The organism is Ferruginibacter lapsinanis (assembly GCF_020783315.1).
Classification (GTDB): domain Bacteria; phylum Bacteroidota; class Bacteroidia; order Chitinophagales; family Chitinophagaceae; genus Ferruginibacter; species Ferruginibacter lapsinanis.
The window spans coordinates 3,334,343-3,392,013 of sequence record NZ_CP086063.1 but is presented as its reverse complement, the minus strand read 5'-3'; the positions used below and the strand labels follow the sequence as shown (position 1 = coordinate 3,392,013).

Genomic DNA, 57,671 nt, shown 5'->3' with positions numbered 1-57,671 from the left:
TTTCAAAATAACTTCATCTGATGCAACGCAACCATGTTCTGTTGTACCTGTAACATTGTATCTGGTTTCTGCGCCGGTAGGAGTTGCAGTCGGATCGGCGCAATCAAGACAATTTAATGTCTTATTATAATTCCAGCTGTATGTACTAGCTCCTGTGGCCTTTAATTTATAATTCTTACCCAAACATACCCATGCATCTTCCCCTGCATTTACAACCGGTATAGGGTATGCTTCTACTTTTCTTATTGCGGTATCAAAACAGCCACTGCTGTTGGTAACTTTCAAGTTAACCATATAGTCGTTAGCAACACTATATGTTTGTTTTAAAGGAGTTTGAAGATTAGAAGTACTTCCATTTCCGAAATCCCATTCCCATCTTAGAACAGATGTGTCGGCTGCTAAAAGATTGCCACTAAATCCGGTAACCAATGGTACACAACCATTGTTGAAATTAGTGATGCTTATTTTAGGCGATGCAACAACTCTTATTGGTAATGTAGATACAGCGGTGTCTATACAACCATTTTCAGTTTTAATGATAAGTTTAGGTATATAAGAACCAGGTGCTGAATATTTGTGTGTCGCATTCTGATCAATTGATGTTACGCCATCACCTAGGTCCCAACTATAATTTATTATTTTGTCATAGCTGTCTGATGAATCAGAGAATGAAACGAATCCTGAATCACATATTGCTTTATCGGTAAAACTGAATTTGGCAGCAGCACCACTTACTTTTATTGTATCCTTACCGTAAATAGGAACCTGACAACCTTGCGGATCAACCAGGATCATTTTAGGGACATATTCTCCAAAGTGTTTATAGGTATGAGATATTACAGAATCATTCGTGCTTACCACTGTACCGTCACTAAAATCCCAGATGAATGATGCTTTATCAAGCACCGTTGCATCAAAATCTATTTTCAGATCTCTACAACCTTTCAGCGGAGTATAAGTAAATGATCCTCTAGGGCCCCTTATTTCAATTGTTTTTTCTTTTGTGTCAATACACCCACCTGGCCCTGTAATAGTTAATTTTACTTTGTATGTTCCGGGATAGTTATAAAAGTGAGAAGGATTACTTAGTGTTGAGAAAGTGCCATCACCAAAATCCCATTTCCTTGAAACAAATACATTAGAAATGTCTTTAAATGCTACTACCAGTGGAGGACAAGTGCTGAATGAATCACTCATTGTAAAGTTTGAAACCGGCATAACAATTTTGATATAGCTTGGTTTGGTTACAGAGTCTTTACAACCGTACATATCCGTTACCAATAATTTTACATCATAATTACCATCAACGCCATAAAGATGCGAAGGATTATTATCTGTTGCGGTCTTTGCATCACCAAAATTCCAGATATACGATAATGAAATACCATTAGAAAGGTTAGTGAATTGTATTGGTTTACCAGGACATGATAAAGTATCTTTTGAGCTGAATGCAGCCTTTGGTTGAGCAATGGTTACCGGTTTTGGTATAGCAAAAGAATCGGTACAACCTTTGCTGTCGGTAACTTTTAAAGCAACCGTATATAATCCTGAAACATTAAATGTGTGTTGTGATGAAGGAGTGGTCAATGTTTCTTTGAATCCATCTCCATAATTCCACGACCATTGTTCGATTGGGTGAATTCCGTCACTGTAAGAACTATCAGAAAAATTGACGATAGTTTTTAAACATGTTCCTGCAACAGATGAAACAAATTTTGCTGTGGGGCCATCTACCTGTACATACTTTGTTTTCACCAACGTGTCTTTACAGCCTAAAGTATTCGTGATGATCAATTGAACATCATATAAACCTGCATTTTTGTAGGTGTGAGCAATTTCTCCGCCTGTACTTACAGCTGTAGAGCCATCACCGAAATTCCATTCATAATTAACCACAAAAGCTTTATCAGGTTGAGGTACTGTAAATGTAACAGCATTGTTTTTACAAATGATTGTATCAGAGGCAAAAAAGTTTGCTTTACTATAAACGATTTGAATTTCTTTACTTGTTAGATACTCACAGCCCGTGGTTTTGTTATACACCACTAATGTTACAGTGTATGTTCCCATTGCAGAATATGTGTGTGCAGGATTTTGTTCGGTAGAAGTACTACCATCGCCAAAATCCCATCTCCATTCGTCAGCGCCAATTGATTTGTCTTCAAATGTTCTATCAAAAGCTTTCTTACAATCAGAAACAACATTAAACTTTGCGATAGGAGCTTTAATATATACATAGTCATTATATCTTACCGTATCAAAGCAGCCTCCGTTCCAAACGGTTAGCTTTACATCAAAAAAGCCTGTGTCGGAATATTGGTATACAGGATTCTGGTCTTCAGATTTTCCTCCATCACCAAATTCCCACAACCATTTTGTAACAGTACCGGTTGTTTTATCTGTAAAACTTATAGGTGTAATTGCACAAGCTTCTCTGTCACCGATAAAATCAGGTACTGGTTTAGTGGTTACTTTAATTGCATTCTTTACAATTACAGTATCATAACATCCGTCAAATGTTTTTGCAGATAATTTTATTGTGTATAAGCCTGTATCATTATAAGTATGTAAAACACCTGCATCAGTAGAAGTGGTGCCATCACCAAAATCCCATGTGTAGTCGCTCCAGATATCAATTTCGTCTGCAGCATATGAAAAGTATTTTGAGAAAGGAGCACAACCACTATCAGGTAAGTTCTTTACAGAAATTTGTGGCATAGTTATTTTGATCGCATCCGATTTTTTTACTGAATCCGCACAGCCTGTAGCATTGGTTACAACCAATGAAACAGTAAACTTCCCTTCTTTGGTATAAGTATGTGAAGGGGAGAATTGATTTGAAGTAGTACCATCACCAAAATCCCATTTGTAAGAATCTGCGCCGATGCTGGCATTCTCAAAAGTAACCGTTAACGGGGCTTTACAAGAAGTAGTAGTTCCGGTGATTGAAAAAGTTGCAGTTGGTCTTGGTAATACTGTAACTGTTTTGAAAGCAGAGTCTTCACATGCTCCGAAATAAGCTATTAATTTAATTTTATATGTACCTGCAGCAGCATAAATTTTTTGTGGGTTATTGTCTGTAGAAGTATAGCCGTCGCCAAAATCCCATTTAACTGAAGTAGGTGTGCCAAGTGAGGTTATTTGTAAATTGAATGGAGTGCCAACGCAAGCTTCATTAGCGGAACTGAAAGCTGCTTTAATATTGCCAACAGCAATGCTGTTTGATCTAAGTGCAGTATCAGAGCAGCCGCTTGTATTTGTTGTGATCAATCTTACCGTGTAACTTCCTCCGGTAGTGTAAGTATGTAAAGGAGATTCTTCTGTAGAAGTGGAGCCATCACCAAAATTCCACTGATAAGTTAAACTTCCTGTTCCTGTAGAAGTGTTTTGAAAATTGATGGTAACGGGAAATCCACAAACAGTAGGAGTTGTGTTAGTGAAATTAGCTTTTACACCACTGGTTATTTTTATATAAGAAGATTTGGAGAGTGTAGTTACACAACCATTGCTATTTGTTTCTCTTAATGTAACATTATAATTGCCTGATTCATTATAAATGTGTTCCGGATTCATTTCATCCGAACCGGTACCATCACCAAAATCCCATTGTCTGCTTACAATAGTGCCACTCATCGCAAGACTCAGATCAGTAAATTTTACTGTTAAAGGATAACATCCGATAGTAACATTGCTTGTGAAGTCAACCGAAGGTTTTGAAAAAACGGTGATCTGGCTAGTTTTTGTGATACTATCCGCTGAACCGCTGGCATTTTTAATAACCAATTTTACATTGTACTGCCCTGGTTCAAAATATGTAACCGACGGACTTTGTAAAAATGAAATGGTTCCGTTTCCCAGATCCCATCTCCATTGAGTGGGGGTTCCTGTAGAGTTGTCAAAAAATTGAACTAACAGTGGGGAGCATCCGCTCTGCGGAAAGCTACTAAAATCAGCTTTCAGTTGAGCTTTAGTGCTTAAACTGAAAACAAATAAGAATAGCAGATAGCATGCTCTGATGGCAATTTTGGCTATCATAGGTTTGGCGATTTTGGTTTTTATTAATATGATCTGACATTTTTATGAGGAACGTCAGATTGGTTTGGACATTTTTATGAGGAATGCCAAATAGATAACTCCTTATTAAACAAAAAATTGTGCCAAGTGGGGAGAAAAGTCAAAAAATGAGTACTTGTACGCTGTATAAGTATTTTTACGATAAGAAGGGACAAGAAGGAGTAGTGTTGCTGAATTAAACCCTCTTCATGTGCAAGATCTTTGGGTCGGTATTGATCCAGGGAGCCAGTTCCAAAACAGGAATTGATTTCTTGGTGAATTTCCAGGTGCGATTAAGAAAATTGAATTCTGTAGGAATTGAAGGGGCGTTTAAATTAATTATAAGTTTACTGTAGTCTTCATTACTGGTCCACGTGCCGGTATAGTTATTTGTACCCTTATTTGCGGTAAGGGGGCCTTCAACATAAGAATCAGTTCTTGATAAAACAAATGTATAACCATCGTATTGTGAAGTTATATCTGTACCATTATCTATTGCTTTGTCTACAATAAAGTTTCGGTTAAGAATATTGTCAGAAAAATATAGTATCAAAATCGGGGAAGGGTAGGCTTCTGTTGTGGAACTTTTCTTGCAACCACTTAAGAATAATAGTACTGCAATGATCACCGCAATAATTAACCTGGATCTATAAATTGTTTGAATAACTTTTTCAAGTTTATCAGGAGTAAATATCAGTGTATTTCTTTGTGGCATAATCGATAAAATAATTTGGATTTAGTGTTTCTCCGGTGGCTTCGAGACATAATTTTTCTGATAAAAATAAACGGCCCTTTTCATGTATATTCTTCCTTAGCCATTTTAAAATATTGCCGTTGTTGCCTGCCGCTACTTCTTTCTCTAATGACTTGTTTTCTCTTTCAATTGCTGCATATAGCTGCGCTGCATATAAGCTGCCTAAACTATAGGTAGCAAAGTATCCAAAACTTCCGTGACTCCAGTGGATATCCTGTAAACAACCATTTTGATCATTCGGCACAATAACTCCAAGATATTTTTTATACTGCTCATTCCAGTAAGCAGGAATATCTTTTGTCATAATACTACCCTCAATCAACGCTTTCTCTATCTCATAACGAATCATTACATGAAAATGATAGGTTAACTCATCTGCCTCGGTTCTTATCAAGGACGGTTGCACCTTGTTGATTCCTTTATAGAACTTTTCTTCACTGATATCTTTCAGTTGGTTTGGGAAAAACGTTTTTAACAAATTAAAATTGTGTTGCCAAAATGCCAATCCTCTGCCAACACAGTTTTCCCATAAGCGGCTTTGGCTTTCATGTATACTAAGACTGCAATATTCTCCCAATGGTAAGCCATACTGATCTCCGGGTAACCCCTGCTCGTAGAGTGCATGTCCGCCTTCGTGCAAACAACTCCAGGTCATATTCCCCAGATCATTCTCATCAACCCTTGTTGTTACTCTTACATCAACATTATTAAAATTTGTGGTGAAAGGATGTAAACTGATATCCTGTCTACCTGCTTCAAAATCGAAGCCAATTCTTGTTAAAAGTTCAATGCCTAATTTCCATTGGGTATCTTTATCATAATGCAAATGCAAAAATGAGCTGTCAACCTGAGGCTTATTCTTTATAGCATCAAGCAGCGTTAAAAGTTGCGGTTTCAAATCATTGAAGATATTATCTACGATCGCAACAGTAAGTCCTTTATCATAATCATTCATCAATGCATTATAAGGATGACCCTCATATCCAAGATAATCAGCTTCTCTTTTTTTTAATTCAATCACTTGATGCAGTGAATTTTCAAACAGTGGAAACGAATTTTTGCTTCGGGCATTAGCCCAGTCATGATAAGACCTTGTAACAGTCTCACTCATGGTACGTACAAAATCTGCAGGTATTTTTTTGTTCCGGGTGTAATCTTCCAGACTTAATTCTATATTTCTTTTTTCAGAACCACTTAAGTCATTTTTGCTGAGAAGTTCAGTTAAAAGATCGCCGAGCTTTTCATCTGTAAACTGTTCGTGGGCAATTTCGCTCAATGTGGCGACCTGCCTGCCCCTGAAATCATTGCCTTTTGGTGGAAGATATGTCTCCTGATCCCATTGTAAAACGGCAGAAGCGTATTTTACATCGGCTATTTTTTGCATCTTTGTTTTATACTCAGCATATAATTCGGCGCTATTCATTGTGTATGTAAATTTTATAAAATGAAAATTAACGAAATAGTATCTTTTTTAGAAACCATTGCGCCTGCAAGTTTACAGGAAAGTTACGACAATGCAGGTCTGCTTACAGGTAGTGCTTCATGGGAATGTACGGGTATTATTACAACATTGGATGCGACGGAAGTCATTGTTGATGAGGCGATCAAAAATAATTGCAATTTGATCGTTGCCCATCATCCTGTCATTTTCGGCGGATTAAAATCGATCACCGGGAAAAATTATGTGGAACAAACGGTTATCAAAGCAATCAAAAATGATATTGCCATCTATGCTATTCATACCAACCTGGATAATGTGATCAACGGAGTGAATGGGAAAATAGCGGATAAACTTGAGTTAATTAATCGCAGTATCTTATCTCCTAAAAAAAATAATTTAAAAAGACTGGTCACATTTGCACCTGTTGATCATGCTGAAAAGGTTCGTGCTGCAATTTTTGCGGCGGGTGGCGGGCATGTAGGAAATTACAGTGAATGCAGTTTCAATATCAATGGTGAAGGAACATTTCTGGCAAATGAAGGCACAGATCCGTTTATTGGAAAGATCGGAGAACGACACACCGAGCCGGAAGTAAGGATCGAGATCATTTTTCCGGAGTGGATCGAAAAAGCTGTGATCGCAGCTATGAAAACGGCCCATCCTTACGAAGAGGTGGCGTATGATATTATAAATTTAGATAATATGCATCAGGATATAGGTAGTGGTCTTGTAGGGGAATTGCCTGCAGCAATTGACGAAACATCATTTTTGAAGCAATTAAAGCAGGTATTTGGACTTTCTGTAATAAAACATACGGGTTTAACAGGCAAAGCGGTGAAAAAAGTGGCTCTTTGCGGAGGTGCCGGCAGCTTCTTAATTGGTGCTGCAACCGCGGCAGGAGCGGATTTTTACATTACGGGGGACATCAAATACCACGAATTTTTCGATGCGAATAATAGGTTGGTAATTGCAGATATCGGCCATTATGAGAGCGAACAGTTCACAATTGACTTATTATTTGATATTTTGACCGAAAAATTCCCTAACTTTGCCGTCCTAAAAACAGGAGTAAAAACCAACCCGGTACATTACTTCCTGTAATTTCAAATTATAATTTCAAATAAACAAATGGCTAAAGTCGCAGATTTCTCAGTTGAAGAAAAATTGTCATCACTTGTTCGCTTGCAAAAAGTTGACTGCAAATTGGACGAAATTCAGATATTAAAAGGAGAGTTGCCTATTGAAGTAAAAGACCTTGAAGATGAAATAGAAGGCTTACATGCTCGTCAGTTAAGAGTTGAAGAAGAGATCAACGGAATTCAGGAATTCATTAACCTGCGTAAAGAGGCAATCAAAGAAGCGGAAGCATTGGTGAAAAAATACGAGAAGCAAAGTGAGAATGTAAAGAATAACAGAGAGTTTGAAGCGATTAATAAAGAAATTGAAATGCAGACTTTAGAAATAAAGCTTTGCGAAAAGCATATTAAAGATGCTACAGAAGAAATTGGCGAAAAAGCACGCCAGTTGGATTCAGCTAAAAAAGCGGTAGCAACTAAAGAACATAATCTTTCCGGTAAAAAAAGTGAGTTGGAAAAGATCATCAGCGAAACTGAGAAAGAAGAAAAGCATTACAACAAACAAGCTGAAGAAGCAAGAAGTCATGTGGATGAAAGATTGTTGTTGAGTTATGACAGAATTCGTAAAAACTACCGTAACGGGTTAGCTGTAGTTGCTGTAGAAAGAGATAGTTGTGGTGGTTGTTTCCATGCTATCCCTCCACAAAAACAAAGCGAAATCAAATTACGCAAAAAAGTAATGGTTTGCGAAAACTGCGGACGTATCTTAGTTGATACAGATCTGAATGATTCAGTTGAAGTAAAATAAGTTTAACAAGTTTAATAAGTTTTAAAGGTGGATGTGGAAAAGCATTCACCTTTTTTATTTGTATTAATTCGAAAATTCGTGTAATTCGTACCTTAAATTCGTGTAATAAATAATTATGCTTACCAAACTTCATATACAGAATTACGCCATCATCGATGAAATTGATATTGATTTTTCATCAGGCTTAAACATTATTACCGGAGAGACCGGTGCCGGTAAAAGTATTTTAATTGGAGCCTTAAGTTTAATATTAGGTGACAGGGCAGAAAGTAGCACATTGATGAATAAAGAAAAAAAATGTGTGGTAGAAGGCAGCTTTAAAACAAAAGCCCGGAAAGAAATAAGATCATTCTTAAAAGAAAATGAACTGGATCTTGAAGATGACCTGGTTGTAAGAAGGGAGATCGCATCAAACGGAAAGTCAAGAGCATTTATTAATGATACACCCGTTAATTTGACTCAATTAAAAGCGTTGAGTTCATTGTTGGTTGATCTGCACCAACAGTTTGATACTCTTGAATTAGGAGATAATGATTTTCAAAGAGAGGTGCTGGATGCCTTGGCAGGAAATGGAGAACTGCTACAACAGTACGCTACTTTTTTTCATCAATATACTGCAGCAAAAAAAGAATTACAGGAATTGCAACAGCAGCAATTAACTGCTAATGCTGCACTTGATTACAATCAGTTTCTGTTTGATGAATTGGATGAGGCCGGATTGAAAGAAAATGAATTGGAAGAACTGGATGCTGAGTTGAAATTATTAAGCAATGCAGAGAATGTAAAGCAACAATTAAGTGCGGTTTATTTTGAATTAAAGGAAAGTGACCAGCCTATTGTTCAACAATTAAAATCGTTAAGCAATAAATTACATTCTTTAGAAGAGTATCATACTATGATACCTGATCTTACCAAACGAATACAAAGTGCCCAACTCGAGCTACAGGATGTTGCCGATGAATTGGAAAGCATTGATAATGCCGTGCAATACAGTCCTGAAAGAATTCAGATCGTAAATGATAAAATATCTGTAGGATATAAATTATTAAAGAAACATGGAGTGAATACAACCAATGAATTATTGGCTATAAAAGATTCTCTTCAGGAAAAATTAAATGACATCCTTAACCTAGGAGATGTCATTATAAAAAAGGAAAAGGAAACAAAAGAATTATCGCACCAATGTGAGACATTGGCTGCAAGCATCTCATCTAACAGAAGCAAAGCAACAAAACCGTTTGCGGAGAAGGTGAACAATCTTTTGGTTCAGGTTGGGATGCCTAATGCACAGATAAAAGTGCACATAGAAAAAGTATCCCTTAATATTTATGGTATTGATGCGATAGAGTTTTTATTTGATGCCAATAAAAGCAATCGCTTTGAGCCATTGCGTAAAGTGGCCAGTGGCGGCGAGTTGAGCCGTTTAATGCTCTGCATAAAATCTCTGGTAGCTAAAAAATTACAATTGCCTACATTGATATTTGATGAAATAGATACAGGTATTAGTGGTGAAGCGGCCAAACAGGTGGGGTTAATAATGAAAGACCTGTCTTCATCGCATCAATTAATATCTATTACGCATCAACCACAAATTGCAGCAAAAGCTACTGCTCATTATTTTGTATATAAAGCCATTAAAGAAGACAGGATCACTACCTCAATCAGGCTATTAAATAATGATGAACGTATTACAACCATTGCACAAATGCTGAGCGGAGAAAAGCCTACCGCAGCTGCTTTGCAAAATGCCAGGGAGATGGTAGGGAATTAACAGTTGATTTACATGAAAAAAATACTCTTACTAGCGTTTGTTGCAACAATGCTGTTTCTATCGTATCAGGTGCATCTTTTCTTAAAAAGAAAGGTAAATCCGGCTAAATCTGGTAAATACCTGGTCATAAACGCTCTTTTGAACCTACTTTCTATCTTCATATTCACTTTTGTAATTAGTTTTGTTATAATACAGTTTAAAGAGTTTTTCTTTAAGCCATAAGAGTCTTATTTTTACCGCTCAAATTATTAAAGCATGTCATACAACCTACTAAAAGGAAAAAAAGGAATCATATTCGGAGCATTGGATGAAAAATCTATTGCGTGGAAAACGGCGCTTCGTTGTCACGAAGAAGGGGCTGAACTATTACTGACCAACGCACCTGTTGCAATGCGTATGGGAGAAATAAATAAATTGGCCGAAGCGGTGAATGCTCCTGTAATTCCATGTGATGTAAGCAGTAATGAGGATGTAGCAAATTTGATCACTCAGGCAAAAGCACATTTTGGAGGTGGGGTAGATTTTATTCTTCACTCTATCGGAATGAGTATTAATGTTCGTAAGGGTATTCATTACACTGAAAATAATTATGAATTCAGCCATAAAGGGTTGGATATTTCTGCGTTGAGCTTACATAGAGTGTTGGCAGCAGCTATGAAGGAAGATGCAATTAATGAATGGGGATCTGTGGTAGCATTAAGTTATATCGCAGCTCAACGTGTTTTCCCCGACTATAATGATATGGCTGATAACAAAGCGATGCTGGAAAGTATAGCCCGTAATTTTGGCTATCAATATGGGGTTAAAAAACATGTTCGTGTAAATACCGTTTCTCAATCTCCTACAAAAACTACTGCAGGCAGTGGGGTAAAGGGCTTTGATGGTTTTATTAATTATGCAGAAAAAATGAGTCCATTGGGTAATGCAAGTGCAGATGATTGTGCTAACTATTGCGTTACCTTGTTCAGTGATCTTACCAAATTTGTAACGATGCAAAATCTGTTTCATGATGGAGGCTTCTCTTTCACAGGAGTTACACAATCAGTAATAGAACAAATGGAAAAATAATATTGTATGGATTGGACGGAGGTTATCGGGCATGTAGGTTCAGCATTGAGTAGTATCACTTTTATGCCCCAGGTTTATCAGGCCTGGAAAACCAAAAGTGTGGGTGATCTGAACTTATTAACGATCCTGATCGTTTTTATCAGTACAGTTATCTGGATCGTTTATGGTGTGGAGAGGATGATATTACCGGTGATCATTTGTAACAGTATCATTTGTTTTTTATCATTGGTGCTGCTTTATTTTAAATTTACGTTTATAAAAAAATAATAAAAAGGGAAGCATTTGCTTCCCTTTTTATTATAAGCTTACCAGATCTTTATTCTGTCTTTTTCCGGCTTGTACATTTTATCACCAGGCTTAATATCAAAAGCTTTATAAAATGCATCGATATTCCTTAGTGGTTCATTCGCCCTGTGTTCATTAGGGGCATGTACGTCAATGATGATGTATCTGGCAGCTGTTTCTGGTAAAATTTTGCTACGCCATGCATGCGACCAACTCAAAAAGAAACGCTGGTCTGGAGTAAAGCCATCTATTTTTTTGTTCGACCTTCCTTGTGCTGTTTTTTTGAACGCATCATACGCAATATTCAGTCCGCCCAGGTCCGCAATATTTTCTCCTGAGGTAAGTTTGCCGTTTACGTGTATTGTATCAAGCACAGTCAGAGAATCAAATTGTGCAATAATTTTTTCTGTTTTTTCTTTAAATTTTTCTGCATCTAAATTTGTCCACCAATCGTTGAGGTTACCCTCTGCATCATATTTCCTGCCTTCATCATCAAAGCCATGTGTCATTTCATGCCCAATGGTGGCACCTATGCCCCCATAGTTAAATGCATCGTCTGCAACAGGATCGAAGAAAGGAGGTTGCAATATTGCAGCAGGAAATACAATCTCATTACTTAACGGTGCATAATAAGCATTTACTGTAGGAGGGGTAAAATACCACTCGGTTTTATCAATGGGAGAGCCTAGTCTTTTTACAGAATATTTGTACAGCCATTCAGCACAGTTTCTTAAATTTTGCAGGTAATTATTTTTCGTGATCACCACACCGTCATAGCTTTTCCATTTATCCGGGTATCCTATTTTTTTTGTGATGGCAGCTAATTTGATCAACGCTTTTTGCTTGGTCTCATCACTCATCCAGTCTAAATGTTTGATTCTTTCTTTAAAGGCATCCTGCAAATTATTTACTAATGCTAACATTCTTTTTTTTGCAGCAGCAGTAAAATATTTTTTTACATAAAGTTGTCCCAGCAGGTCCCCAAGTCTGTTATCTGTTAAATAACTTACCCGTTGCCATCTTGGTGTCATGGCTTTCTGACCAGAGAGGGCTTTACCATATTTAAAATTTCTTTCTACAAATGCATTACTCAAATAAGCGGCAGAACTTTTTAAAATATACCATTGTAAATAATTCTTCCACGTTTGCAGTGGCAGGTTCAATAAAAGACTATCGGTAGTTTGTAAAAATGCCAGGTTGTTAGATAGGATGCTGTCCTCATTTACCAACATTTTTTGCATCAATATTTTTAAGTTTATTGCTTTTAAATTTTTACTATAGTCGTTTATATTAAGTTTATTGTAGGTTTTTTCGGGGTTTTTTAGTTCTACTTTACTTATTTGTGCCTTGGCCAATTGGGTTTCAAGTTCAATAATTGTAGTGGCTTTGTCTGGGGCGAGAACAGAATCTGTACCTGTTAATATGAAAAGATCAATTATGTAGGATAAATACTCTTTTCTGATATCTATACTACGATTGTCATTTTTTAGATAATAATCTCTGTCTGGTAAAACTGTGCCCCCTTGGTCAAGGTGGGTAATATATTTCGTAGTTATTTTTGCATCCTGATAGATAGAAAAATTAAATAAAGGCGCAGTGATCCCTTTCGTGTGTTGATATGTTATTTCAGTAATGATCCCGTCAATATTTTTTATAGCGTTAATTCTTTCAAGGTCTTTTTTTATTGGCTGGTACCCTAGTTGTTCCGCATTGATACTATCCATACCGCTGGTATAAAAATCACCTACCATCTGCAGCATGCGGTTTTTATGTGTGTTTTTTGAAGCGTATTCTGTAAGCGTTTTAACATCTGCAGAAGATTTTTCAGCCAGAAGATTGAAGCTTCCCCAACTTGTCTTGGAAGCAGGGATTGTTGTATTTTTTATCCAGTTGCCATTTACAAACCGAAAAAAATCATCACCGGGTTTCACAGTAAGGTCCATGTCGGTAGAATCAATCATCTTTTTGGGTTCGATATTCTGGCAATTAGCAGATAATCCATTCAGAAACAACAGGGTAAAGAGAAGGGTAGGCAGTTTCATAAAATATATTTTTTCAAAAATAACAAGTACTAATATTGCTGAGCAGCATATTGTTATAAACGGTAAAATATCTATTAATGAGTTATTTTATGATTTTACGGTAAAAAAACGAGCATTTTACTTTAAAATCAATCAAAATCATTACCTTTGCCGCCCGAAAAAGGGTCATTCCTTTTTTGCAACATTTCCCACAAGGCTCAAAAAGTGTACCGCCAGTGCAGTACCGCCAGCAGGGAGTAACTAATAACAGTTATATAATGCCAAAAGTAAAAACAAACTCAAGTGCCAAAAAACGTTTCAGTGTAACGGGCACCGGCTTGATCACTTTCCAAAAGCCATTTAAACGTCACATCCTGACAAAAAAATCTAAAAAACGTAAACGTAATTTAAGAAAAGACGGTGTAGTTCATTCAACTAACCAGGCTTTCGTAATGCGTTTATTAGGTCTGAAATAATTTATCAGACAGTTTAGAAAATCAATTATTAATTATTTAATTTATTAAGATATGCCACGTTCAAAAAATGCAGTTGCATCAAGGGCTCGTAGAAAAAGAGTATTAAAGGCCGCTAAAGGTTATTACGGTAAACGTAAAAATGTATATACCGTTGCGAAAAACGTAATGGAAAAAGGGTTAACGTATGCTTACGTTGGTCGTAAACTTAAAAAACGTGAATACCGTACTTTGTGGATTGCACGTATCAACGCTGCTGTTAGAGCAGAAGGGTTGACTTATAGCGAATTCATCCATAAATTAGCTGCTAAAAACATCGATTTAAATCGTAAAGTTTTGGCTGATTTGGCGATGAACGAGCCAGAAAGTTTCAAAAACTTAGTAGCTCAGGTTAAATAAATGCCTTAGTTCTTTATAATATTTACCGGATGTGAGAAAATCATATCCGGTTTTTTATTTATTACATTTATCATTCAAGTACATTTGCACTTCACTACTTAAAACCCATTTGCCGCCGATGAATAATATGAACAATACTTACTCTGATCTGGTTGATCAAACATTTAATTTTCCTCAGGAAGATTTTAAGGTTAAAGACGAGTATTTGCAATACAACGGACAAGATATCAAAGCGCTTATTGATAAGTATGGTACGCCGTTAAAACTAACCTATCTGCCTAAAATTGGTATGCAGATAAATAAGGCTAAAAAAATGTTCGAAAATGCTTTTAAGAAGCATAAGTATGAAGGCAAGTATAATTATTGTTACTGTACAAAAAGCTCTCACTTTTCATTTATAGTTGAAGAAGCATTAAAGCATAATATTCATTTGGAAACTTCTTATGCGTATGATATTGACATTATAAATAAGCTTTATCAGAAAAAGAAGATCAATAAAGAGACCTTCATCATCTGCAACGGTTACAAGCAAAAGCCATACACCAATCGAATTGTCAAATTATTGAACACCGGATTTAAAAATGTAATCCCTGTGTTGGATAATATGGAAGAATTGAAAGCCTATAAATCGGTAAAAGATCCTTTTAAAGTTGGGATAAGAGTCGCTGCGGAAGAAGAGCCTAATTTCCCTTTCTATACCTCTCGTTTAGGGATGAGGGCAAAAGATATTCTGGAATTTTATGTTGATCAGATCGAAGGATATGAACATAAGTTTCAATTAAAGATGTTGCACATCTTTTTAAACAAAGGAATTAAAGATGATATTTATTATTGGAGTGAATTGAATAAGGTAATCAATTTATACTGCCAGTTAAAAAAGATCTGTCCTGAATTAGATTCAATCAATATCGGTGGTGGGTTTCCTATAAAGCACTCATTAGGTTTTGAGTACGATTATCAATTTATGATCAATGAAATTGTACGTAACATTAAAGTGGCTTGTACCCGAAACAAAGTGCAAATGCCAAATATCTTTACTGAATTTGGTAGTTACACAGTAGGAGAGAGTATGGCACATATCTACAGTGTTATTGGAGAAAAAATGCAGAACGATAGAGAGATCTGGTACATGATTGACTCTTCTTTCATTACCACTTTGCCAGATACATGGGGGATAGGAGAAAAATTCTTAATGCTGCCTATCAATAAGTGGCAGGAAGAATATCAGCGGGTAACCCTTGGCGGTATTACCTGCGATAGTCATGATTATTATGATAGTGAGGAGCATATCAATGAAGTGTTTCTTCCTAAATTAACTAACGGAGAGCCTTTGTATGTAGGGTTCTTTCATACCGGTGCTTACCAGGATCAGATCAGCGGTTACGGAGGAATTAAACACTGTTTAATTCCTTCGCCTAAACACATTATTATTGGTCACGATAAAAATGGCAAGCTGCATGATTGGGTATATGCTAAAGAGCAAAGTGCTCAAAGTATGTTGAAGATATTAGGCTATTAATTGCACGAATTGTTCTAAAAATTCGTGTAATATAAAAATGAACGCCTCCTTAGGAATAAGGAGGCGTTTTACCAAAACCAACTGTATGCTCAGTTATAACAATTAATTTTACTGGATAGCAATTTCTTTTGCTACCGCTTTTACTTCTTCTTTCTTAGGCAATGTTACCAATAAGATACCGTTTTCATATTTAGCCGAAATATTACCGGCTTCAATTTTTTCATCCAGGGTAAAACTGCGTTTAAATGTTTTGTGACTGAATTCTTTCCTGATCGTCTTGGTAGTTTCGTCTTTTGTTGTTTCTTTTTTCTCTGCAGTAATGGTCAATAATTGATTATCTAATTTTACTGCAAAATCTGTTTTGTCAAATCCCGGAGCTGCCACTTCTAATTGGTATGCATCGGTTTTTTCAGAGATGTTTACTGGCGGAAAACCAAATACATCTTCCCTGAAGGTTTTTCCAAGAGCGGGAGCCCAATCATTAAAAATGTCATTAACCAATCCGTCTAAATTTTTTGCAAATGGATGTGATGTTCTTACGAGTGTCATAGTTGTATATTTTTTTAGTTTTAAATTTTGTTATGAAACGATGGATTCAAAACCTATTCCAAATGGTAAATCAAAGAATTTTTGACAATTTCGATTAATTTTTAACGACAAATTGTCTGTAGCATCTTGATTCAGATGACTTAATGACTTGTTTATTTATTTTCAATTTATCAACATATTGACGTTTTTCGATGTATTATTCATTGATACTTCGTAAATTTGCTGTCTAAATAAAATATATGTATCCCCAAGAAATTGTAATACCGATGAAAGAGGAGCTTACTGAAAATGGATTTCAGGAAATGCTTACAGCTTCTGATGTAGAAAAAACATTGTCCGATAAAGGGACGGCTTTAGTAGTTATAAATTCAGTATGTGGTTGTAGTGCCGGAACAGCAAGGCCTGGTGTATTGATGGCAGTACACAACAGTGCAAAAAAACCTACTCATCTAACTACCAGCTTTGCCGGGTTTGATGTAGAGGCAGTTAAAAAAATCAGAGAACATTTATTGCCTTATCCTCCATCATCACCTTCTATAGCATTGTTTAAAGATGGGCAGTTGGTGCATTTTATCGAAAGACATAATATCGAAGGCAGAAGTGCACAGATGATAGCAGAAAATCTGATCGGCGCATTTGATCAGTACTGCAATTAAAAATATTACATGGGTTAGTAATGCAAGTCCCGTAGGTTAATTACTTACGGGACATTTTGTTAAAGTAACTTATTGTTTCTGCGCTGAATATTTCTATATATTGCATCAAAATTTATAATTTATAATTTTTAATTGATAAGATGTATCCCAATTTATATTATGTTTTTAAAGACTGGTTTGGTGTAGAATGGAAAGCGTTAAGTTTTTTAAATACTTTCGGATTGATGGTGGCTTTGGGGTTTGTAGTATCGGCGATTGTGCTTTCTGCCGAATTGAAACGTAAAGAAAAACAGGGGCTTTTGCATCCCAGAGAAGAAGCAATAATGGTAGGACAGCCTGTTTCTTTTATAGAATTACTCACTAATTTTTTGACCGGATTTATTTTTGCGTATAAGTTGGTTGGTTTGTTTTTTAATAAGCCGGAGGACATGAATCCGCAAGATTATATCTTTTCAACTGACGGTAATATTTTAGGTGGTTTGATTCTGGGGCTCTTGTTGGCCGGATTAAAATGGTGGGATAAGCATAAGCAAAAGTTGAAAGAACCGGAACGCCGGACATTGCGTATCTGGCCACATGACCGGGTAGGAGATATTATTATTATTGGGTTAGTGTTTGGTCTTTTAGGAGCCAAGCTTTTTGATAATTTCGAAAATTGGGATGAATTTATAGCACACCCGATAGAACGCTTGTTCTCCGCAAGCGGACTCACCTTTTACGGAGGGCTAATTTTAGCTACCATAGCTATTGCCTGCTATGCTGTTAAAAAAGGTATCAAGCCTATTCATTTAGCAGATTCGGTGGCCCCGGCTTTGATGATCGCTTATGCAGTTGGTCGGATCGGTTGTCAGGTGGCTGGAGACGGGGATTGGGGTATCTATAATAGTGCTTATGTTACCGATGCATCTGCGAAGGTTGCGCTGGCAAAACCTAATGAGTTTAATGAAAACTTGAAAAAGTATAGTACTTATTTTCTGATTGATACGGTTATCAATGCGGATGGATCTACCGAATTGATAACAGACAGGAAAAGCCCTACCTTGGATAAGGTGCCTCATGCTACTTTTAAAGGTCCTTCATTTTTACCTAAATGGATGTTCGCTTATAACTATCCCAACAACGTTAATAAAGATGGAATTAAGATACCAGGTTCACTAGATGAGTATAATCGTGTATTGCCTACCCCCGTTTTTCCTACGCCATTTTACGAAACGGTGTTATGTACTATATTGTTTTTGTTTTTATGGTCAATTCGTAAAAAGATAAAAGCAGCGGGAGTTATTTCTTCTATATATCTTATATTGAATGGATTAGAAAGATTTGCTATAGAAAAAATACGAGTAAATTATCACTACAATGTTTTCGGATTTAGTCTTTCGCAGGCGGAGATCATAGCTTTATTGATTGTTCTATCTGGTGTATTGTTATATGTTTTTCTGCCTAAAAAAGCTGTGTCAGGTATTTAGTATTATTATTTATACAAATTGTGTAAATTTATTAAAATGAATTCTTTATAAAATTTATTTTCAATTTTTATTGAAATATAGATTATCATTTATCTATAAAAGTAAACAAGAATTATGCTGTTCAATATGGGCAGCATTTTTTATATTTGCGCTAATTATCTCACCCAAACAATTATCACCCATGCCTTCATTCGATTTTTCAAGTAAAGTAGATCTGCAAACTTTAGATAACGCTATAAATACAGTTAATAAAGAAATTACAAACAGGTTCGATTTTAAAGGATCTCATGTTGTGATCGATCTGAATAAAAAAGATTTTAAGGTAAATCTGGAAGCAGATAGCGAAATGAAATTAGATCAGATTGTAGATGTAATGATCAGTCGTAGTATCAAACAAGGGCTTGCCGGAGAGATATACGACCTGAGCAAAGAGCCTTACCAAAGTGGTAAAGTTGTTAAAAAGGAAGTGATCGTAAGAAACGGAATCAAACAGGAAGATGCAAAGAAAATAGTGAAACTTATTAAAGATGCAGGTCTGAAAGTACAGGCAGCCATTATGGACGATATCATCAGGGTTACCGGGAAAAAGATAGATGACCTGCAAGATGTAATTCAGGCTTCAAAATCCTGGAATCTTGGAATAGCCCTGCAAGTGGTGAATATGAAGAGCTGATAATAATGGATTAAGAACTGGTAGGGTTTCTAAATTATCTATTATCAAATTATCCATTATCAATTAAAAAGCCTACCTTTGCTGCTCTTTAAAAAACCGCATGGCAAAATCCATGCACAAAACGTTGACAATCATGAAAAAAGAATTGCACCCAAAAAATTACCGCTTTGTAGTTTTCAAAGATATGAGTAATGGATATCAGTTTTTAAGCCGTTCAACTGCTGAATCTAAAGAAACAGTAGTATTTGAGGATGGTAATGAATATCCGGTTATTAAATTGGAGATATCAAACACTTCACATCCTTTCTATACAGGTAAAAATGTATTGGTGGATACTGCAGGTCGTATCGATAAATTTAAAAAACGTTACGCAAAGAAAGATAACTAGTATTCGTACTGAGTTGTTTTTCTCAACTATATTAACATCCCTTTGGTTTTCCGAAGGGATTTTTTTTGTTCTATCTTATCGTTAATAAAAAAATCAAATTGTCATCTGATAAAAAAAGATAATTTTGAATAAATGCAGATAGTTTTCACTGATAAAAATACCGGCGATAGTTTGTATCCTTTTACTGCCACACGTAGCGCAGCGGATATCAGGATAGGTATTCTTACCATCAGAGAAAAATGGGCATTGATATTAGCTGCATTGGGGTATGATAAAAATGAAAATACGCTTACATTTAATTCCAATATCGTTCCAACAAAAAATTATGTAGAACTATTTGGTCATCTGGATCATGCTGATATTCCTGTAGTTCATGGAGCAGATGATATCAGGGTGCTACAGCATCCCTGGGATCTGTTTCAATTCAATGATTGGGCATTGCGAAAAGATTTTGCATTGATAACAGAGGGGAGAAGCTCTCAACCTATATCAACTACTAACAAAGTAATTAATCCCGAACAGATTTTTATTGAAGATGGTGCTAAAGTGGAGTACAGCATTTTAAATGCTTCCGAAGGTCCTATCTATATTGGTAAGAACGCTGAAGTAATGGAAGGGGCTATGATACGTGGCAGCTTTGCTTTGTGTGAAGGTGCTGTTGTAAAGATGGGCAGTAAGATATATGGAGCAACTACAGTTGGTCCTTACTGTACAGTAGCTGGTGAAATAAAAAACACTATTTTATTTGGATACAGTAACAAAGCTCATGACGGGTATTTGGGAGACAGTGTAATTGGTGAATGGTGTAATCTGGGAGCAGGGACAACTAATTCCAATGTAAAAAATACAGCATCCGAGGTGGCAGTATGGTTTAAGCCTGATATGACTTACAGAAAGGTGGGGTTAAAATGTGGTTTGCTTATGGGAGATTATAGCAGAGCTGCTATTAATACTTCATTTAATACGGGTACAGTGGTAGGTGTATGTTGTAATATTTTTGCAGAAGGATTTCCGCCAAAATACATACCTGATTTTACCTGGGGAAATGATCAGTATACATTTGAAAAGGCATTACAGGATATTGAGAACTGGAAAAGATTGAAAGGCAAAACGATCACTCAAAATGAAAAAGAAATTTTAAACGAACTTTATAATAAATAAAAAATAAACAATGATGAGAAAACAAATTGCAGCAGCAAACTGGAAAATGAATTTGACACTTGCACAGGGAGAAGCATTATTAAATGATCTTTTTGCCATTCCAACTGAGTTGGGTGAAAATCAGGAAGCTGTTCTGGGAATTCCATTTCCATATTTAACTACCGTAAAAGATAAATTAAGTGGTAAACAAAATATTTATATAGCTGCTCAAAATTGTTATAGCAAAAGATCGGGAGCATATACAGGAGAAGTAAGTGTGGAGATGCTGCAAAGCATAGGAGTGGATTATGTAATACTGGGTCACAGCGAAAGAAGAGAGTATTTTAATGAAAGCAATAGTATGCTCGCCGATAAGGTAAATCTTTGTCTGGAGTTTGGCCTAAAACCGATTTTTTGTTGTGGAGAGGCATTGGATATTCGTGAAGCCGGTACCCAAAACAGTTATGTAGAAACTCAATTGATAGAAAGTTTGTTTCACCTAACACCAGAACAACTTACGAATTTTGTGATAGCCTATGAGCCTATTTGGGCAATTGGTACAGGTAAAACAGCTAGTAGCGAACAAGCACAAGAAATGCATGCACATATACGCAGTGTATTTGCTGCTAAATATGGTAATGCAGTAGCAGATAGCATCAGCATTTTATACGGAGGCAGTGTAAAAGCAGCCAACGCCAAAGAAATATTTGGTCAGCCTGACGTAGACGGGGGATTAGTAGGCGGAGCCTCATTAATAGCAGAGGAATTCGCTGCTATTATTAACAGTTTAAAGAAGTAAAGAAAAATGGCGTTGGATTACATCAGATCCAGGGCTTTTGCAAAAAATGTAACGTTGAAAGGCAGTACCATTGAGCAATAGCCACCGCCAACTTTATATACCAGAAAAAAGGCAGCTACAGAAGCAAGAAATAATACCCAATATAAGCCAGTTGATTTTTTTGTAGATTCCATTTTGCAATTAATTTTGGCAAAAATAGTGGAAATCAGACAATTATTTAACCTGATAAAATATTTTGACGAATATTATTTCAAAAGCCTATTTTTATTGTGTATTTTTTACATAAAGGTTATATATTGCAAACCCTTAACTTTTTACTAGATGACTGTGAACTTTTATCTCCGTTTCTCCACAAAGTACGGACAAACATTATTTGTATCAGGAAATTGTGATGCCTTAGGTAATAACGACATAGCTAAAGCTGTACCCCTATATTACTTTAACAATGAATTATGGCTGGCAAAAGTTGAGTTTTCCGAAGCCGATTTACAAGGGGGAAGCCTGCAATACAAATATATTTACAGAGATGATACGGGGGCTGAAATTATAGAATGGGGAGATGATAGAGAAATTGACTTTGAAAAATCCGCTGCTAAAGAAATTACGGTTATTGATATCTGGAATCATGCCGGGCAGGTAGAGAATGCTTTCTTTACACAGCCTTTTCAGCAGGTATTATTACATACTGCTACTGCAACTAAGGTACCTGCTCCAAAAACCTGTACACATGAGTTAAGAGTAAAAGCTCCTTTATTAAAGGAAGATGAAATGATCTGTATCGTTGGCAGTAATGATACATTGGGTAACTGGAGTACTGAAAACCCTTTATTACTTAGTAAAAATGGCAATTGGTGGACAATCAAATTAGATCTGTCTGACGAAAGTTTTCCGGTATTATATAAATATGGAGTGTATGGAACCACCGATAAAAAGTTAAGATTTTTTGAAGGCGGTGGTAACAGAATATTACAGGGAGGAACCGGAAAAGGTAAATTAACCATATTGCATGATGGGTTTGCTCAATTACCTTTTCCTAACTGGAAAGGCGCCGGGGTAGCGATTCCTGTCTTTAGTTTAAGAACGAATAAGAGTTTTGGAACCGGTGAATTCACCGACATTAATTTGTTGGTAGATTGGGCTAAAATAAACGGACTTAAATTAATTCAGTTGTTGCCTATCAATGATACCACGGCAACGCATACTTGGACAGACTCTTATCCTTATGCAGCTATCTCTGCATTTGCGCTGCATCCGCTTTTTATCAATCTGGAAAAAGTAGCTGGTACTAAAAAGAATGCAACATTAAAATCTCTGGCAGAAAAGCAACAACAACTAAATGCATTACCTGCAGTGGATTATGATGCCGTAATGCAGATCAAATTTTCTGTTTTGAAGGAATTGTATTTGTTGCAGAAAGACGAGTTTTTAAATGATACAAAATATTTTGAATTTTTTGATATGAACCGACACTGGTTGGTTCCGTATGCAGCTTTCTGTTATTTGAGAGATAAGTATAAAACGTCTGATTACAATCAATGGGCAACCAATAGTGTATATCATGAAAATGATATACAAGAACTGGCATCACCAACCCAAAAGCATTATGATGAAATTGCATTGCATTATTTTATTCAATACCATCTTCATCTGCAATTAAAAGATGCAACTGCCTATGCACATAAGAATGATATTGTAGTAAAAGGAGATTTGCCCATTGGTATTTACCGTTATGGTTGTGATGCCTGGATGGCACCTGATCTGTATAATATGGATGCACAGGCAGGAGCTCCGCCGGATGATTTTGCTATTAAAGGGCAGAACTGGGGTTTTCCTACATATAATTGGAAGAAAATGCAGGAAGATGGCTTTGCCTGGTGGCGTCAGCGTTTTGAGCAGATGAGTGAATATTTTGATGCGTTCAGAATTGATCATATACTTGGATTCTTCCGTATATGGAGTATTCCGGTTAATGCAGTGGAAGGCATTTTAGGAAGATTTGTTCCCGCTATACCCGTACACATCAGCGAATTTCATCAGAACGGTATTGCGTTTAATCATCAACGTTATTGCACTCCATTTATTACCGAATCTGTTTTATATGAAATTTTTGGTACAGATGATTATCATGCTAAAGAGAATTTTTTCAATAATTACGATGGGCAATGGTATCTCAAAGATGAGTTTAATACACAGCGTAAAGTAGAAGCTTATTTTAGTCATCAACCAAATGATAAATTTCAGGAGAAAATAAAATTCGGACTGTATGATATCATCAGCAATATAATTTTAATTGAAGAAGAAGGGTCAAATGGCCAGCAGTTCCATTTCAGGATCAATGCAGATCATACTACTTCATTCAAATATCTCGACGGGTATACTCAGGGAAAATTGAAAGAGTTGTATGTAAATTATTTTTATGTGAGACAGGATGATTTCTGGAAAAAAGAAGCGCTTCATAAATTACCCGAATTAAAACGCAGTACCAATATGTTGGTTTGTGGCGAAGACTTGGGTATGGTACCAAATTGTGTACCTGATGTAATGCAACAGTTGGGTATGCTGAGTCTTGAAATACAACGTATGCCGAAAGATTCGTCTAAAGATTTTTTCCATCCTGCTGATGCTCCTTATTTATCAGTTGTTACGCCATCAACGCATGATATGAGTACGATCAGGGGTTGGTGGGAAGAAGATCCTGCAAAAACACAACGTTTCTATAATAATGAATTGGGGCATTATGGCGCATCTCCTTTTTATTGCGAAGCATGGATCAATAAAGAAATAGTGGTGCAACATTTATACTCACCTGCTATGTGGAGTATTTTCCAGTTGCAGGATATTTTAGGTATCAGTGAAAAATTAAGAAGAGATAATCCTAATGATGAAAGGATCAATGTTCCTGCCAATCCTAAACATTACTGGCAATACAGGATGCATATGAGCCTGGAGGACCTGATCAAGGAAAAAGAATTCAATGCAGAGTTTGGCGGCTTGGTAAAGGCAAGCGGCAGATAATTTGAACTAGTATTACATAGGCATATAGGAACATAGAAACACGCTATGTAACTATATGCCTATGTGGTTTATATTTGCCCTCAAATAAAATGAAAGTTTCTTACAAATCATACAGCCTTCCTTTTAAACATCCTTTTACCATTTCTAAAGGAACAAAAACGCATCAGCCAACTTTAATTGTTGCGTTGGAGCATTTTGGTTTCGTGGGATATGGTGAGGCACCTGCTATCAATTACTACGATATCACAGTAGAAAAAATGATAGAAGACCTTGAAAGAAAAAAAATCTTTGTAGAAAAATTCGCTTTCTCAGATCCCGAAAGATACTGGCATTACTTACATCATTTATTTCCTGCAAATCCTTTTTTAGTTTGTGCCTTGGATATGGCGGGCTGGGATCTGTATGGTAAAATAAAACGTCAGCAATTACACCAGTTGTGGAATCTGGATACAGCAAAAGCTCCGCTGACTGATTTCACCATTGGCATTGATTCAATTGATAATATGGTTGCAAAAATGCAAGAGCAGCCATGGCCGATCTATAAAATAAAAGTTGGGGTAGAAAATGATATTGAAATGGTAGCAGCATTACGCAAACATACAGATGCTATTTTCAGAGTTGATGCAAATGCTGGTTGGACATTGGAACAAGCAACACAAAAAATTCCTTTATTAAAAGATTTGGGTGTAGAATTTATTGAACAGCCATTGGCAAAAGATGATTGGGATGGGATGAAGGCATTGTTTGATGCTTCGCCGTTACCATTGATAGCTGATGAATCCTGTGTAAAGGAAAGCGATGTTGAAAAATGTTATCAGCATTTTCATGGAATTAATATAAAACTGACCAAATGCAGCGGTATTACTCCTGCTCGTAATATGATAAAGAGAGCACGGGAACTAAGCATGAAAGTGATGGTTGGTTGTATGAATGAAAGTTCCGTAGGTACAGGGGCTATTGCTCAGCTAGCACCACTATTAGATTATGTAGATATGGATGGGCCGCTATTGTTGTCGGAGGATATTGCTGAAGGGGTAAAATTCGATTTTGGCCGGATTCTATATACAGACTCCCCCGGATTAGGTGTGATTCCCGAGAATTTCTAAATTTTATTTGGCAAAATAAATTTTCGGTCTTTACTTTGCACCATCAATGAAACAATTTACTCACATACATCATCATCATTTACTGCCGTAAGGTAAGCTATGTTGGTATGTATGTAATAAACATATTTCAAAAAGGGCTTACTTCAAAAGGTAAGCCCTTTTTGTTTATAACCAGGTTAGATAAAATATTAAAAAATAGACTATGCTAAAAATAGCAATTCAAAAATCAGGAAGACTTTTCGAAGATTCAATCAAATTGTTAAAAGAGTGCGGTATTGAAATTAGTAATGGAAATAAGCAATTGAAAACAGTTGCGGATAATTTTCCGCTGGAAATTTATTTTTTACGAGATGATGATATTCCTCAATATGTGTATGATGGTGTTGCCGATATTGGTATTGTTGGTGAAAATGTTTTGCTTGAAAAAAACAAGGATATTGACCTGGTGTATCGTTTAGGTTTTGGTAAATGCCGCTTGAGCATTGCTGTGCCTAAAGGAGTTGAATATAGCTCTATTCAGGATCTGCAAGGTTTGAAAATTGCCACTACTTATTCAACTATTTTGCAAAATTTTTTAACAGAAAAAAAGATCAATGCAGAGATACATGAGATCAGTGGTTCTGTAGAAATAGCACCGGGCATTGGTTTAGCGCATGCTATTTGTGACCTGGTAAGTAGCGGAAGTACGCTGTTTACAAACGGTTTGAAAGAGGTAGAAGTTATATTAAAATCAGAGGCAGTTTTAACAGCAAATAAAAATTTGTCACCCGAACAAAAAGAGATACTCGAAAAATTATTGTTGCGTATTAATGCGGTTAAAAAAGCAAAGAACAGTAAATACATCATGTTGAATGCGCCGAACCATCAGTTAAAAAATATTTCGGCTGTACTACCCGGTATGAAAAGCCCTACCATTGTGCCTTTGCCGGAAGAAGGATGGAGTAGTGTACAAAGTGTAGTGAATGAAAATGATTTTTGGGATATTATTGAAAAACTGAAAAGTTTTGAGGCAGAAGGTATTATTGTTTTGCCAATTGAAAAGATGATCGTTTAACCCCCTAACCCCCTAAAGGGGGATAAGAGCTTGATTATGGAAAGAGTTTATATTGAACCGAAGAGAAGTGAGTGGAATCAAATTCTGCAGCGTCCTGCTTTTGATAGCAGTTCGTTAGAAGCTACTGTAGGTAATATTTTAAATGATGTTAAACAAAATGGAGATGTTGCAGTAAAAAAATATGCGGCACAATTTGATGGGGTTGAACTGAATGAGTTGAAAGTAACAGAAGCTGAAATTGCCGAAGCAGTTTTGTTGGTGGATGAAAAATTAAAACAAGCTATTCAGCAAGCAAAAAAAAATATTGAAGCTTTTCATACTATTCAAAAAGAGACAATTCAAAAAGTTGAAACAACTCCCGGTGTTGTATGTTGGAGAAAATCAATCGCTATTCAAAAAGTAGGATTGTATATTCCGGGAGGATCTGCACCTTTATTTTCCACTTTGTTGATGTTAGGAATACCTGCTGTGCTGGCAGGTTCTAAAGAGATCGTTGTTTGTACGCCTTCGGGTAAAGATGGAAAAGTAAATCCCGTTATTTTATATACAGCGCAATTGATCGGCTTAAAAAATATTTATAAGATCGGTGGTGTGCAAGCCATTGGTGCAATGGCTTATGGAACAGCAACCGTTCCACAGGTGTATAAAATTTTCGGTCCGGGAAATCAGTATGTAACCTGTGCTAAACAATTGGTAAATAAAGCCGGTATTGCAATTGATATGCCTGCCGGTCCGAGTGAAGTGGCGGTATATGCGGATGAGACAAGTAACGCTGCTTTCATTGCTGCCGACCTGTTAAGTCAGGCGGAACATGGTGCAGATAGTCAGGTTGTTTTGGTTGCCAGTTCTGAGTTCTTAGTTAAGGCAGTTCAGGCTGAGGTAGAAAAACAATTAAAAGAACTGCCGAGAAAAGATATTGCAATAAAAGCGTTGCAACATAGCAGATACATTGTGGTCAAAAATGTAGATGATGCATTTGAATTATTGAATGAATATGCTGCAGAGCATTTGATCATTGCTTCAGATAACGCTTTGGCTCTGGCTGAAAAAGTAACCAATGCAGGAAGTGTTTTTATCGGACATTATTCTCCTGAAAGTGTAGGTGATTATGCTTCAGGAACAAATCATACATTGCCTACAAATGGTTATGCAAAAGCATATAGCGGCGTTTCGTTGGATAGTTTTTTTAAGAAAGTAACTTTTCAACAATTAACAAAGGAAGGAATTAATAATATTGGAAATACGGTAGAAATTATGGCAGCTGCTGAAGGGCTGGATGCTCATAAGAATGCAGTAACTGTAAGATTGGATAGTCTTAAGAATATTGAATAAAGAATATAGAATACAGAAGTTGACCGATAATGACAACACAAAAGTTTCAGGAATTAATTGTTTGGCAAAAAGCACATCAGTTTGTGCTAGGAGTTTACAAATACATAAAGAGATTTCCGAAGGAAGAAGTATATGCTTTATCATCTCAATTTAAAAGAGCCGCTGTTTCTATTCCGGCTAATATAGCAGAAGGCTATAAAAAAAGAGGAAAGGCTGATAAAGCGAGGTTTATGAATATTGCTCAGGGTTCTTTAGAAGAATGTCAATACTATTTAATTTTATCATATGATCTAGGATATGGAGAGAATGAAGATTTAAGACTATTGTTAAATGAGGTTGGTAAAATGCTGGAGTCTTACAATCAAAAAATTCTAAATTCTATATCCTAACTTCAATCTTCTTATAATTATGTTCAACTTAGATAAACTAGTACGGGAAAATATAAAAAGCTTAAAACCTTATTCATCTGCAAGACATGAATTTACGGGGAAGGCCTCGGTGTTTTTAGATGCGAATGAAAATGCATACGGTTCTCCATTAGAAAGAGATAGCTACAATCGTTATCCTGATCCGTTGCAATGGCAGGTGAAATTTGCTTTGACAAAAATTAAAGGAGTTCCTGCAGAAAATATTTTTATTGGTACAGGAAGTGATGAAGTGATCGATCTGGCATATCGTATTTTTTGTAACCCCGGTGGTGTTGATAATGTGATCATTTGTCCGCCTACTTATGGTATGTATGAAGTAAGTGCAAACATCAATGATGTGGCTATAAAAAAAGTAAACCTTACGCCGGATTTTCAATTAGATGTTGAAGGAATATTAAATGCCGTTGATGATAACACTAAGCTTTTATTCATCTGCTCTCCGAATAACCCTACTGGTAATAATATGAACAGGGAAGATGTAGAAATTTTACTGAATAATTTTCCCGGAATAGTGATCATTGATGAGGCTTATATCAATTATTCAAAACAGAAAACATTTATACAAGAGCTCACAGAATATCCCAATTTGATCGTAATGCAAACATTGTCAAAGGCATGGGGATTGGCGGCACTTAGATTGGGATTGGCTTATGCTTCAATGGATATCATTGATCTGTTGAACAAAACAAAGCCTCCGTATAATGTAAACGATGCTTCACAACAATTAGCATTACTAGCACTGCAAAATACAGACCAGGTGAATAACTGGATCAAAGAAGTAGTAGTAGAAAAGGATAAATTAGTAAAGGAATTGAGTACTTTGTCTTTCGTAGAAAAGATATTTCCTAGTGATGCCAATTTTATTTTAATAAGAGTAAATGATGCAGATAAAATATATACTTATTTAACCGATAATGAAATTGTAGTGCGTAACAGAACAAAAGAAGTTTTGTGTGAAAATTGTTTACGTATCACAGTTGGTACGCCTGCTGAAAATATTTTATTAATACAAACACTTAAAAATTATAAAGGGTGAAAAAAGTCTTATTCATAGATAGAGATGGTACTTTGATCAACGAAGCTCCACCAACTTATCAGTTAGATTCTTTCGAGAAATTAGCATTCTATCCTGATATGTTTTATTATATGCGTAAAATAGCTACTGAGTTAGATTACGAATTGGTAATGATCACCAACCAGGATGGACTCGGGACTGCTTCATTTCCTGAAGATACTTTTTGGCCGGTGCATAATTTTATGATGAAGAGTTTATCTAATGAAGGGATTGATTTTTCTGAAGTAATTATCGATAGAACTTTTGCAAAAGATAATGCGCCAACACGTAAGCCAAATATAGGGTTGGTTACAAAATACATCAACAATCCTGAATATGATCTTGCCAATTCATTTGTAATTGGTGATAGAATTACTGATGTGCAATTGGCTAAAAACCTTGGCTGCAAAGCATTTTGGTTGAATGGTGATGATACATTAGGCGCTGCAGAAGTAAAAGATTCAATCGCAGAATTAAGAAACAGTACAGTTGCGCTGGAAACAAAACAATGGGCAGCTATCTACGAATATTTAAAATTACCTCCACGAATTGTTAAGCATGAGCGTAATACCAACGAAACAAAAATTTCCATTGAAGTGAATTTAGATGGAACTGGAAAGGCTTCTGTTAATACAGGTTTAGCTTTCTTCGATCATATGTTGGACCAGATAGCTCGTCATGGTAATATTGATCTGAATGTTACATGTAAAGGTGACCTTCACATCGATGAACATCACAGCATTGAAGATACCGGTATTGCATTAGGTGAGGCTATCGCAAAAGCGTTGGGAGATAAAAGAGGGATTGAGCGTTACGGTTTCTTATTGCCGATGGATGATTGCCTTGCTCAGGTTGCTATTGATTTTGGCGGAAGAAATTGGATCGTTTGGGATGCTGAATTTAAAAGAGAAAAGATCGGAGAGATGCCGACAGAAATGTTCTTTCACTTTTTTAAATCGTTCAGCGATGCATCAAAAAGCAATTTGAATATTAAAGCTGAAGGCGAAAATGAACATCATAAAATAGAAGCTATTTTTAAAGGCTTTGCAAAAGCAATAAAGATGGCTGTGAAAAGAGATATCAATAACAACGCTTTGCCATCAACAAAAGGAATTCTATAATGCAGGTAGCAATAGTAAAATATAATGCCGGTAATGTTCAAAGTGTTCAATATGCTTTGGATAGATTGGGTGTGGAATCGATTGTTACAAACGATGAAGCTTTGTTGCAAAGCGCTGATAAGGTGATCTTCCCCGGAGTTGGTCATGCAGAAGCGGCAATGCAATCTTTGCAGGATAATAGCCTCGATACAATTATAAAAGGATTGACGCAGCCCGTATTAGGTATCTGTGTTGGTTTTCAGCTGATGTGCAATCATACAGAAGAAGGCGACACAAAAGGATTAGGTATTTTTGATACAGAAGTAAAGCTATTCAAGTCGGATATAGAAAAAGTGCCACAAATAGGATGGAATAATATTTACGATTATAAATCTGTTCTTTTTAATGGGTTGGCGGAAAATGCTTTTGTGTATTATGTGCATAGTTATTATGCAGCATTGTGCAATGCTACAGTAGCAACAACAGACTATATTATTCCTTACAGCGGGGCATTGCAAAAAGATAATTTTTATGCAGTTCAGTTTCATCCTGAAAAATCGGGAACTGTTGGAGAAACAATTTTGAAAAACTTTATAAATATCAAATAATGGAGATCATTCCTGCAATAGATATCATAGATGGAAAATGTGTTCGCCTTACAAAAGGTGATTATGCACAGAAAAAGATCTACAACGAAAATCCTGCAGAGGTTGCAAGAGAATTTGAAGCAGCAGGCATTAAACGCTTGCATGTGGTTGACTTAGATGGAGCCAAAGCAGGGAAGATCGTTAATCTCAAAGTATTAGAATCAATTGCTGAAGCTACAGATTTGATCATTGATTTTGGCGGGGGTGTAAAAACGATTTCTGATGTATCGGATATTTTAAATGCAGGTGGAGATATAGTAACTATCGGAAGCTTGGCGGTGAAGCAACCACAGGTAATTGAAGAATGGTTGATGGAATTCGGTACAGATAAGTTTTTGATCGGAGCTGATGTGTTGGATGAAAAAATCAAGATCGGTGGCTGGCTGGAAGATAGCGGTTTGAATATTTATGATTTTATTGGAAAATTATTGAGTCTGGGGGCAACGCATATTTTCTGCACTGATATTTCCAAAGATGGTGTAATGGAAGGTCCGTCTATTGATCTGTATAAAAAAATTATGGAGCAACATCCTGAAATCAATTTAATAGCAAGTGGCGGTGTAAGTAATTTCGATGATGTATTGCAATTGAAAGAAATTGGTTGTGGCGGCGCCATTATCGGGAAAGCGATCTATGAAGGTAAAATCACATTGAAACAATTAGCAACGATCAACTAACATGTTAACGAAGAGAATTATACCTTGTCTGGATATTAAAGAAGGGAGAACTGTAAAAGGCGTGAACTTTGTTGATATACGTGATGCAGGAGATCCTGTAGAGCTGGCTTTATTGTACTCACAGCAAGGAGCAGACGAATTAGTATTTTTAGATATTACCGCAACGGTAGAAAAAAGAAAAACATTAGTAGAACTGGTAAAAAAGGTAGCAGCTGCTATTAATATTCCTTTTACGGTAGGTGGCGGTATCAGCACGGTAGAAGATGTATCTGTTTTATTACAAAACGGGGCAGATAAAATTTCTATCAATACATCTGCATACAAAAATCCGCAGATCATTGCTGACATGAGTAAAGAATTCGGGAATCAATGTATTGTATTGGCAATTGATACTAAGAAAGAAGAAGATGGTGAATGGTATGTGTATCTAAATGGTGGCAGAACCAAAACAGAAACTAAAACGATCGATTGGGCTAAACAAGCTGTGGACTTAGGAGCCGGAGAGATATTATTGACTTCCATGAATAATGATGGCACCAAGGCCGGCTTTGCATTGGACATAACAGCAGCTTTGTCGGAGTTATTGCCTGTTCCGATCATTGCATCGGGTGGTGCAGGAACAATGGAACATTTTAAAGAAGTGTTTGAAGGCGGAAAAGCCGATGCTGCATTAGCTGCAAGTATTTTTCATTATAAAGAAATAGGAATTCCTGAATTGAAAAATTATTTATCTCAACAAAAAATAAATATACGATTATGAGCGTAGTGGTAGATTTTAAAAAATATGCGGATGGCCTGGTACCTGCAATTATTCAGGATTATAAAACCGGTACAGTATTAATGCTGGGTTTTATGAATGAAGAGGCTTTGGCTAAAACGCAGGAGCTCCGGAAAGTTACTTTCTTCAGTCGTACAAAAAACAGGTTGTGGACGAAAGGCGAAGAAAGTGGTCATTATCTTTTGTTGAAAGATATCAAAGCAGATTGTGATAATGATACCTTATTGATCAAAGCGGAGCCTGTTGGGCCTACCTGTCATAAGGGGACTGATACCTGCTGGGGTGAAACAAATAAATCGAATGATTTTTTATTTCAATTGGAGCAAATTATTGCGGATAGAAAAAATAATCCTTCCGATGCTTCTTATACCACATCTCTGTTCAAAAAGGGGATCAATAAAATTGCTCAGAAGGTAGGGGAAGAAGCAGTAGAAATTGTGATTGAAGCAAAAGATAATAATAAAGAATTGTTTTTAGGTGAAGCGGCAGATCTGTTGTTTCATTATTTGATATTACTACAGGCGAAAGATCATTCTTTGCAGGATGTTCTGCAGGTGTTGGAATCTCGCCATAAAAAATAATGGTAAAATTATCGAAGTATATAGCTGCGTTACTGGTGTTATTACTGTTCTCAGTCAGTAAGGGCTATCCGCAAAAAAGCGAATGTGGTGCCGGCTATATTGAAAAAAATATTGTTAAGGATTTTGGCGCAAAAGGTGATGGGATAACCAATGACCATGCGGCATTTGAATTGGCTGCTGATTATTTCAACAAACGCGGAGGCTGTGGTAAATTAATTATTCCATTCGGGTTATATAAAGTAGGAAGACAAGTGGTGGATACTCCCAGAAGATTTATGAATGGAGCCGATCTGCTTTTTTTTAAGAATGTTACAAACTTAACTGTTGAGGGAATTCCAAACAAACAAGGGCAAAGTCCGCTGATAAAATATGCTGATGGACTTTATTACGGTTCATTTTATTATGATAAACAAAGATTCGGTATTCCTAAATGCACCCCTGCTAGCCGAAACTATGATGTAAAATTTGCTGCTACTATCGGAGGGGCTATTTCTATCAATTCCAGTTCAACCGTAAAAATAAAGCATATCGAATTGGATGGCAATATGGATAATTGTATAATTGGCGGGGCCTGGGGGGATGTAGGACGACAATTATTTCATGTAGGCATCTATACCAATCAAGGACGTGATATCGAATTAGTAGATATCAATGTTCATCATTTTGCGTTGGATGGAGTAGAAAATGCCGGAGCCAATAAACTTCGTTTCGAAAATGTGGTATCAAGTTATAATGGCAGGCAGGGATTCTCATGGGTAGATGGAGATACTTTGACAGCCATCAATTGCAAGTTCAATCATACGGGTAGGCTGTATATTTATTCGGCACCAAGTGCCGGTGTAGATATTGAGCCGGAAAGAAAAAAAGATATTTCTTATGCACAGTTCACTAATTGCGAATTTGCATATAACCGTGGCTGTGGGCTGTTGATGGCGGTAGGAGCCAATACGGTAAGAAATATGAATTTCGCTAATTGTACATTTATAGGCATGTATAATTGGTCGGCATGGATACCGGGAGTTGATATTCATTTTTCAGATTGTTCATTTTATGGAAATGTGGTGCACACTGTACCAAATAAAATGGTACAGAAGGTGAAGGATATCACATCCTTTAAAAGATGTTATTTCAGCGATATATATAATGGAGTGGTAACCCGGAAACCCGGAGGATATTTTTTTCCTTTAAATAGTGAGAAAATAATTTTGGATGACTGTACGATGAAAATATACAATCGTGGATTTTTCTGGCATTCCAGTGGTTGCGGGCCTACAGATTCGTTGACAAGTGAGATCAGGAACTCAGTGATCTATGCTGCCAATCAAAATGAATGGCAGGCTTCTGTTACGGGAATTAAAATTACCAATACCAAACTGTTTACATTGCCCGGTAAACTTAACTTGGCCTGTCCTAAAGATTATACAAATTTTGAAAGAACGAGCTACACACCTGAAAAGATGCTGGCAGCTTTTCCTGAAAGTGTATCTTCTTTAAAATTAGCAGACACGGTAAGCTATTTTGTGTGCAAAGAAGAAAAGGTACTAGTGAAAGGGAGTACCGGTCTCAAGCGCAGGCCATCTCCTGAAAAATACCTGATGTTTTATGAGGATAGTAATTGTGTGATTGCCAATCGTACAAAAAATAGTATAACCGGGACTCTATACGTTTACAACGATAAACAACAATTAGTTGCTACAAGAAAAGCGATCACGATAAAAGCTAATTATACCAAAGGAGTGTCCTTGGTGTTATCTACAGGTAAATATGTTGCAAAATTTGTGCAGAAGCAAATTACGCTTGCCAGCGGACATCTGATCATACCATAAATAATTTACAAGAACACGATCCTGTTTAGATCATTCATGTATGCACATGATAGGGATGTGTGATGCAAATAATATTTTTTTGCTGCCGCTTTGATGAAAAATACTTTCCAATAATTTATGTTTTTTTGGAATTGCGATAATGAGATCAATATTATTTTCTTCTGCAAACCTGTTAATGCCATTACCTATATCGGCATCTTCGATAAAGTGGTAGGTTGGTTTAAGGTCTTCCAGCATTGTATGTAATAACACAGACTCATGTGGAGTATCGGGAGTAAAGTGTTTGTCTTGATAATCTACATTCAATATGTGTAACTCAGCATTGAATAATTTGGCGAATTTTTCTATCGTATCCACTGGTGTTGTTTCTACCACATGCTTAAAGTCGCAGGCAAATCCTATTTTTTTAATGGGATGATATTCTTTTCCCGGAGGGATGGCAATTACCGGCCAACTCAAATGGCGTATAACAGTAAGAGTGGTGCTGCCAAACAATACTCGGTCTAGATTTGAAGATCCTCTTGATCCCATTACGATAGCGATCGGATCAATAGATTTACAGTAATCTTCCAGTTCGTCTTCGGTATTTCCCAATCTGCATTCTTTATATATCTTGAGTGAGCCGGAAGTAACATGTTCTATTTTTTCCTTAAGTAATTGTAAATGTTTTTCAGCATCTTTTCTCATCTCTTCAATGTTTACCATTTGTACAGGTACCTCACTAATTGTCATAGGTATCTGATATGCATGAAACAAAATGATACTTGCGTTGATCTCTTTAGCCATACCTACAGCATAGTTCATCGCATTGATTGCAGTAGGCGAAAAGTCGGTGGGAATAATAATTGTATTCATGGCAGTATTTTTAATACTGTAATGTATGGCAATATAAGTTGTGTAAAAATGATGCCCGTCAGTTTAAGAAGTGAATGAAGATAGTATTTACAGTTTGCTGTAAAACAAAAATCCCCATCAATAAGACAGGGGTTCTTGCTGTGTTAACCTTCACATCTGTACTAAAGTTCTTTAACTTTTTTATCGTAATGGTTAATAGAGTTTCAATCAGTTGTACAAAGATATTTTTGGTAGCATATATAAAAAATGACAGGCATCATAAGGTGCTATGACTTTTATCATTATTTATATTTGATCCGGAAATATTTATTTCCGAATTAGTATTAATAGCTATATGAAAAAAGATCACATCCATTTGGCTGCGTATTTATTAAACTCCTGGCGTAACTCGTACAATATTTTTTCAGAAGCAACAATCTCATCTTCAAACCTTTTATATTCATCCATACGGATCACTTTTACATGACCTGCATGTTGTTGAGCATCTTCAAATACCAGGTGTTTGTTTTCATTAATGGAATGTTTTAATTCAGAAATATTATTTCGCTGAACGATGAACTGATTTTGAAAATGTTCTACTTCGGCCCTTGATTCGTTACTGGTATTTTTGCTGTTCACTTCAGCCAGTCGCCTTTCTAGTATTCCGATCTCTTTTTCAAAAAAATCAAGTTCATTCAGCCATTCCTGGTGGGCATTGCCAATATGTTTTGCATTTGTGTAACTCATAACATTTGTTTTAGATTGTATCCAAATAAGCAAAACAAAGTTGCTCAATAGTTATACTAACATCTATGATGTTTATCAAAACTAAAAATGATATAAGTCATCAAATAAAACGGCGATCAGATGTGTTCAGCAACAGATCTGTTAATGGCGGGGAGTGGTATGATGAAGTATTAATAGATCCAGTTAAACTGATATTCTATCGGTGCTTTTAAACCTCTTTCAGCAATACGCCTGAATCTTTGCGGTAAGCCCATGATATAGTCTCTGCCTTTTTCTGCAGCGCCGGTAAGATCGCCAATGTTGGCGATATTCCAATCTTCTATCAGGGATTCTAAGATATCTGTATAATCGAGGCTGGTGTAAACTCCTAAACGTTGAGCAGCATCGCTGAAATGAGAAAAAGCTGTGCCGATCGTTTCACCTTGCTGACGAAGGAAATGTGCAGGCATAACAATTTTTTTCCGCATCATATCTTCAAAAGCCAGCATCATTTCGCTGGGGTCTATCTCGAATATCTTACCAATAAAACTTTTGTAAGCTTTTGCATGTCGTAGTTCATCAGAGGCAATTACACCACAAATTTTTGACAGCTGATCGTTGCCATGTTTTTTTGCCAGGGTAGCAGTACGCCTGTGTGAAATATTGGTGGCCAGTTCCTGGAAGGAAGTGTATACAAAGTTTTTATAGGGGTCTCTTGCAGTGCCGATCTCAAAACCATCTGCGATCAGGTATTGTGTACTGATCTCCATTTGCCTCATATTGATACGGCCGGATAAGTATAGATATTTATTCAACAGATCACCATGACGGTTCTCTTCAGCTGTCCACATGCGTACCCATTTGCTCCAGCCTTCCGATTTGGTTTTATCAATGCCTTCTACATCCATCAGCCAGCTTTCGTAAGTAGGCAAAGCCTCTTCAGTAATAACATCACCTACCAGTACTGCTAAATAATCGTAGGGAAGTTCTTTACATTGTAATTGCAATTCTGCTACTTCTCTTAAAAAATGCTCACTATTGCTTTCGGGTAAAAGATCGGATGGTTGCCAATTGGTATCAATGCTTTTAAGATAATCGCCAATGATGGTGTCCATATCTTTGGCTAAGTGATTCATTACCTCAATTCTCGTATTGCTCAATTTCATTAGATTGTTGGATTTATTTTAACTATGCTGCTTTTCAATTATAATGATAAACCCATGTAAAAGTAGTGCTTTTAAACTTGGGTGGTCTTATTTGTTGATGGATAAGGGTTTCGGGACGCTGTATGTCTGAATAATGCAGGATGTCGTATTTTAAAAAATAATAATACAGCCTGCTTTTTTACGAAAGAGATTTTGTAGCCACATCAATTACCAGCAATCTTATGTAAGCACAATAAATGCACAAACTAAAAATGGCAGGGAATACGCCTACAAAATTTCCAATCAGGAATGTGTGTCTTTTAATAGCGTATTCATCCAGTATTTTAAGCTTTATCAGCAGGAAACTGATAAAACGGGATACAATATATAAGAGTACGATGAGCAAGAGCAGCAGTCCTACGGTTGCGGTAAAGCTAGGTAATACAACCGCATTGGCGTCTTCTTGTTTTACGATGTCTGTTAAAGTTTCATTGGCCAAAAGATGGAAGATGATGGTTCCCTGAAGGAACAGGGTAGTGCCGGGTACTTTAATGATTTGATCACGAATGAATGGGATAACTGAGAGGATGAAAACAACAGCAGTTGAAATAACACCTGCTTTGGCAATGCTCCACCAATGTATCAATAAGAATTCCGGGCTGGCAAAATCTTCGCCACCTGATAAGATCGGGATGAGTTCGATCAGGAAAATACCGCCAATGATAGCTTGTAATAATGGCCCTCTGAATAATTTTGTGATGAAAGCAACAAAAGCCGATCCATGCTTTTCTTCATTTCTTTTCATTGAATAACCAACGGCCAGGTAAAAGATGCCCAGTACAAAACAATATAACAATATCGATATCCAGAACTCTACATGGGTCATCAATCGAAGACCGTAAGCAAATGTTTCTCCAAACATAGGAGGTGTTTTTTTAAGTTTAGGTAGTCAAATACGGTCAAATATAAATGCTAGATACGAGATAGGCAAAAAAAAGAGGAGGGGGGTAGGTTTTATGTGTTGGCGTATATGTGAGATCATGATCAAACAATAAGCGTTGCTTTAATAAAGCAACGCTTATTGTTTACTGAAAAGCGACTACTTAGGAAATTTCGATCAGCCTTGGCTGTTTTTGTTTTGCATGTTCCATTTTTGGAATCAACAGATGCAATACACCATCCTCATATTTCGCCTGAATTTTTTCGGTGTCAACCACATCTTTCTGCAAGTTGAAAGTTCTTGAAAAAGATTGATAACTAAATTCACGGGTGGCATACCTTACATCATCACTTTCCTTTTTGTCGGTAGTCTTTTCAGAACTGATGGTAAGCATGTTTCCTTCAAGCTGAACTTTGAAGTCTTTTTTTGTCATGCCAGGTGCTGCAACCTCAACCTCATAATTATCTGTGGTTTCCTTAATGTTGACTGCAGGGATCGTAGTGTTGGTGTCTGAATAATTTGTCAACCCCCAATTAAAAAAATCACGGTTAAGGAAATCATCAAAAAGTGTAGGGAAGTGGTTCAGCAAATTGCCATTTCTCTTTACGATTGTCATAATTGCCTCCTTTTTAATTTGGTTAATAAATTAATTTCGGAAGAATAAAATCAAAATAAATGCCATCGTATATTTTTGGCTTTTCGGGCTGATTTTTTTTCAGAAAAACTGATTTTTTTTCAATGTCAAAAAGTCAAAATTTCAGTTTTGTGCATAGCGGACGGATAGCTTTATGTAGGGAAGATATGCAGGGCAAAGTGTATAGCGCAGGCGTTTTGCTAAGTAGATCGTATATTTTACTATTTTGTTGGTGGAGCAGGTTGGCCCAATTCTTTTAGTCTTTGAACATGAGAATAAAATGCATTTCGGAAACTTGGCTTTACATTATACGTGAAACCAAATTCCTTTGCTGTCCGCTCTACTATCGGAGCAATTTTTCTGTAATGTATATGGCAGATATTTGGAAATAAATGGTGTTCTATCTGGAAATTCAATCCGCCAACATAATATTCAAGAAATAGATTATTTCTGGCAAAATCTGAAGTGGAAAGTAATTCATGAACTGCCCATTCTTGGTATATGATACCTTGAGCATCGGGTAATAATTGCTCTGCGCCTTCAACTACATGTGCCATTTGAAAAACAGTACTCAGTATACAACCTGCTACCCAGTGCATGATTAAAAAACCGAGCAATACCTGCCACCAACTGAAAGAAGTAAATAATATGGGTAACCCAATAAAAACAAAAAGATAAATGCTCTTTATAATGGCCATTCTTATGTATTCAAAAACAGGATTGATCTTATACTTACGGGTAATACCTGCTTTGTTGAAGTCATGTAGTTGTACAAAGTCATTGATAAGTTTAGTAATTGTCATTAAACCGTAAAAGAAGAAAGCATGAATGTATTGATACCGGTGAATTTTTTTTAACGGAGCATATTGCGACAAACGTATCGGTCCTTTCGAGTTGATATCATGGTCATATCCTTCAATATTGGTATAGGAATGATGCAAATAATTATGTTGTATTTTCCAGTTAAATACATTGCTGCCCAATAGATATATAGTTCCGCCCAGCATTTTATTGATCCATTCTTTTTTTGAATAAGATCCATGAATGGCATCATGCATCACACACATTCCAACACCTGCCATTCCTGCGCCGGATAAGGCTGCCATAAGCAGTGCAAGCCAGGCATTTATTGGAGTGATGAATATGAGAGCGAATGGGATAATGTATAGCGATAACATCACAAATGTCTGGATGGCAAGCCTTAGGTTGCCTTTTATCGAAATTTCATTATCCCTGAAATATGCATTAACATTTTTTCGAACTGCAAATGCAAATTGTATTTGTTTGAGATCCTCACAAATGAATTTTATAGATTGCATAATCCTCCAAATTAATTAATGCAGCAAAAATATCAGGCAGCTAAAAATTAAAAAATGATATCGGATAGGGGAATATATGATAATAAGCAGTTCATACCCTTGCTGTATAGTGCTTTTTTGAGTGTGGAGCTATTGTGGTTTATATGTTTACGTTTCCTTTATTGGTTGGGGGGAGTTGGTAGTGTTTTTAATTTGTTGCACAGTTGGAGCCCTCCGTTGTGACAGGGGGGATCACATCGAATGTTGTTGGTCAGGCGACCAACAACGGCGGGGAGTTATATTCTTTGCCGGTTATCTGCTTATTGGGATCCTTAGAAATACAGCTGGCTGTGTGGTTAAACAAAATACATTATTAACAGGGGTTAAAATGCTTTGTTTACCAAATGCCAGGCTAGCCGCTCTCTTTTTTTTACTATTGGCACTGATGAAATAAGGGATGCTTGCTCCTGCACATATCAAACCGCTGGCAATAATAAAACCGCCGGTAAAGTTTTGTTCAAAAGATCCCTCTTTATGGCTGCTGTTATAAATTAAACCTGTAATGATTGCTGCGCTACCTGCCCCAACTAACACCCAGGCTACAGTTTTATGATGTTTGCTTTTGGTTAAAAGATACTCCTTCATATTGCTTTGTGTTTGTGCTGATACAAATGCGCAAATAAGGATACAACAAATTAATGAGCTTATTTTTTTCATAAATTTTTGTTTGGTAAATACATAGTTGCTGTATCAATTTACAACACTCGTTTTGTAAATGCAACAGTTTTCTCCCCGGAGGGGATTCTTACCAACCGGTTTATTGTCTTGGCGGCGGGGTTTGGCGGTAACGTTTTTAATTAGCAGATTAGTTATGTGGAAATTCCGCCGGGGCAGAACTGATTACATTGAATGTTGTTGGTCAGGCGACCAACAACGGCGGGAGTTTTTATTCTTCGTAATCTTTTATCCATTCGTCAAAGTCTGCTCTAGTTACCTTTTGTCCATAAGCCCAATTGTTATCAAAATATATTCCGTCAATCTTGGCTCGTGCAAATTGCGAACTTTCGACAGCAAGATTTTCAAAGTGTGCATTTGTCAAATCTGCCTCACTGAAGTCACACGTCTTGATATTGCCATTAATGAATTTTGCGTTTCTTAAGTTGGCTCTTCTGAAACTAGAGTAAAGGAAACAATTCTCAAACACTGCTTCTTGTAAGTTTTGGTCGTCAAAACTTTCATTTTCTAAGTTCAGGTCGACAAAATACCGTTGTCCATTTCGATATTGTTCCAAAATACTTTCTGCGAAATTCGTCTTATTCATAGATGGGGGCATCTTTAAAAATATCTTCGCCTTGTTTCATGGCACACGAAACAAGGCAGGGGCTTTTAATAATCAACTTTTATTAACTTGATACTGTCACTCCTAAAGTTAAACAGATAGTCATTCTTAATGATGTACTTTGTCGTGTTAGTTATCAGCAAATAATAATTTTTATTGTTTGTGAATTTGCCGTCAAGAAAACTTGTTGAACTACCTGGGTTTGTGCTATAGGTCATATTAAAACTACTATCAAGTTTTGAATGTGTCACCCGATAAACAGTGTCCTTTAATTGAAAGCTCCAACCTTCATATCTTAATTGTTGGTGTCGGTCAATACCCGCTATAAACAAATAGTACATAAGAATTGCGGACGGAACTGCGTTAGCAACAAAAAGCAAAGAGTATTGTCGCTTTATCCAGTAGAGTATGACAGCAATTATAAGGTTTACAACTACAACAAATGGTATCAACAGAACAAGTCCGATTGAAACACTTGGATCAGGGTCGCTTTGTCTTACCCAAAGCCAAATGATAACAAAGTCAATAATTGTCAGAGGAAGAAGTCGTATCCAAAATTTCATTTGTCGGTTTGAAAATTGTTTGCTTTAAAATTAAAACTGTTGCCGTAGCTTGACAGGCAATTGGCAGGAGTTTGTGTGCTTTTTATTAGTCGAAGCGATACGCTTTTGTTTTATCTAAAATTACTAATTCAGCTAATTGCCCAATCATTTTTAGATTTCCAATTACTTCATCAGCAATTTTTTTAGCCTTTTGAAAAGGTATTGCATCGTTAAATGTCATTTGGATTCCAGGCATTTCCCATGAATAACTGAATTCATCTTGTCCAACTTGATAGTATGTCCAATTGTCCTTGTCAATTTTAACCCATTCAAAAGAATTTGGTGTCATTACTGAATCATAAGTGTCTATGGGAATATCAATGTTGCCTGTTATTAAAAACTCAAAATCTTTACCTTTCCAAAGGTTTCTATCAACTGTCGTGTCAACAGAAGGCGGCTCTTTGTCTGCTTTTTTCTTTCGTTTAAAGAAGTTAAATAATGACATGATAGTTCTTTAGTATGACGTACAACTAGCAGGGCTTTATGCAGGTTGGGAATTAGCAATCCGTCTGCCCATAACCGCTGCTGATTGAAAATATAAAATTGAATTTAAGAACTAAAGTTGAGACTTATTCGTCAAGCCTGAACAACAGCTTGGATTTGCAATTGGCTGATGTTTGCTGGTTATGCCCAACTTACATAAAACCCAATGTTGTGTGCAGTGCGATTTTTTCAAATTTCCGGTCACAAAAACATATTTATTTTATCGTCGATCTTTGCCTGAGATGTCCCAAAAATTTCGTCAATCAGAGTTCCCGACATTTTATCTGCTTCATCCCCGAGTATATTGATATTTTTTGATTTTGCTGTATCTAAGATAAAATTGGATAGAAGCTGCTTTGCGTTGCTTTGAATAAACGATAAGCTAAATGGTTCAAATGAGTAACCTTCGTGACACAACTCTTTTTTCAAATCTGAATTAGGACGAATAGAAATATAATTGACGTAGTATTTGTCGCCATGGACGGCTTCTTTAATGCCCATTTCACAAACAATAGATAACCATAGTGACTTAATAATTGCTAAATGATAAATGTTGCCTTTAGCATCTTCATGTGTATCAATAACTTTAAACGGTTCAATAAAAAATTCCATATTATATTAATTGACTTCTGTAAGTGAAAAGTTGCTCGGTAGCATTGCACACAACACAAATATATATGATATCACACCCTATCCCTAAAAAAAGCCACCATTAAAAAACAATGTTTTAGTAGTATACTTTTTGTATTGTTATTGCGCCAATACAATTTTTCTTTCTTTAAAATCACTCAAAAACTTCAATTTTCCACCAGCTATGCAAAAAGCTGTTGTTTAAGCTGTTGTTTTCCCACTTTCTTGCCATTTTTTGATACCGAAACCTTCCCGGAACTTCCGGCAACCTTTCGGTATCATACCGGAACCTTCCCCGGGTTTCCGGCAGCCTTTCGGTATCATACCGAAAGCTTCCCTGAGTTCCGGCAGCCTTTCCGTATTATACCGAAACCTTCCCCAGACTTCCGCCAGGCTTTCGGGTATTCCCGAAACCTTCCCCAGACTTCCGGCAGGCTTTCGGGTATTCCCGAAACCTTCCCCGGATTTCCGGCAGGCTTTCGGGTAAGAAAACAACTATGTATACATTTTGTCCTTTCGATACTTGCTAATTGAAAAACAAATGCACAAGGGATGCCGGATAGAACGGAAAGCCCGGAACCCCGCCTTGGTGGGTTGAGGATCCCGAAAAATCGGGACAGGCATTGCAGTGATAGCCGGAACTACTGCTGAAGTATTGTATACTGCTTACAGCCCCTAAAAAATATTGCTTATCCTTTTGCGCCGTCATGCAGCCATTTTTCCAAATGCTGCGATATTATTCTGTTCTCTACCATAAAGCCATCGTGGCCGTAAGATGAATCGATTTCTACCAGGCTTGTATTGGGGATATGGCTGGCTAAAAATTCCTGCTCTACCAGCGGACAAAGAATGTCGCTGCTGATGCCTATGATCAGGGTGCGTTGGTGGATGCTTTGTAAAACGGGTTCTAATTTTCCGCCACGGCCTCTGGCAATATGATGGCTGTCCATACTCTTGGTAAGCAACCAGTAGCTAACGGCATTAAAACGTTTTACTAATTTATCTCCCTGGTAATTGATATAAGAAGAGGCTTTGTAATTGTCTATTTTTTCAGGATCGGTATCTGTTTGTTGTGCCACCATAATGCCGTAGTTGCGGTAGGTGAGCATGCCCAATGCCCGGGCTGCTTTTAATCCTTTTGCACCGGCGGTGGGTGAGGCGTCTTTCCAGGTGCTGTCGGCTTCGATGGCTAAACGCTGGGCTGTATGGGTAGCAATACCCCAGGCACTTTCTGTAGCCGAGGTTGCCAGTAAAAATAAATTTTCAATCACGTCTTTTTCCATCACACACCATTCCATGGCCTGGTAGCCACCCATGCTGCCACCCATTAAGAGAAATATTTTATCTATACCCAATTGCTTACGCAGTAAAATATGGGCATTTACCATATCCCTGATGGTTATTTGAGGAAAACTGCTGTAATACGGTTGTCCGGTGGCAGGGTTGGTACTTAACGGGCCGCTGCTGCCATAACAGGAGCCTAATATATTGGCACAAACAATAAAATGTTTTTCGGGGGTTATTACATGTCCGCTGCCCACAACACCGGGCCACCACTCAGCCACATCGGAATTTGCCGTTAAAGCGTGGCAAACCCATACTACATTGCTCTTTTCGGCGTTTAAAGTACCGTAAGTTGTATATGCTATGCTGATGCCGGGTAATGACTGCCCGTTTTCCAGTTGAAAATTATGTTGATAGTGAAAAAACTCCATTAATAGGTTTTCGATTGAAAATGCAAAGTAAAGGCTTGCAAGAATTATATTTGCAAAAATATTGAATAAATGATAGAAATAAATTTAAACCGTGTAAATGGCGATTGTGGCTTTGAGGCTACAGATGCCAATGGCCATGTTGTTCGTATGGATACCAGTCCTGAAACAGGTGGTAACGATTATGGCGTACGTCCTATGCAAGTGATATTGATGGGTTTGGGCGGTTGCAGTGCAATTGATATTGTGATGATACTGAAAAAGCAACGTCAAACCGTTGATGGTTTTTCTATTAAGATAGAAGGCGAAAGAGAAAAGGGTAAAGAACCTTCTTTATGGGAAGATGTGAAGATCGTATTTGAACTGAAAGGAAATATCGATCCGGAAAAAGCTGCAAGGGCTTGCGAATTATCAATGAATAAATATTGCTCTGTTGCAGAAACCTTACGCAGAGGAGGTACAAGGCTTACGTGGGCTGTGAGGGTCATCAATTAATTTGATGATTTGGAGATTTGATAATTTGGTGATTTGGAGATGAAAGGCATTTAAGCAGTGTACTCCAATTCTTGATTCTTAATTTTTATTTTTTAATTACTTACATGCATCCAATAACAAAAGCGATACGAACAAGAACTGATCAGACGAATGAGATGGAAAACTCATCCCCGTTATTTTTAACGAGCAGTTTTTGCTTTGATAATGCGGAGGAGATGAGGGCAGCTTTTGCGGATGAATCGGATGATAATATTTACAGCAGATTCAGTAACCCAACAGTTCAGGAATTTACAGATAGAGTGGTGGCGCTGGAAGGTGCTGAAGCCGGCTTTGCTACTGCCTCCGGAATGAGTGCGGTGTTTGGCTCTATGATGGCATTGCTGAAAAGCGGCGATCATTTGCTGGCATGCAGTTCTATTTTTGGAAGCACCGTTACGGTGTTGAATAAATATTTACCCAACTACGGTATTGAAGTGAGTTATGTAAGTGTAGATAAACCGGAAGAATGGGAAGCGGCGATACGTCCTAATACAAAAATGATCTACCTGGAAACGCCTACTAATCCGGCGTTGGATCTGATCGATCTGTCATTTGTGGGCGCATTGGCTAAAAAGCATAATATCATTTTAAATGTAGATAATTGTTTTGCTACACCGGTTTGTCAGCGGCCAATTGATTTTGGGGCCGACCTGGTAGTGCATTCTGCTACTAAATGGATAGATGGACAAGGCAGGGTGTTGGGTGGAGTAGTAGTGGGCAAGAAAGAACTGATACATAGTATCTATTTGTTTTGCAGAAGCACAGGGCCTGCATTATCACCATTCAATGCATGGGTGTTGAGCAAGAGTATGGAAACACTGGATGTGCGTATGGAGCGTCATTCATCGAATGCATTGGCATTAGCGAAAGCATTGGAAGGTCATCCAGCAATTAATTATTTAAGATATCCATTCCTGCCAAGTCATCCGCAACATGCGATTGCTCTTAAACAAATGAAGAATGGCGGCGGATTGGTGGCCTTTGAATTGAAAGGCGGTGTAGAAAGCGGACGTAAATTTTTGAACAGTTTGCAAATGCTTACACTAACGGCAAACTTAGGAGATACCAAGAGTATTGCCTCTCATCCGGCAAGTACCACACATGCTAAAATGAGTGAAGCTGAAAGATTAGCAGTGAACATAACGCCGGGGCTTATTCGAATTTCTGTAGGGTTGGAGCATATTGATGATATTTTGGCGGATATACTGCAGGCGTTGGATAAGTGCTAGTTGGATAGGTACACTGATGCGGCGGATTTTTACAGATATAAACGGATGTTGTATCTATAAGTTTTGGCTGTTTTTTATCCCTTCAAGGACATTTTTTTAATACCATAAATTTTTACTGATTGAAACAAATTGGATTTATATCCGTTCAATCCGTCTCAATCAGTAAAAATCTGCGTTTCTATCAATTAAGCTAAACCGAATACAGCAGAGGTGCTATATTCATTCCCCGGAGTAATAGTCACTACATCGTCTAGAGCATTTACCGCTTCTACACAGATGAAAGTTTTGTATCCATCATCAGGAATATCACCGATATTTTTTGTAGTAGCTTCACCCGGATTCCAAACAACAGTAATTTTGCTGCCGGTTTTTCCTACAGAGATTTTTCTGTTATATCCTTTGTCGGTAATGATACAATCACCTGTATGATTATTATAACGACGATTTTCTTCTTTATTAATTAATAACAACGCTTCTGCCTGCGTTTTTATTTCTGTACTGCCAGCTTCTAAGTAAGTGGCATTTTGTAAACCGGCGATATCAATATTTGAAAGGTCACTAACGTTGAAGTATGTGTGTAAAGCGTCCGTATAAGTGAAGGTTTCTGTTCCTGTATTTTTTACAGATAATGTAATAGATAATTTATCTGCAACAGTTACTGTTATAACAGCACTGAAAGCAAAAGGCCACATATTTTGTGTTTCATCATTGCTGGTTAATGACAGTTGTATTTCATTAGCGCCATTTGCTAACGTAGCAGTACTTTTTACAGCCCACTCAGTTAATCTTGCAAAACCATGCTGAGGTTTGGTGGTGTCAGTAGCATGTGGACCAAACCAAGGGAAACAAACCGGTATACCACCTCTGATAGGCTTACCTGCCTCAAATGCAGATTGCTCACTCATCCACAAAATATCTTTTTCTCCTTTAGGTTGATAACTGGTTACATGTGCACCATATAATGAGATCTTTGCCGTAGCAAATTCATTGGTAATGGTTACAAAAGGAAGTCCGCCGGTTCCTTCAGAAAAAGACACTTGCCCGGCTATGCCATGTTGTTGGTTTAGTTCAGCGATCGTCATTGTAGTAATGTTTTATAGGTAAGGTAAAAATTATAACTGCTGTGTTATTTCATCCATAGAAATTCCCAGATGACTTTCGTCAAATATACATTCGCCGTTTTTAATTAATAATACTTGCGGCGATTCGTGAAATACAGCAAAATCATTGGCAATTTTCTGAGAGATATTTCTGTGTGCAATCAGGTCGAGATAGTAAAAGTCTACGCCTTCGGGGGTAACACTTCTTTCCAGTCGGTTTTTGGCCATACTACTGGTAGAACATCGGGTACTATGTTTAAAGATTACCTGAGGTTTTTGGTCGGACAGTTTTTTGATTTCGTCTATTTGACTTTCATCTGTGATTGAGATCCATTCCATAGTTGGGTAGTGATTATTAGTGTATTATACCTTCAGCACCCGGACAACCTGATTTACGACTAGGGTTGCAACTGGTCACTAATAAAGCAATGGTAAAAAGTGCGATAAAAGCAAAAATCAATTTTTTCATGGTTTGATGTTTATATAAACGCTATCAATATTCGTGCAAATGTACTAAATCTTTAGTTTTATATGAACGGTTGTTATATAACTATTAAAATACTATCTTGCTTTTTTATTGTACTTCATTGAATTACAAAATACTATAACATAAAATCTATATTTACAACTTATAACAATTTTAACAATGTCCTTACAACTTTCCCGCCCGATTGCCTTTATTGACCTAGAAACCACAGGAGTTAGCCTTACAGCAGATAGAATTGTTGAAGTGGCAATCATCAAAATATTACCTGATGGCACAAGGCAGGTAAAACGAAAACTCATCAATCCGTTGATGCCCATTCCCCCGCAATCAACAGAAATTCATGGTATAACAGATGAAATGGTGAAAGATGCGCCTACATTTAAGCAGGCAGGCAATGAATTGAAGCAGTTTATAGAGAATTGTGACCTGGGAGGATATAACAGCAACCGTTTTGATATCCCAATGTTGATGGAAGAGTTTTTAAGAGCAGGATTAGAAATGGATCTGACTACCAGGAGAATGGTAGATGTGCAACATATCTTTTATACGATGGAGCCTCGTACACTGACTGCAGCCTATAAATTTTATTGCCAAAAAGAATTGGTAGATGCACATAGTGCCGAAGCTGATGTGGATGCTACTATTGATGTACTACTGGCGCAAATGGATAAATATCCGCAACTGGGAAATACAGTAGATTCTATTTTAAATTCGATAGGAGAAGAGAAAATAGTTGACTATGCCCGAAGATTTATTTTTGATGATAAGAATGTAGAGGTGTTCAATTTTGGTAAACATAAAGGCAGACCAGTGGCTGACGTTTTAAAGGCTGAGCCTCAATATTATGATTGGATGATGAGAGGTGATTTTCCTCTGCACACTAAACAAAAACTCACTGAAATTTTAAACAAGACACTGTTAAAAAACAACTAAAAGCCCCTCTGTTGGTAACAACTTGGCAGGGCTTAAAAAAAATGTTGTAAATTTGTGTCATATACTCTTAGCGTATTGGAGAAACTTGTTATTATACCAACTTACAACGAAAAAGAAAATATCGAAAGCATTATCAGTGCGGTCATGAATCTGCAACAAGGGTTTCATGTACTGATCATTGATGATGGGTCTCCTGATGGTACAGCTAATATCGTAAAATCTCTTTTCAACAATTATCCCGGCACTTTATTTTTAGAAGAACGCAAAGGCAAACTTGGCTTAGGTACAGCGTACATACATGGCTTTAAATGGGCTTTGGCAAGAGAGTATCAATACATTTTTGAAATGGATGCTGATTTCTCTCATAATCCTGCTGATCTGCCGAGATTATATGAGGCATGTAAAAATGGTGCAGGTGTTGCCGTAGGATCACGTTATGTGAAAGGGGGTAATGTAAAAAACTGGCCAGCTAACAGGATCGCTTTATCTAAAGGAGCTTCGTTGTATACGAGGATAATTACCTGGATGCCTGTTAAAGATCCAACTGCCGGTTTTGTTTGTTATAGCAGAGAGTTCCTGGAAACACTGAATTTTTCTTCTATCAACTTCGTAGGGTATGCGTTTCAGATTGAAATGAAATTTGCTGCCTGGAAATTAGGTTTCAAAATAACTGAAGTGCCTATTACTTTCATCGATAGAAAATTGGGTGATAGTAAAATGAATAAAGGCATCATTAAAGAAGGGGTTTTAGGTGTAATTAAATTACGCTGGTTAAGTCTTTTCAAAAATTACCGCAAAAAAGTAGCCAATACTTACGATCAAAATTCTCCTTCCTTCAAACAACCCGAAGTGGTGTTGGAAGGTGAATAGTTTTTCTCCCTTTATGTAATTTCTTTTTTTACTGCATCTGTATAACAAATACATTGTTATGGATGCTATACAAATAAAAATTGCAGAACCATGCCATGAGAATTGGCAAAATATGACAGCAACAGACAAAGGACGTTATTGTGGGGCATGTAAAAAAGAAGTGATAGATTTTACTTCAATGAGTGATGCAGAGCTGATCAATTACTTATCATCATTAAAGAATAAAAATATTTGTGGCAGTGCGTTGCCGCAACAATTGGATCGTCCAATTTACAGATTGAAAGAACCACGTAAGCCTTTAGCATGGTATTGGAATTATATTATGTTGTTGCTATTGTTTTTTTCCAGATCCACAGCTAAAGCTCAGGTTGTAAAAGGAAAGGTTATGGCGGTGCCTCCTAAAGAGCTGGTATCTGTAAAGCCCTCATGCGATGTATTGAAGAACACAGATACAGCCCGTGATAAGATGCCTGAGATACCCATTCAACCCAATCATAATGATCCTCTTTCCAAACCCGAAGAATCTGTGGATGAGAAACAGCAAATGAGGGTAGGAGGAATGTCTGTGTCTATTGTTAGTGAATCATCGCCAATGTATATAGTCGATGGCGTGGTCATCGAAAATTTATCAGGTGTTGATCCAAAGGAAATTGAAAGCATAGATGTACTTAAGGATGCGACCAATGCAGCAATATATGGCAGGATGTCTTCCAACGAGGTTGTTATAATCACCACAAAACGCCGATCAGTAAAAGAAGCAGCAAAAAAAATAATTGCCACTATTGCTGATTCATTAAAAATAACTCCTTCGGTAAGTACATTAAAAGTATTTCCCAATCCTGTTGTTCGTGGAGATATATTTTCAATTGAAGGAATGGTAGTTCTCGGAGAAAATTATCTATTACAGGTGACTGATGTAAGTGGCAATATTGTTTTTCAAAGATCAATCCGATCAGCTACAAAGAGATACAGAGAACAACTTAAAGCTGTTGATAAATGGAGCAGTGGCGGCTATTTTATTCAACTCATAGATGCAACAAATAAGTTGGTTAGTACCGGCCGATTCATAGTTGAGTAATATGAGCAAGTGTCAGGCGGCGAAAGCCGCTCTGGCATTTGGATCATTTAAATGCCGGATGAAATTGCTGTAAGGTGGTTCTAAGAAAGTCTCTGTCCAGATGTGTATATATTTCCGTTGTGGTGATGCTTTCATGACCAAGCATTTCCTGTACGGCTCGAAGATCTGCACCACCTTCAACAAGATGGGTAGCAAATGAATGACGGAATGTATGTGGCGAAATATTTTTTGTAATACCAGCTTCCTTTGCCAGAGCTTTAATGATAAGGAATATCATTACCCTGGTAAGTTTGCTGCCCCGGCGGTTTAAGAATAAAATATCTTCATTGCCCGGTTTGATGGCAATATGTACACGGATATCATTTTTGTAAATATTGATGTACTTGATAGCATCACTACCAATAGGTACTAATCTTTCTTTATCTCCTTTACCAATTACCTTGATAAAACCAACATCCAGATACAAACTGCTGATTCGTAAGTTAACTATTTCACTAACTCGTAGGCCGCAACTGTACAGGGTTTCAAGAATGGCTTTATTTCTGCCTCCTTCAGGTTTGCTCAGGTCTGTTTTATTAATGATACTTTCGATCTCACTGAAACTGAGTACATCCGGTAGCTTTCGTCTTAGTTTAGGTGCATCAAGCAGGGCAGTAGGATTGCCGGTGGTTATCTGTTCAAGTAAACAGTAGGTGTAAAAACTTTTTATGCCTGAAATAATTCTGGCCTGCGACCCTGCGGTCATACCTAATTCACCGATCCACTGCACAAATTTTTCAAGATCACTCAGTTCAATTTCATTCGGCTTTTTTAAATTATTGCTGATCTCTAAGAAGGTGGTTAGTTTTTCAATGTCATGCAGGTATGCTTCTACGGAATTGCCGCTTAAAGATTTTTCTAACTGCAGATAGGCTTTAAAGCCTTTTTTGTAGGGTTCCCACATTTATATTTTATATTTGCGTCCTGAGTGTAAATATTCACTTCAGATTCTTAGTTACGCAATATAATAAAATGCAACCCATTAACCTTCGTTCGTTCAAACAAAAAGTCCGTATCAATAAAAGAAGATTCAAATCTTTTTTAACCAAGTTGGAAAAAAATCCACCAAGAGGATTACATAAAACAATTGACGAAATAGACAAAGCTGTATGGGCTGAAACGGATTGCCTTAGCTGTGGTAATTGTTGTAAAACAATGACACCAACATTTACACCAAAAGATATAAAAAGAATATCAGCTCATTTTGAGATGACGCCTGCCGAGTTTAAAGATAAATGGCTGATGTATGAAAAGCGTGATGGTGATTGGCAGAATAAAAAACAGCCATGTCAGTTTTTGAATCTGAAAGATAATAAGTGTTCAATTTATGAAATACGTCCTGCAGATTGTGCAGGCTTTCCACATCTTACCAGGAAAAAAACGGTTGACTACATTCATGTACATCAACAGAATATTGAGTACTGTCCTGCCACTTATAACATGGTAGAAAGATTGAAACTTTCCTTAAGCCAGGCGAAATAATTGATTTATTTTATAGATAAACATCTTCTATCAAAAAATATTCGACAGGTTTCGACAGCGTTATTGCCAGAATATCAAACTGAATTCTTTTCCATTCGGGATGCAGATAGAGATACTGTTCGGCGGCATTGATGAGGTTCTGTATTTTTTTTCTGCTTACCTTTTCTTCGGGGGTTCCGTAATTGCTACCTCTTCTGGTTTTTACCTCTATGAAATGCAATACGTTTTCTTTTGAAGCGATTATGTCTACTTCCCAATGTGAGTGCCGCCAGTTTTGATGAAGTATAGAGTACTCTTTTTCTGACAAATATTTTACGGCCAGCGTTTCTCCTAAGGTGCCGGTTTCATTATGTCGGGCCATTATGTAAAAATGATCGTTTTATTATTAGAAACAAATACTCTGTCTTCCAACACCAATCGTAAGGCTTCGGCCAACACAGATTTCTCTACTTCATGTCCGGCTTCTACCATTTGTTTTACACTATACTCGTGATTTACAGGTATTATTTTTTGAGTGATGATCGGTCCTTCATCCAGCATATTATTTACAATATGTGCAGTAGCCCCAATGATCTTAACACCTCTTTCATATGCTTGTTTATATGGGTTGGCACCAACAAATGCCGGTAAAAATGAATGATGAATATTGATGATCTTATTTTCAAACTGCTGTACGAAATCCGGAGATAGTATCCGCATGAATTTGGCCAATATCAAATAATCAGGTTTGTACTGTTGTGCTGTGGCGATCAATTCCTGTTCAAATATTTCTTTGCTCTTATTCTCGTGGCTGATATAATGAAAGGGGATATCGAACTTAGATGTAAATGCTTCAAGCGTATCATAGTTGCTGATAACAGCTTTGATATTGGCATGTAATGCTTTGAAATGATGCCTGATGATCAGGTCGCTGAGGCAATGGAATTCCTTGGTGGCAAAAAGTACTATGTTTTTATTGCTTACTGGTTTTAATTGTATAAGTGTGCTATAGTGGTCGAATTCTTTTTGTAATTCTTTTACCAAAGAAGAAGCCTTGAGTTCTCCTGTAATTTCTGCACGGGCAAAAAAAGTATTTGTTTCGGGGTCTACAAACTCCTTCATGACTACAATATTCAAATTATGCCTGAATAAAAGAGCCGTAACAGTAGCAATGATGCCCGGTCTGTCCGGACAAGTGATCAACAATATATGATGAGGAGCTTTCGACATTTTAAATACTGATATAGTTGCTAATTTATGGCCCTTTTTCGGGTTAAGGAAATTTACCGGTATGAATGACCAAAAATCATATTAATTGCGATATTATTTTTTACCTACTTTTGCATAAGATAAAATAATGAAAATGAAAATAGATAGATCAGTTCTGATAAGCTTTTTGCTATTGATCGTAATAGCTTCTTTATACCGTATAATGCCTGAAAGACCTTTGGGATTTGCTCCGCAGATAGCGATGGCTTTGTTCGGAGGTTCAGTGATCAAAGATAGAAAGATGAGTTTCTTACTTCCATTGCTTTCAATGCTTTTCTCTGATATTATGTATGAGATTTTATATCAAAACGGATTGACAACTATTTCCGGTTTTTATAGTGGCCAGGTATTGAATTATATTTTATTTGCCGGCATTACTGTAATTGGTTTTGGTATCAAGAAAGATAATTTACTGCACATTTTTGCTGGCTCACTTATTGGTGCTACTGCTTTCTTTCTGTTGTCAAATTTTGGTGTATGGATAGGAGGGGGATTAGATATTAATAACATACCTTACCCTAAAACAATGGCAGGGTTGACAAATTGTTTTACTCAGGCGCTTCCGTTTTATAAAGGCGCTTTATTGTCAACAGTATTTTTTAGTGGGATATTGTTTGGTGGCTACTATCTGGCAAATAAATTCTGGGCAAAGCCTGCAACAGTTATCAGCTAATTACAAATAAATTTTTATAAAATAGTAATGCCACCTTAAGGTGGCATTTTTAATTTTAGAGATTATTTTACAATAACTTATTTGCTTTTAATTCCTGTTCATATCCTTCATCTATCAATAAATGTTTTCCATCCGCTGCTGCAGTAGCCAACTCATCACAACGGTTATTAAAAGCATTGTCTGCATGCCCTTTTACCCATTTGAATTTGATATGGTGCTTTTGAGAAAGCGTATGGTAAAGCCGCCACAGGTCTTTGTTTTTTTTACCCCCTTTAAAATCTGTTCTGATCCAGTTTTTTAACCACCCTTCCTCAACAGCTTTTACAACATAGGAACTATCCGAGTATATAGTGATATGCAGGTTTTCTTTTTTGAGGGCCTGTAATGCTGCTATTACCGCCATTAGCTCCATTCGGTTATTCGTCGTGTGCCGGTATCCGTTAGACAGTTCTTTTTTTACATCACCCCACATTAATATAGTGCCATAGCCACCAGGCCCCGGGTTGCCCCTGGCAGCCCCATCTGTATAAATAATAATAGAATTAGACATTTTGTAGTGTTAAACTTGAAATACACCTGTTTTAAATTCAGGGATGGTTGCATTATGATTAGCGGCTGCAATACCTTCCGCAATCAACTTTCTTGTGTTGATCGGATCGATAATATCATCTACCCAAAGACGGGCAGCAGCATAATATGGAGTTGTTTGTGCATTGTATCTGTCAATGATCTCATCCAGTAATTTCTTTTCTTCTTCAGCAGTTACTTCTTTACCTTTTGCTTTCATTGATGCTACCTGAATTTGCAGTAAAGTTTTTGCCGCCTGCTCGCCACCCATTACGGCGATCTTTGCAGTGGGCCAGGCATAAATAAATCTTGGATTATACGCTTTACCACACATGGCATAATTACCTGCGCCGTAACTGTTACCTATCACAATAGTTATTTTTGGTACCACCGAATTGGCAACGGCATTTACCAATTTAGCGCCGTCTTTAATGATTCCGCTATGTTCACTTCTGCTACCAACCATAAAGCCTGTTACATCCTGCAAAAATACCAATGGTATTTTCTTCTGATTACAGTTCATGATAAAACGGGCTGCTTTATCGGCACTGTCATTATAAATTACGCCACCTAATTGCATCTCACCTTTTTGGGTCTTTACAATCAATCGTTGATTAGCAACTATACCCACCGCCCAGCCTTCAATGCGACCATATCCACAGATAATTGTTTTACCATATTCTTTTTTGAATTCATCAAAACTATCAGCATCTGTGATGCAGTCGATCACTTCAGCCATGTCATACGGTTTTGTATTTCCTTCACTAATGATGGAATAAATATCGTCTTCTTTTCTCTTAGGTGCGATGCTTTCAATTTTATTGAATCCAGCGTTTTCAGGACTGCTTAATTTACTGATCGTTTTCTTTATGTAATCCAGGCAATCATGTTCTGTTTCAAACTTGTAGTCAGCTATTCCGCTGATCGCATTATGTGTAGTAGCGCCACCCAATATTTCATTGTCAATATCTTCTCCGATAGCGGCTTTGACCAAATAAGAGCCCGCTAAAAAAATGGAGCCATTGCCTTCAACCATCAATGTTTCGTCGCTCATTATAGGAAGGTAAGCGCCGCCGGCAACACAGGCACCCATTACCGCAGCAATCTGCGTAATCCCCATTGCACTCATTCTTGCATTATTGAAAAAAATGCGACCAAAATGTTCCTTATCAGGAAAAATTTCATCCTGCATAGGCAGGTATACTCCGGCACTATCTACCAGGTAAATTACCGGGAGTTTATTTTCCATGGCTATTTCCTGCATGCGTAAATTCTTCTTACCCGTTATCGGAAACCATGCACCGGCTTTTACCGTTTGGTCATTGGCAATAATTACACATTGTCTGCCGCTTACATAGCCTATACCGCTTACAGTACCTGCACCAGGGCAACCACCGTGTTCTGAGTACATCTCAAAACCTGCGAATGCGCCAATTTCTACAAAAGGAGTATTATTGTCGCACAAATATGTAATTCGTTCTCTTGCTGTTAATTTGTTCCTTTTCTTTTGCTTTTCTATAGCCTCTTTGCCTCCGCCTTCATATATTTTTTCAAGCCGCTTTCTTATCTGGCTACAAGCAAGTTTCATTGCATCCTCGTTTTTATTTAATTCTATGCTCATTTATGTTAATGCTGAGTTTTTAATGCTTAGTCGTTAAATTCGTATAGTATTTGCTATCAGAATTTATATTACACTATGAATTTATAACTTTCTATTCAAAAGTATGAGTAATGAAATTAATCGTATCGTAAAATTATTTACAGCAATGCACCATGGTGATTGCTGGATAGGGGTAAATTTCAAATCTGCTACCAAAGGATTGAGTGCAGCAATTGCCAGCAGGCAAATACCTAAGCAAACTAATAGTATCTGGATGTTGCTGTCGCATGTTATATACTGGCGTACTACCGTTATCAACAGATTAAATGGAACATTGGATCTGCCGCCTTTTCCCGATTTTGCATTGCCCGAATCATTTACGGATGAAAATTGGAAACAATTGTTGAAAGATTTTGAAGCCACTTATCATCTCTTATTGAATTCAATCAATCATTTCCCGGAAGGTAAATTACATGAGCAATCTCCGAAAAAGGAGCAAACTTATTTTGAATTAATCATGGGGTGTCTGCAACACGATGCATATCATTTGG

General features: G+C 37.0%; 58 protein-coding genes (2 of these 58 running past the window's edge). 34 read left to right on the top strand and 24 right to left on the bottom strand.

Features of this window, described 5'->3' with window-relative positions; translation table 11 throughout:
• The 3 genes from LK994_RS14250 to LK994_RS14240 form a co-directional block, all read right to left on the bottom strand.
• Positions 1-4,035 carry the 5' portion of a PKD domain-containing protein gene (locus LK994_RS14250; protein ID WP_229760769.1) on the bottom strand. The gene continues 780 nt to the left of window position 1, outside the view, so 4,035 of the gene's 4,815 nt are visible here — the first part of the coding sequence; the start codon lies at positions 4,033-4,035; the stop codon falls past the left edge of the window.
• A 214-nt stretch (positions 4,036-4,249) separates the two neighbouring features.
• On the bottom strand, positions 4,250-4,768 hold the full coding sequence (locus LK994_RS14245; RefSeq protein WP_229760768.1) for a hypothetical protein: 519 nt from the start codon (positions 4,766-4,768) through the stop codon (positions 4,250-4,252).
• Positions 4,734-6,230: a carboxypeptidase M32 gene (locus tag LK994_RS14240; RefSeq protein ID WP_229760767.1), complete on the bottom strand. Its 1,497-nt coding sequence runs from the start codon at positions 6,228-6,230 to the stop codon at positions 4,734-4,736. Before LK994_RS14240 ends, LK994_RS14245 begins: the two co-directional genes overlap by 35 nt.
• 21 nt (positions 6,231-6,251) lie before the next feature.
• Here LK994_RS14240 and LK994_RS14235 point away from each other — a divergent pair, with 21 nt between their 5' ends.
• The 5 genes from LK994_RS14235 (at position 6,252) to LK994_RS14215 (ending at position 11,238) form a co-directional block, all read left to right on the top strand.
• A complete protein-coding gene (locus LK994_RS14235; protein ID WP_229760766.1) occupies positions 6,252-7,349 on the top strand; it encodes a Nif3-like dinuclear metal center hexameric protein in 1,098 nt (365 codons plus the stop codon).
• Positions 7,350-7,376: 27 nt separating this feature from the next.
• Positions 7,377-8,132: a zinc ribbon domain-containing protein gene (locus LK994_RS14230; protein ID WP_229760765.1), complete on the top strand. Its 756-nt coding sequence runs from the start codon at positions 7,377-7,379 to the stop codon at positions 8,130-8,132.
• Between the two features lie 115 nt (positions 8,133-8,247).
• Complete coding sequence (recN, locus tag LK994_RS14225) at positions 8,248-9,903, top strand: DNA repair protein RecN (protein WP_229760764.1); 1,656 nt, start codon at positions 8,248-8,250, stop codon at positions 9,901-9,903.
• Positions 9,904-10,158: 255 nt separating this feature from the next.
• Complete coding sequence (locus tag LK994_RS14220) at positions 10,159-10,971, top strand: enoyl-ACP reductase FabI (protein WP_229760763.1); 813 nt, start codon at positions 10,159-10,161, stop codon at positions 10,969-10,971.
• Positions 10,972-10,977: 6 nt separating this feature from the next.
• The gene (locus tag LK994_RS14215) at positions 10,978-11,238 is read left to right on the top strand and encodes a SemiSWEET family sugar transporter (protein ID WP_229760762.1); all 261 of its coding nucleotides are present in this window, start codon (positions 10,978-10,980) and stop codon (positions 11,236-11,238) included.
• Positions 11,239-11,276: 38 nt separating this feature from the next.
• Here LK994_RS14215 and LK994_RS14210 read toward each other — a convergent pair whose 3' ends face one another.
• Positions 11,277-13,298: a M13 family metallopeptidase gene (locus tag LK994_RS14210; RefSeq protein ID WP_229760761.1), complete on the bottom strand. Its 2,022-nt coding sequence runs from the start codon at positions 13,296-13,298 to the stop codon at positions 11,277-11,279.
• A 257-nt stretch (positions 13,299-13,555) separates the two neighbouring features.
• Between LK994_RS14210 and rpmI the strand changes: the two genes are divergently transcribed.
• From rpmI to LK994_RS14195, 3 genes are all read left to right on the top strand, one after another.
• Positions 13,556-13,753 carry a 50S ribosomal protein L35 gene (rpmI, locus tag LK994_RS14205; RefSeq protein ID WP_229760760.1) on the top strand — a complete coding sequence of 66 codons (198 nt, stop codon included), beginning with the start codon at positions 13,556-13,558 and terminating at the stop codon, positions 13,751-13,753.
• A 51-nt stretch (positions 13,754-13,804) separates the two neighbouring features.
• Positions 13,805-14,149, top strand: coding sequence for a 50S ribosomal protein L20 (gene rplT / locus LK994_RS14200; protein ID WP_229760759.1), 345 nt, complete (start codon positions 13,805-13,807; stop codon positions 14,147-14,149).
• A 127-nt stretch (positions 14,150-14,276) separates the two neighbouring features.
• Entirely contained in the window at positions 14,277-15,668 is a 1,392-nt protein-coding gene (locus tag LK994_RS14195) for a type III PLP-dependent enzyme domain-containing protein (protein ID WP_229760758.1), read from the top strand.
• 108 nt (positions 15,669-15,776) lie between these two features.
• Here LK994_RS14195 and LK994_RS14190 read toward each other — a convergent pair whose 3' ends face one another.
• A complete protein-coding gene (locus tag LK994_RS14190) occupies positions 15,777-16,217 on the bottom strand; it encodes an Hsp20/alpha crystallin family protein (protein ID WP_229760757.1) in 441 nt (146 codons plus the stop codon).
• Positions 16,218-16,456: 239 nt separating this feature from the next.
• Between LK994_RS14190 and LK994_RS14185 the strand changes: the two genes are divergently transcribed.
• The 6 genes from LK994_RS14185 to tpiA all read left to right on the top strand — a co-directional run bounded on the left by LK994_RS14185 (position 16,457) and on the right by tpiA (position 21,339).
• Positions 16,457-16,873, top strand: a complete 417-nt coding sequence (locus tag LK994_RS14185; RefSeq protein ID WP_229760756.1) for a BrxA/BrxB family bacilliredoxin — start codon at positions 16,457-16,459, stop codon at positions 16,871-16,873.
• 140 nt (positions 16,874-17,013) lie between these two features.
• Positions 17,014-18,339: a prolipoprotein diacylglyceryl transferase gene (locus LK994_RS14180; protein ID WP_229760755.1), complete on the top strand. Its 1,326-nt coding sequence runs from the start codon at positions 17,014-17,016 to the stop codon at positions 18,337-18,339.
• Positions 18,340-18,520: 181 nt separating this feature from the next.
• Positions 18,521-19,012: a YajQ family cyclic di-GMP-binding protein gene (locus tag LK994_RS14175; RefSeq protein ID WP_229760754.1), complete on the top strand. Its 492-nt coding sequence runs from the start codon at positions 18,521-18,523 to the stop codon at positions 19,010-19,012.
• 133 nt (positions 19,013-19,145) lie between these two features.
• The gene (locus tag LK994_RS14170) at positions 19,146-19,400 is read left to right on the top strand and encodes a type B 50S ribosomal protein L31 (protein ID WP_229760753.1); all 255 of its coding nucleotides are present in this window, start codon (positions 19,146-19,148) and stop codon (positions 19,398-19,400) included.
• A gap of 132 nt (positions 19,401-19,532) precedes the next feature.
• Positions 19,533-20,561: a putative sugar nucleotidyl transferase gene (locus LK994_RS14165; protein ID WP_229760752.1), complete on the top strand. Its 1,029-nt coding sequence runs from the start codon at positions 19,533-19,535 to the stop codon at positions 20,559-20,561.
• A gap of 10 nt (positions 20,562-20,571) precedes the next feature.
• Positions 20,572-21,339: a triose-phosphate isomerase gene (tpiA, locus tag LK994_RS14160; protein WP_229760751.1), complete on the top strand. Its 768-nt coding sequence runs from the start codon at positions 20,572-20,574 to the stop codon at positions 21,337-21,339.
• A gap of 17 nt (positions 21,340-21,356) precedes the next feature.
• Here the strand turns inward: tpiA and LK994_RS14155 are convergent, their stop codons facing one another.
• On the bottom strand, positions 21,357-21,512 hold the full coding sequence (locus LK994_RS14155) for a hypothetical protein (protein WP_229760750.1): 156 nt from the start codon (positions 21,510-21,512) through the stop codon (positions 21,357-21,359).
• A 148-nt stretch (positions 21,513-21,660) separates the two neighbouring features.
• Here LK994_RS14155 and LK994_RS14150 point away from each other — a divergent pair, with 148 nt between their 5' ends.
• The 12 genes from LK994_RS14150 to LK994_RS14095 all read left to right on the top strand — a co-directional run bounded on the left by LK994_RS14150 (position 21,661) and on the right by LK994_RS14095 (position 34,937).
• The gene (locus tag LK994_RS14150) at positions 21,661-24,354 is read left to right on the top strand and encodes a 4-alpha-glucanotransferase (RefSeq protein WP_229760749.1); all 2,694 of its coding nucleotides are present in this window, start codon (positions 21,661-21,663) and stop codon (positions 24,352-24,354) included.
• An 89-nt stretch (positions 24,355-24,443) separates the two neighbouring features.
• Positions 24,444-25,460 (top strand): dipeptide epimerase, encoded by a 1,017-nt coding sequence (locus LK994_RS14145; RefSeq protein WP_229760748.1) that lies wholly within the window; start codon positions 24,444-24,446, stop codon positions 25,458-25,460.
• Positions 25,461-25,662: 202 nt separating this feature from the next.
• Positions 25,663-26,514, top strand: a complete 852-nt coding sequence (hisG, locus tag LK994_RS14140; RefSeq protein ID WP_229760747.1) for an ATP phosphoribosyltransferase — start codon at positions 25,663-25,665, stop codon at positions 26,512-26,514.
• A gap of 36 nt (positions 26,515-26,550) precedes the next feature.
• Positions 26,551-27,846, top strand: coding sequence for a histidinol dehydrogenase (hisD, locus tag LK994_RS14135; RefSeq protein WP_229760746.1), 1,296 nt, complete (start codon positions 26,551-26,553; stop codon positions 27,844-27,846).
• A 29-nt stretch (positions 27,847-27,875) separates the two neighbouring features.
• Entirely contained in the window at positions 27,876-28,235 is a 360-nt protein-coding gene (locus tag LK994_RS14130) for a four helix bundle protein (protein WP_229760745.1), read from the top strand.
• Positions 28,236-28,254: 19 nt separating this feature from the next.
• Complete coding sequence (gene hisC, locus LK994_RS14125; RefSeq protein WP_229760744.1) at positions 28,255-29,310, top strand: histidinol-phosphate transaminase; 1,056 nt, start codon at positions 28,255-28,257, stop codon at positions 29,308-29,310.
• On the top strand, positions 29,307-30,449 hold the full coding sequence (gene hisB / locus LK994_RS14120) for a bifunctional histidinol-phosphatase/imidazoleglycerol-phosphate dehydratase HisB (protein ID WP_229760743.1): 1,143 nt from the start codon (positions 29,307-29,309) through the stop codon (positions 30,447-30,449). Before hisC ends, hisB begins: the two co-directional genes overlap by 4 nt.
• On the top strand, positions 30,449-31,036 hold the full coding sequence (gene hisH / locus LK994_RS14115; protein WP_229760742.1) for an imidazole glycerol phosphate synthase subunit HisH: 588 nt from the start codon (positions 30,449-30,451) through the stop codon (positions 31,034-31,036). The genes hisB and hisH overlap by 1 nt, the downstream gene beginning before the upstream one ends.
• The gene (hisA, locus tag LK994_RS14110; protein ID WP_229760741.1) at positions 31,036-31,752 is read left to right on the top strand and encodes a 1-(5-phosphoribosyl)-5-[(5-phosphoribosylamino)methylideneamino]imidazole-4-carboxamide isomerase; all 717 of its coding nucleotides are present in this window, start codon (positions 31,036-31,038) and stop codon (positions 31,750-31,752) included. Before hisH ends, hisA begins: the two co-directional genes overlap by 1 nt.
• 1 nt (position 31,753) lies before the next feature.
• Entirely contained in the window at positions 31,754-32,512 is a 759-nt protein-coding gene (gene hisF, locus LK994_RS14105) for an imidazole glycerol phosphate synthase subunit HisF (protein ID WP_229760740.1), read from the top strand.
• Positions 32,509-33,111 carry a bifunctional phosphoribosyl-AMP cyclohydrolase/phosphoribosyl-ATP diphosphatase HisIE gene (gene hisIE / locus LK994_RS14100; RefSeq protein WP_229760739.1) on the top strand — a complete coding sequence of 201 codons (603 nt, stop codon included), beginning with the start codon at positions 32,509-32,511 and terminating at the stop codon, positions 33,109-33,111. Before hisF ends, hisIE begins: the two co-directional genes overlap by 4 nt.
• Entirely contained in the window at positions 33,111-34,937 is a 1,827-nt protein-coding gene (locus tag LK994_RS14095) for a right-handed parallel beta-helix repeat-containing protein (RefSeq protein WP_229760738.1), read from the top strand. The genes hisIE and LK994_RS14095 overlap by 1 nt, the downstream gene beginning before the upstream one ends.
• 30 nt (positions 34,938-34,967) lie before the next feature.
• Here the strand turns inward: LK994_RS14095 and LK994_RS14090 are convergent, their stop codons facing one another.
• The 11 genes from LK994_RS14090 to metX form a co-directional block, all read right to left on the bottom strand.
• Entirely contained in the window at positions 34,968-35,792 is an 825-nt protein-coding gene (locus tag LK994_RS14090; RefSeq protein WP_229760737.1) for a universal stress protein, read from the bottom strand.
• Between the two features lie 345 nt (positions 35,793-36,137).
• On the bottom strand, positions 36,138-36,518 hold the full coding sequence (locus LK994_RS14085; protein WP_229760736.1) for a hypothetical protein: 381 nt from the start codon (positions 36,516-36,518) through the stop codon (positions 36,138-36,140).
• Positions 36,519-36,688: 170 nt separating this feature from the next.
• The gene (locus LK994_RS14080) at positions 36,689-37,663 is read right to left on the bottom strand and encodes an acyl-ACP desaturase (RefSeq protein WP_229760735.1); all 975 of its coding nucleotides are present in this window, start codon (positions 37,661-37,663) and stop codon (positions 36,689-36,691) included.
• Positions 37,664-37,841: 178 nt separating this feature from the next.
• Positions 37,842-38,564: a hypothetical protein gene (locus LK994_RS14075; RefSeq protein WP_229760734.1), complete on the bottom strand. Its 723-nt coding sequence runs from the start codon at positions 38,562-38,564 to the stop codon at positions 37,842-37,844.
• A gap of 181 nt (positions 38,565-38,745) precedes the next feature.
• Positions 38,746-39,198 carry an Hsp20/alpha crystallin family protein gene (locus tag LK994_RS14070; protein ID WP_229760733.1) on the bottom strand — a complete coding sequence of 151 codons (453 nt, stop codon included), beginning with the start codon at positions 39,196-39,198 and terminating at the stop codon, positions 38,746-38,748.
• 239 nt (positions 39,199-39,437) lie between these two features.
• Positions 39,438-40,535, bottom strand: a complete 1,098-nt coding sequence (locus LK994_RS14065) for a fatty acid desaturase family protein (protein ID WP_229760732.1) — start codon at positions 40,533-40,535, stop codon at positions 39,438-39,440.
• 291 nt (positions 40,536-40,826) lie between these two features.
• Positions 40,827-41,231, bottom strand: coding sequence for a hypothetical protein (locus LK994_RS14060; RefSeq protein WP_229760731.1), 405 nt, complete (start codon positions 41,229-41,231; stop codon positions 40,827-40,829).
• 229 nt (positions 41,232-41,460) lie between these two features.
• The gene (locus LK994_RS14055; RefSeq protein WP_229760730.1) at positions 41,461-41,835 is read right to left on the bottom strand and encodes a pentapeptide repeat-containing protein; all 375 of its coding nucleotides are present in this window, start codon (positions 41,833-41,835) and stop codon (positions 41,461-41,463) included.
• A 666-nt stretch (positions 41,836-42,501) separates the two neighbouring features.
• Positions 42,502-42,900 carry a hypothetical protein gene (locus LK994_RS14050; protein ID WP_229760729.1) on the bottom strand — a complete coding sequence of 133 codons (399 nt, stop codon included), beginning with the start codon at positions 42,898-42,900 and terminating at the stop codon, positions 42,502-42,504.
• 239 nt (positions 42,901-43,139) lie between these two features.
• Complete coding sequence (locus LK994_RS14045; protein ID WP_229760728.1) at positions 43,140-43,550, bottom strand: hypothetical protein; 411 nt, start codon at positions 43,548-43,550, stop codon at positions 43,140-43,142.
• A gap of 707 nt (positions 43,551-44,257) precedes the next feature.
• The gene (metX, locus tag LK994_RS14040) at positions 44,258-45,283 is read right to left on the bottom strand and encodes a homoserine O-acetyltransferase MetX (protein ID WP_229760727.1); all 1,026 of its coding nucleotides are present in this window, start codon (positions 45,281-45,283) and stop codon (positions 44,258-44,260) included.
• Positions 45,284-45,352: 69 nt separating this feature from the next.
• Between metX and LK994_RS14035 the strand changes: the two genes are divergently transcribed.
• Positions 45,353-45,775, top strand: coding sequence for an OsmC family protein (locus LK994_RS14035; RefSeq protein WP_229760726.1), 423 nt, complete (start codon positions 45,353-45,355; stop codon positions 45,773-45,775).
• A 104-nt stretch (positions 45,776-45,879) separates the two neighbouring features.
• Entirely contained in the window at positions 45,880-47,043 is a 1,164-nt protein-coding gene (locus tag LK994_RS14030; RefSeq protein ID WP_229760725.1) for an O-succinylhomoserine sulfhydrylase, read from the top strand.
• Positions 47,044-47,228: 185 nt separating this feature from the next.
• Here the strand turns inward: LK994_RS14030 and LK994_RS14025 are convergent, their stop codons facing one another.
• Both LK994_RS14025 and ytxJ read right to left on the bottom strand, forming a co-directional pair.
• Positions 47,229-48,125 carry a D-hexose-6-phosphate mutarotase gene (locus LK994_RS14025; protein ID WP_229760724.1) on the bottom strand — a complete coding sequence of 299 codons (897 nt, stop codon included), beginning with the start codon at positions 48,123-48,125 and terminating at the stop codon, positions 47,229-47,231.
• A gap of 30 nt (positions 48,126-48,155) precedes the next feature.
• Positions 48,156-48,482: a bacillithiol system redox-active protein YtxJ gene (gene ytxJ / locus LK994_RS14020; protein WP_229760723.1), complete on the bottom strand. Its 327-nt coding sequence runs from the start codon at positions 48,480-48,482 to the stop codon at positions 48,156-48,158.
• Between the two features lie 307 nt (positions 48,483-48,789).
• On the opposite strand from ytxJ, the gene LK994_RS14015 reads away from it, so the two are divergent.
• The 3 genes from LK994_RS14015 to LK994_RS14005 are packed head-to-tail and all read left to right on the top strand — an operon-like array spanning position 48,790 to position 51,511.
• A complete protein-coding gene (locus LK994_RS14015; protein WP_229760722.1) occupies positions 48,790-49,563 on the top strand; it encodes a 3'-5' exonuclease in 774 nt (257 codons plus the stop codon).
• Between the two features lie 54 nt (positions 49,564-49,617).
• Positions 49,618-50,433 carry a polyprenol monophosphomannose synthase gene (locus LK994_RS14010; RefSeq protein ID WP_449536181.1) on the top strand — a complete coding sequence of 272 codons (816 nt, stop codon included), beginning with the start codon at positions 49,618-49,620 and terminating at the stop codon, positions 50,431-50,433.
• 58 nt (positions 50,434-50,491) lie between these two features.
• On the top strand, positions 50,492-51,511 hold the full coding sequence (locus tag LK994_RS14005; RefSeq protein ID WP_229760721.1) for a TonB-dependent receptor plug domain-containing protein: 1,020 nt from the start codon (positions 50,492-50,494) through the stop codon (positions 51,509-51,511).
• 43 nt (positions 51,512-51,554) lie between these two features.
• On the opposite strand, the gene xerD is transcribed toward LK994_RS14005, so the two are convergent.
• Positions 51,555-52,454 carry a site-specific tyrosine recombinase XerD gene (xerD, locus tag LK994_RS14000; protein ID WP_229760720.1) on the bottom strand — a complete coding sequence of 300 codons (900 nt, stop codon included), beginning with the start codon at positions 52,452-52,454 and terminating at the stop codon, positions 51,555-51,557.
• Positions 52,455-52,522: 68 nt separating this feature from the next.
• On the opposite strand from xerD, the gene LK994_RS13995 reads away from it, so the two are divergent.
• A complete protein-coding gene (locus tag LK994_RS13995; RefSeq protein WP_229760719.1) occupies positions 52,523-53,032 on the top strand; it encodes a YkgJ family cysteine cluster protein in 510 nt (169 codons plus the stop codon).
• A gap of 10 nt (positions 53,033-53,042) precedes the next feature.
• Here LK994_RS13995 and LK994_RS13990 read toward each other — a convergent pair whose 3' ends face one another.
• Positions 53,043-53,393, bottom strand: coding sequence for a YraN family protein (locus LK994_RS13990; RefSeq protein ID WP_229760718.1), 351 nt, complete (start codon positions 53,391-53,393; stop codon positions 53,043-53,045).
• The gene (gene purU, locus LK994_RS13985; RefSeq protein WP_229760717.1) at positions 53,393-54,241 is read right to left on the bottom strand and encodes a formyltetrahydrofolate deformylase; all 849 of its coding nucleotides are present in this window, start codon (positions 54,239-54,241) and stop codon (positions 53,393-53,395) included. The genes LK994_RS13990 and purU overlap by 1 nt, the downstream gene beginning before the upstream one ends.
• A gap of 133 nt (positions 54,242-54,374) precedes the next feature.
• On the opposite strand from purU, the gene LK994_RS13980 reads away from it, so the two are divergent.
• Positions 54,375-54,953 (top strand): DUF6580 family putative transport protein, encoded by a 579-nt coding sequence (locus tag LK994_RS13980; protein ID WP_229760716.1) that lies wholly within the window; start codon positions 54,375-54,377, stop codon positions 54,951-54,953.
• A 67-nt stretch (positions 54,954-55,020) separates the two neighbouring features.
• On the opposite strand, the gene rnhA is transcribed toward LK994_RS13980, so the two are convergent.
• Both rnhA and LK994_RS13970 read right to left on the bottom strand, forming a co-directional pair.
• Positions 55,021-55,503, bottom strand: coding sequence for a ribonuclease HI (rnhA, locus tag LK994_RS13975; RefSeq protein ID WP_229760715.1), 483 nt, complete (start codon positions 55,501-55,503; stop codon positions 55,021-55,023).
• Between the two features lie 9 nt (positions 55,504-55,512).
• Positions 55,513-57,141: an acyl-CoA carboxylase subunit beta gene (locus LK994_RS13970; protein ID WP_229760714.1), complete on the bottom strand. Its 1,629-nt coding sequence runs from the start codon at positions 57,139-57,141 to the stop codon at positions 55,513-55,515.
• A gap of 103 nt (positions 57,142-57,244) precedes the next feature.
• Between LK994_RS13970 and LK994_RS13965 the strand changes: the two genes are divergently transcribed.
• A protein-coding gene (locus LK994_RS13965; RefSeq protein WP_229760713.1) for a DinB family protein crosses the window boundary here: on the top strand, positions 57,245-57,671 show its 5' portion. 35 nt of this gene lie beyond the right edge of the window; 427 of the gene's 462 nt are visible here — the first part of the coding sequence; it begins with the start codon at positions 57,245-57,247; its stop codon lies beyond the right edge, outside the window.

What these genes read in the sequence shown, in the direction of transcription:
- LK994_RS14085 (WP_229760736.1), bottom strand. Translation starts at nt 36,518, where the DNA reads ATGAGTTACACAAATGCAAAACATATTGGCAATGCCCACCAGGAATGG.
- xerD (WP_229760720.1), bottom strand. Translation starts at nt 52,454, where the DNA reads ATGTGGGAACCCTACAAAAAAGGCTTTAAAGCCTATCTGCAGTTAGAA.
- LK994_RS14175 (WP_229760754.1), top strand. Translation starts at nt 18,521, where the DNA reads ATGCCTTCATTCGATTTTTCAAGTAAAGTAGATCTGCAAACTTTAGAT.
- LK994_RS14245 (WP_229760768.1), bottom strand. Translation starts at nt 4,768, where the DNA reads ATGCCACAAAGAAATACACTGATATTTACTCCTGATAAACTTGAAAAA.
- LK994_RS14190 (WP_229760757.1), bottom strand. Translation starts at nt 16,217, where the DNA reads ATGACACTCGTAAGAACATCACATCCATTTGCAAAAAATTTAGACGGA.
- LK994_RS14185 (WP_229760756.1), top strand. Translation starts at nt 16,457, where the DNA reads ATGTATCCCCAAGAAATTGTAATACCGATGAAAGAGGAGCTTACTGAA.
- metX (WP_229760727.1), bottom strand. Translation starts at nt 45,283, where the DNA reads ATGGAGTTTTTTCACTATCAACATAATTTTCAACTGGAAAACGGGCAG.
- LK994_RS14155 (WP_229760750.1), bottom strand. Translation starts at nt 21,512, where the DNA reads ATGGAATCTACAAAAAAATCAACTGGCTTATATTGGGTATTATTTCTT.
- hisD (WP_229760746.1), top strand. Translation starts at nt 26,551, where the DNA reads ATGGAAAGAGTTTATATTGAACCGAAGAGAAGTGAGTGGAATCAAATT.
- hisC (WP_229760744.1), top strand. Translation starts at nt 28,255, where the DNA reads ATGTTCAACTTAGATAAACTAGTACGGGAAAATATAAAAAGCTTAAAA.
- LK994_RS14145 (WP_229760748.1), top strand. Translation starts at nt 24,444, where the DNA reads ATGAAAGTTTCTTACAAATCATACAGCCTTCCTTTTAAACATCCTTTT.
- LK994_RS14080 (WP_229760735.1), bottom strand. Translation starts at nt 37,663, where the DNA reads ATGAAATTGAGCAATACGAGAATTGAGGTAATGAATCACTTAGCCAAA.
- rplT (WP_229760759.1), top strand. Translation starts at nt 13,805, where the DNA reads ATGCCACGTTCAAAAAATGCAGTTGCATCAAGGGCTCGTAGAAAAAGA.
- recN (WP_229760764.1), top strand. Translation starts at nt 8,248, where the DNA reads ATGCTTACCAAACTTCATATACAGAATTACGCCATCATCGATGAAATT.
- LK994_RS13970 (WP_229760714.1), bottom strand. Translation starts at nt 57,141, where the DNA reads ATGAGCATAGAATTAAATAAAAACGAGGATGCAATGAAACTTGCTTGT.
- LK994_RS14030 (WP_229760725.1), top strand. Translation starts at nt 45,880, where the DNA reads ATGCATCCAATAACAAAAGCGATACGAACAAGAACTGATCAGACGAAT.
- LK994_RS14005 (WP_229760721.1), top strand. Translation starts at nt 50,492, where the DNA reads ATGGATGCTATACAAATAAAAATTGCAGAACCATGCCATGAGAATTGG.
- LK994_RS14025 (WP_229760724.1), bottom strand. Translation starts at nt 48,125, where the DNA reads ATGACGATCGCTGAACTAAACCAACAACATGGCATAGCCGGGCAAGTG.
- LK994_RS14090 (WP_229760737.1), bottom strand. Translation starts at nt 35,792, where the DNA reads ATGAATACAATTATTATTCCCACCGACTTTTCGCCTACTGCAATCAAT.
- LK994_RS14165 (WP_229760752.1), top strand. Translation starts at nt 19,533, where the DNA reads ATGCAGATAGTTTTCACTGATAAAAATACCGGCGATAGTTTGTATCCT.
- LK994_RS14195 (WP_229760758.1), top strand. Translation starts at nt 14,277, where the DNA reads ATGAACAATACTTACTCTGATCTGGTTGATCAAACATTTAATTTTCCT.
- LK994_RS14060 (WP_229760731.1), bottom strand. Translation starts at nt 41,231, where the DNA reads ATGAAAAAAATAAGCTCATTAATTTGTTGTATCCTTATTTGCGCATTT.
- rpmI (WP_229760760.1), top strand. Translation starts at nt 13,556, where the DNA reads ATGCCAAAAGTAAAAACAAACTCAAGTGCCAAAAAACGTTTCAGTGTA.
- LK994_RS14180 (WP_229760755.1), top strand. Translation starts at nt 17,014, where the DNA reads ATGTATCCCAATTTATATTATGTTTTTAAAGACTGGTTTGGTGTAGAA.
- LK994_RS14150 (WP_229760749.1), top strand. Translation starts at nt 21,661, where the DNA reads ATGACTGTGAACTTTTATCTCCGTTTCTCCACAAAGTACGGACAAACA.
- LK994_RS14065 (WP_229760732.1), bottom strand. Translation starts at nt 40,535, where the DNA reads ATGCAATCTATAAAATTCATTTGTGAGGATCTCAAACAAATACAATTT.
- LK994_RS13980 (WP_229760716.1), top strand. Translation starts at nt 54,375, where the DNA reads ATGAAAATAGATAGATCAGTTCTGATAAGCTTTTTGCTATTGATCGTA.
- LK994_RS14095 (WP_229760738.1), top strand. Translation starts at nt 33,111, where the DNA reads ATGGTAAAATTATCGAAGTATATAGCTGCGTTACTGGTGTTATTACTG.
- LK994_RS13995 (WP_229760719.1), top strand. Translation starts at nt 52,523, where the DNA reads ATGCAACCCATTAACCTTCGTTCGTTCAAACAAAAAGTCCGTATCAAT.
- LK994_RS14055 (WP_229760730.1), bottom strand. Translation starts at nt 41,835, where the DNA reads ATGAATAAGACGAATTTCGCAGAAAGTATTTTGGAACAATATCGAAAT.
- LK994_RS14170 (WP_229760753.1), top strand. Translation starts at nt 19,146, where the DNA reads ATGAAAAAAGAATTGCACCCAAAAAATTACCGCTTTGTAGTTTTCAAA.
- LK994_RS14220 (WP_229760763.1), top strand. Translation starts at nt 10,159, where the DNA reads ATGTCATACAACCTACTAAAAGGAAAAAAAGGAATCATATTCGGAGCA.
- LK994_RS13990 (WP_229760718.1), bottom strand. Translation starts at nt 53,393, where the DNA reads ATGGCCCGACATAATGAAACCGGCACCTTAGGAGAAACGCTGGCCGTA.
- LK994_RS14240 (WP_229760767.1), bottom strand. Translation starts at nt 6,230, where the DNA reads ATGAATAGCGCCGAATTATATGCTGAGTATAAAACAAAGATGCAAAAA.
- LK994_RS14050 (WP_229760729.1), bottom strand. Translation starts at nt 42,900, where the DNA reads ATGTCATTATTTAACTTCTTTAAACGAAAGAAAAAAGCAGACAAAGAG.
- LK994_RS14035 (WP_229760726.1), top strand. Translation starts at nt 45,353, where the DNA reads ATGATAGAAATAAATTTAAACCGTGTAAATGGCGATTGTGGCTTTGAG.
- LK994_RS14215 (WP_229760762.1), top strand. Translation starts at nt 10,978, where the DNA reads ATGGATTGGACGGAGGTTATCGGGCATGTAGGTTCAGCATTGAGTAGT.
- LK994_RS14015 (WP_229760722.1), top strand. Translation starts at nt 48,790, where the DNA reads ATGTCCTTACAACTTTCCCGCCCGATTGCCTTTATTGACCTAGAAACC.
- purU (WP_229760717.1), bottom strand. Translation starts at nt 54,241, where the DNA reads ATGTCGAAAGCTCCTCATCATATATTGTTGATCACTTGTCCGGACAGA.
- LK994_RS14075 (WP_229760734.1), bottom strand. Translation starts at nt 38,564, where the DNA reads ATGTTTGGAGAAACATTTGCTTACGGTCTTCGATTGATGACCCATGTA.
- LK994_RS14070 (WP_229760733.1), bottom strand. Translation starts at nt 39,198, where the DNA reads ATGACAATCGTAAAGAGAAATGGCAATTTGCTGAACCACTTCCCTACA.
- LK994_RS14230 (WP_229760765.1), top strand. Translation starts at nt 7,377, where the DNA reads ATGGCTAAAGTCGCAGATTTCTCAGTTGAAGAAAAATTGTCATCACTT.
- hisG (WP_229760747.1), top strand. Translation starts at nt 25,663, where the DNA reads ATGCTAAAAATAGCAATTCAAAAATCAGGAAGACTTTTCGAAGATTCA.
- LK994_RS14045 (WP_229760728.1), bottom strand. Translation starts at nt 43,550, where the DNA reads ATGGAATTTTTTATTGAACCGTTTAAAGTTATTGATACACATGAAGAT.
- hisIE (WP_229760739.1), top strand. Translation starts at nt 32,509, where the DNA reads ATGAGCGTAGTGGTAGATTTTAAAAAATATGCGGATGGCCTGGTACCT.
- hisF (WP_229760740.1), top strand. Translation starts at nt 31,754, where the DNA reads ATGTTAACGAAGAGAATTATACCTTGTCTGGATATTAAAGAAGGGAGA.
- tpiA (WP_229760751.1), top strand. Translation starts at nt 20,572, where the DNA reads ATGATGAGAAAACAAATTGCAGCAGCAAACTGGAAAATGAATTTGACA.
- hisA (WP_229760741.1), top strand. Translation starts at nt 31,036, where the DNA reads ATGGAGATCATTCCTGCAATAGATATCATAGATGGAAAATGTGTTCGC.
- ytxJ (WP_229760723.1), bottom strand. Translation starts at nt 48,482, where the DNA reads ATGGAATGGATCTCAATCACAGATGAAAGTCAAATAGACGAAATCAAA.
- LK994_RS14130 (WP_229760745.1), top strand. Translation starts at nt 27,876, where the DNA reads ATGACAACACAAAAGTTTCAGGAATTAATTGTTTGGCAAAAAGCACAT.
- rnhA (WP_229760715.1), bottom strand. Translation starts at nt 55,503, where the DNA reads ATGTCTAATTCTATTATTATTTATACAGATGGGGCTGCCAGGGGCAAC.
- LK994_RS14235 (WP_229760766.1), top strand. Translation starts at nt 6,252, where the DNA reads ATGAAAATTAACGAAATAGTATCTTTTTTAGAAACCATTGCGCCTGCA.
- hisH (WP_229760742.1), top strand. Translation starts at nt 30,449, where the DNA reads ATGCAGGTAGCAATAGTAAAATATAATGCCGGTAATGTTCAAAGTGTT.
- LK994_RS14210 (WP_229760761.1), bottom strand. Translation starts at nt 13,298, where the DNA reads ATGAAACTGCCTACCCTTCTCTTTACCCTGTTGTTTCTGAATGGATTA.